The sequence below is a fragment of the Nonomuraea sp. NPDC051191 genome, from assembly GCF_044455665.1.
In the GTDB taxonomy this organism is placed as follows: Bacteria; Actinomycetota; Actinomycetes; order Streptosporangiales; family Streptosporangiaceae; genus Nonomuraea.
The window spans coordinates 55,704-111,701 of the sequence record NZ_JBITEZ010000005.1; the positions used below are offsets into that span (position 1 = coordinate 55,704).

At 73.0% G+C, this 55,998-nt stretch carries 52 protein-coding genes and 1 riboswitch (1 of these 53 cut by a window edge); of the genes, 28 read left to right on the forward strand and 24 right to left on the reverse strand.

Going from position 1 to position 55,998, the window contains the following annotated elements:
• The 3 genes from ACIA8R_RS15100 to ACIA8R_RS15110 form a co-directional block, all read right to left on the reverse strand.
• Positions 1-63, reverse strand: partial view of a response regulator transcription factor gene (locus ACIA8R_RS15100; protein WP_357700912.1) — the beginning only. Its footprint begins 627 nt before the window's first position; 63 of the gene's 690 nt are visible here — the first part of the coding sequence; its start codon is at positions 61-63; its stop codon lies off the left edge, out of view.
• 98 nt (positions 64-161) lie between these two features.
• Entirely contained in the window at positions 162-1,274 is a 1,113-nt protein-coding gene (locus ACIA8R_RS15105; RefSeq protein WP_397038761.1) for a histidine kinase, read from the reverse strand.
• A gap of 107 nt (positions 1,275-1,381) precedes the next feature.
• Complete coding sequence (locus ACIA8R_RS15110) at positions 1,382-2,287, reverse strand: aryldialkylphosphatase (protein WP_364093657.1); 906 nt, start codon at positions 2,285-2,287, stop codon at positions 1,382-1,384.
• Positions 2,288-2,435: 148 nt separating this feature from the next.
• On the opposite strand from ACIA8R_RS15110, the gene ACIA8R_RS15115 reads away from it, so the two are divergent.
• Positions 2,436-2,891 (forward strand): TIGR02611 family protein, encoded by a 456-nt coding sequence (locus ACIA8R_RS15115; protein WP_364093661.1) that lies wholly within the window; start codon positions 2,436-2,438, stop codon positions 2,889-2,891.
• Between the two features lie 73 nt (positions 2,892-2,964).
• Positions 2,965-3,894, forward strand: a complete 930-nt coding sequence (locus ACIA8R_RS15120; RefSeq protein WP_397038764.1) for a hypothetical protein — start codon at positions 2,965-2,967, stop codon at positions 3,892-3,894.
• Here ACIA8R_RS15120 and ACIA8R_RS15125 read toward each other — a convergent pair.
• Both ACIA8R_RS15125 and ACIA8R_RS15130 read right to left on the reverse strand, forming a co-directional pair.
• Positions 3,889-4,209: a co-chaperone GroES gene (locus ACIA8R_RS15125; RefSeq protein WP_357700902.1), complete on the reverse strand. Its 321-nt coding sequence runs from the start codon at positions 4,207-4,209 to the stop codon at positions 3,889-3,891. The two genes, ACIA8R_RS15120 and ACIA8R_RS15125, sit on opposite strands and share 6 nt — an antisense overlap.
• A gap of 86 nt (positions 4,210-4,295) precedes the next feature.
• Positions 4,296-5,222 carry an endonuclease/exonuclease/phosphatase family protein gene (locus tag ACIA8R_RS15130; RefSeq protein WP_397038766.1) on the reverse strand — a complete coding sequence of 309 codons (927 nt, stop codon included), beginning with the start codon at positions 5,220-5,222 and terminating at the stop codon, positions 4,296-4,298.
• 55 nt (positions 5,223-5,277) lie between these two features.
• Here ACIA8R_RS15130 and ACIA8R_RS15135 point away from each other — a divergent pair, with 55 nt between their 5' ends.
• Positions 5,278-6,531 (forward strand): ArgE/DapE family deacylase, encoded by a 1,254-nt coding sequence (locus tag ACIA8R_RS15135; RefSeq protein ID WP_397038768.1) that lies wholly within the window; start codon positions 5,278-5,280, stop codon positions 6,529-6,531.
• Positions 6,532-6,550: 19 nt separating this feature from the next.
• Here ACIA8R_RS15135 and ACIA8R_RS15140 read toward each other — a convergent pair whose 3' ends face one another.
• Positions 6,551-6,868, reverse strand: a complete 318-nt coding sequence (locus tag ACIA8R_RS15140) for a rhodanese-like domain-containing protein (RefSeq protein WP_364093673.1) — start codon at positions 6,866-6,868, stop codon at positions 6,551-6,553.
• Between the two features lie 37 nt (positions 6,869-6,905).
• Between ACIA8R_RS15140 and ACIA8R_RS15145 the strand changes: the two genes are divergently transcribed.
• Positions 6,906-7,544 (forward strand): helix-turn-helix domain-containing protein, encoded by a 639-nt coding sequence (locus ACIA8R_RS15145; protein WP_364093676.1) that lies wholly within the window; start codon positions 6,906-6,908, stop codon positions 7,542-7,544.
• Here the strand turns inward: ACIA8R_RS15145 and ACIA8R_RS15150 are convergent.
• From ACIA8R_RS15150 to ACIA8R_RS15160, 3 genes are read right to left on the reverse strand one after another with little or no spacing between them, the layout of a single operon-like run.
• The gene (locus tag ACIA8R_RS15150; protein WP_397038770.1) at positions 7,541-8,350 is read right to left on the reverse strand and encodes an ABC transporter ATP-binding protein; all 810 of its coding nucleotides are present in this window, start codon (positions 8,348-8,350) and stop codon (positions 7,541-7,543) included. The two genes, ACIA8R_RS15145 and ACIA8R_RS15150, sit on opposite strands and share 4 nt — an antisense overlap.
• Complete coding sequence (locus ACIA8R_RS15155; RefSeq protein ID WP_397038772.1) at positions 8,350-9,357, reverse strand: FecCD family ABC transporter permease; 1,008 nt, start codon at positions 9,355-9,357, stop codon at positions 8,350-8,352. The genes ACIA8R_RS15150 and ACIA8R_RS15155 overlap by 1 nt, the downstream gene beginning before the upstream one ends.
• Positions 9,354-10,427, reverse strand: a complete 1,074-nt coding sequence (locus tag ACIA8R_RS15160; RefSeq protein WP_397038774.1) for a FecCD family ABC transporter permease — start codon at positions 10,425-10,427, stop codon at positions 9,354-9,356. Before ACIA8R_RS15160 ends, ACIA8R_RS15155 begins: the two co-directional genes overlap by 4 nt.
• Positions 10,428-10,512: 85 nt before the next feature.
• Here ACIA8R_RS15160 and ACIA8R_RS15165 point away from each other — a divergent pair, with 85 nt between their 5' ends.
• Positions 10,513-11,532: an ABC transporter substrate-binding protein gene (locus ACIA8R_RS15165; RefSeq protein WP_397038776.1), complete on the forward strand. Its 1,020-nt coding sequence runs from the start codon at positions 10,513-10,515 to the stop codon at positions 11,530-11,532.
• Here the strand turns inward: ACIA8R_RS15165 and ACIA8R_RS15170 are convergent.
• Both ACIA8R_RS15170 and ACIA8R_RS15175 read right to left on the reverse strand, forming a co-directional pair.
• Positions 11,526-13,943: a helicase-associated domain-containing protein gene (locus tag ACIA8R_RS15170; RefSeq protein WP_357700885.1), complete on the reverse strand. Its 2,418-nt coding sequence runs from the start codon at positions 13,941-13,943 to the stop codon at positions 11,526-11,528. The two genes, ACIA8R_RS15165 and ACIA8R_RS15170, sit on opposite strands and share 7 nt — an antisense overlap.
• 77 nt (positions 13,944-14,020) lie before the next feature.
• Positions 14,021-14,515 (reverse strand): ATP-binding protein, encoded by a 495-nt coding sequence (locus ACIA8R_RS15175; protein ID WP_357700883.1) that lies wholly within the window; start codon positions 14,513-14,515, stop codon positions 14,021-14,023.
• Between the two features lie 232 nt (positions 14,516-14,747).
• On the opposite strand from ACIA8R_RS15175, the gene ACIA8R_RS15180 reads away from it, so the two are divergent.
• The 5 genes from ACIA8R_RS15180 (at position 14,748) to ACIA8R_RS15200 (ending at position 17,724) form a co-directional block, all read left to right on the forward strand.
• Entirely contained in the window at positions 14,748-15,569 is an 822-nt protein-coding gene (locus ACIA8R_RS15180) for a helix-turn-helix transcriptional regulator (RefSeq protein ID WP_352323686.1), read from the forward strand.
• The gene (locus ACIA8R_RS15185; RefSeq protein WP_352323675.1) at positions 15,570-15,806 is read left to right on the forward strand and encodes a DUF397 domain-containing protein; all 237 of its coding nucleotides are present in this window, start codon (positions 15,570-15,572) and stop codon (positions 15,804-15,806) included.
• Positions 15,807-15,894: 88 nt separating this feature from the next.
• The gene (locus ACIA8R_RS15190; protein WP_357700881.1) at positions 15,895-16,146 is read left to right on the forward strand and encodes a hypothetical protein; all 252 of its coding nucleotides are present in this window, start codon (positions 15,895-15,897) and stop codon (positions 16,144-16,146) included.
• Positions 16,147-16,189: 43 nt separating this feature from the next.
• Positions 16,190-16,948 carry a hypothetical protein gene (locus ACIA8R_RS15195; protein WP_364093697.1) on the forward strand — a complete coding sequence of 253 codons (759 nt, stop codon included), beginning with the start codon at positions 16,190-16,192 and terminating at the stop codon, positions 16,946-16,948.
• A 20-nt stretch (positions 16,949-16,968) separates the two neighbouring features.
• Complete coding sequence (locus ACIA8R_RS15200) at positions 16,969-17,724, forward strand: maleylpyruvate isomerase family mycothiol-dependent enzyme (protein ID WP_397038779.1); 756 nt, start codon at positions 16,969-16,971, stop codon at positions 17,722-17,724.
• 96 nt (positions 17,725-17,820) lie between these two features.
• On the opposite strand, the gene ACIA8R_RS15205 is transcribed toward ACIA8R_RS15200, so the two are convergent.
• Positions 17,821-18,405 (reverse strand): histidine phosphatase family protein, encoded by a 585-nt coding sequence (locus ACIA8R_RS15205; RefSeq protein ID WP_357700875.1) that lies wholly within the window; start codon positions 18,403-18,405, stop codon positions 17,821-17,823.
• Entirely contained in the window at positions 18,398-19,324 is a 927-nt protein-coding gene (locus ACIA8R_RS15210; protein ID WP_364093704.1) for a TIGR03621 family F420-dependent LLM class oxidoreductase, read from the reverse strand. The genes ACIA8R_RS15205 and ACIA8R_RS15210 overlap by 8 nt, the downstream gene beginning before the upstream one ends.
• A gap of 59 nt (positions 19,325-19,383) precedes the next feature.
• Here ACIA8R_RS15210 and ACIA8R_RS15215 point away from each other — a divergent pair, with 59 nt between their 5' ends.
• The 9 genes from ACIA8R_RS15215 to ACIA8R_RS15255 all read left to right on the forward strand — a co-directional run bounded on the left by ACIA8R_RS15215 (position 19,384) and on the right by ACIA8R_RS15255 (position 27,512).
• Positions 19,384-20,151 carry a phytanoyl-CoA dioxygenase family protein gene (locus ACIA8R_RS15215; protein ID WP_357700871.1) on the forward strand — a complete coding sequence of 256 codons (768 nt, stop codon included), beginning with the start codon at positions 19,384-19,386 and terminating at the stop codon, positions 20,149-20,151.
• Positions 20,136-21,092 (forward strand): phosphotriesterase-related protein, encoded by a 957-nt coding sequence (locus ACIA8R_RS15220; RefSeq protein WP_364093708.1) that lies wholly within the window; start codon positions 20,136-20,138, stop codon positions 21,090-21,092. Before ACIA8R_RS15215 ends, ACIA8R_RS15220 begins: the two co-directional genes overlap by 16 nt.
• Complete coding sequence (locus ACIA8R_RS15225; protein ID WP_364093711.1) at positions 21,089-22,282, forward strand: cytochrome P450; 1,194 nt, start codon at positions 21,089-21,091, stop codon at positions 22,280-22,282. Before ACIA8R_RS15220 ends, ACIA8R_RS15225 begins: the two co-directional genes overlap by 4 nt.
• A gap of 83 nt (positions 22,283-22,365) precedes the next feature.
• Positions 22,366-23,223: a Gfo/Idh/MocA family protein gene (locus ACIA8R_RS15230; protein ID WP_397038783.1), complete on the forward strand. Its 858-nt coding sequence runs from the start codon at positions 22,366-22,368 to the stop codon at positions 23,221-23,223.
• Between the two features lie 36 nt (positions 23,224-23,259).
• A riboswitch (cobalamin riboswitch) is annotated at positions 23,260-23,367 on the forward strand.
• 71 nt (positions 23,368-23,438) lie between these two features.
• Entirely contained in the window at positions 23,439-24,416 is a 978-nt protein-coding gene (locus tag ACIA8R_RS15235; protein WP_364093718.1) for an ABC transporter substrate-binding protein, read from the forward strand.
• Between the two features lie 2 nt (positions 24,417-24,418).
• Positions 24,419-25,465, forward strand: coding sequence for an iron ABC transporter permease (locus ACIA8R_RS15240; protein WP_357700861.1), 1,047 nt, complete (start codon positions 24,419-24,421; stop codon positions 25,463-25,465).
• Positions 25,462-26,238: an ABC transporter ATP-binding protein gene (locus tag ACIA8R_RS15245; protein WP_357700859.1), complete on the forward strand. Its 777-nt coding sequence runs from the start codon at positions 25,462-25,464 to the stop codon at positions 26,236-26,238. The genes ACIA8R_RS15240 and ACIA8R_RS15245 overlap by 4 nt, the downstream gene beginning before the upstream one ends.
• A complete protein-coding gene (locus tag ACIA8R_RS15250) occupies positions 26,235-26,873 on the forward strand; it encodes an adenosylcobinamide amidohydrolase (protein WP_397038786.1) in 639 nt (212 codons plus the stop codon). Before ACIA8R_RS15245 ends, ACIA8R_RS15250 begins: the two co-directional genes overlap by 4 nt.
• Positions 26,874-26,894: 21 nt before the next feature.
• A complete protein-coding gene (locus tag ACIA8R_RS15255) occupies positions 26,895-27,512 on the forward strand; it encodes a Uma2 family endonuclease (RefSeq protein ID WP_397038788.1) in 618 nt (205 codons plus the stop codon).
• On the opposite strand, the gene ACIA8R_RS15260 is transcribed toward ACIA8R_RS15255, so the two are convergent.
• Both ACIA8R_RS15260 and ACIA8R_RS15265 read right to left on the reverse strand, forming a co-directional pair.
• A complete protein-coding gene (locus ACIA8R_RS15260; protein ID WP_397038790.1) occupies positions 27,478-29,163 on the reverse strand; it encodes a hydantoinase B/oxoprolinase family protein in 1,686 nt (561 codons plus the stop codon). The two genes, ACIA8R_RS15255 and ACIA8R_RS15260, sit on opposite strands and share 35 nt — an antisense overlap.
• Positions 29,160-31,178: a hydantoinase/oxoprolinase family protein gene (locus tag ACIA8R_RS15265; protein WP_397038792.1), complete on the reverse strand. Its 2,019-nt coding sequence runs from the start codon at positions 31,176-31,178 to the stop codon at positions 29,160-29,162. The genes ACIA8R_RS15260 and ACIA8R_RS15265 overlap by 4 nt, the downstream gene beginning before the upstream one ends.
• A 102-nt stretch (positions 31,179-31,280) precedes the next feature.
• Here ACIA8R_RS15265 and ACIA8R_RS15270 point away from each other — a divergent pair, with 102 nt between their 5' ends.
• The 6 genes from ACIA8R_RS15270 (at position 31,281) to ACIA8R_RS15295 (ending at position 38,986) form a co-directional block, all read left to right on the forward strand.
• Positions 31,281-32,759, forward strand: a complete 1,479-nt coding sequence (locus tag ACIA8R_RS15270) for a zinc ribbon domain-containing protein (RefSeq protein ID WP_397038794.1) — start codon at positions 31,281-31,283, stop codon at positions 32,757-32,759.
• Complete coding sequence (locus ACIA8R_RS15275; protein ID WP_397039238.1) at positions 32,759-34,453, forward strand: serine/threonine protein kinase; 1,695 nt, start codon at positions 32,759-32,761, stop codon at positions 34,451-34,453. Before ACIA8R_RS15270 ends, ACIA8R_RS15275 begins: the two co-directional genes overlap by 1 nt.
• 70 nt (positions 34,454-34,523) lie before the next feature.
• Positions 34,524-35,180 carry a response regulator transcription factor gene (locus tag ACIA8R_RS15280; RefSeq protein WP_357700847.1) on the forward strand — a complete coding sequence of 219 codons (657 nt, stop codon included), beginning with the start codon at positions 34,524-34,526 and terminating at the stop codon, positions 35,178-35,180.
• A 70-nt stretch (positions 35,181-35,250) separates the two neighbouring features.
• Entirely contained in the window at positions 35,251-37,314 is a 2,064-nt protein-coding gene (locus tag ACIA8R_RS15285) for a DUF6421 family protein (RefSeq protein ID WP_364093742.1), read from the forward strand.
• Positions 37,311-37,940: an SDR family NAD(P)-dependent oxidoreductase gene (locus ACIA8R_RS15290; protein WP_397038796.1), complete on the forward strand. Its 630-nt coding sequence runs from the start codon at positions 37,311-37,313 to the stop codon at positions 37,938-37,940. Before ACIA8R_RS15285 ends, ACIA8R_RS15290 begins: the two co-directional genes overlap by 4 nt.
• Positions 37,937-38,986: a low specificity L-threonine aldolase gene (locus tag ACIA8R_RS15295; protein ID WP_357700841.1), complete on the forward strand. Its 1,050-nt coding sequence runs from the start codon at positions 37,937-37,939 to the stop codon at positions 38,984-38,986. The genes ACIA8R_RS15290 and ACIA8R_RS15295 overlap by 4 nt, the downstream gene beginning before the upstream one ends.
• A 51-nt stretch (positions 38,987-39,037) precedes the next feature.
• Here the strand turns inward: ACIA8R_RS15295 and ACIA8R_RS15300 are convergent, their stop codons facing one another.
• Positions 39,038-40,459, reverse strand: a complete 1,422-nt coding sequence (locus tag ACIA8R_RS15300) for a phytoene desaturase family protein (protein ID WP_397038798.1) — start codon at positions 40,457-40,459, stop codon at positions 39,038-39,040.
• Between the two features lie 56 nt (positions 40,460-40,515).
• Positions 40,516-41,157, reverse strand: a complete 642-nt coding sequence (locus ACIA8R_RS15305) for a DUF305 domain-containing protein (RefSeq protein WP_357700837.1) — start codon at positions 41,155-41,157, stop codon at positions 40,516-40,518.
• A 121-nt stretch (positions 41,158-41,278) separates the two neighbouring features.
• On the opposite strand from ACIA8R_RS15305, the gene ACIA8R_RS15310 reads away from it, so the two are divergent.
• Positions 41,279-41,980 (forward strand): DUF3105 domain-containing protein, encoded by a 702-nt coding sequence (locus tag ACIA8R_RS15310; protein ID WP_357700835.1) that lies wholly within the window; start codon positions 41,279-41,281, stop codon positions 41,978-41,980.
• Positions 41,981-42,039: 59 nt separating this feature from the next.
• Here ACIA8R_RS15310 and ACIA8R_RS15315 read toward each other — a convergent pair whose 3' ends face one another.
• Together ACIA8R_RS15315 and ald are read right to left on the reverse strand one after the other, a co-directional pair.
• The gene (locus tag ACIA8R_RS15315) at positions 42,040-42,534 is read right to left on the reverse strand and encodes an EF-hand domain-containing protein (RefSeq protein WP_364104772.1); all 495 of its coding nucleotides are present in this window, start codon (positions 42,532-42,534) and stop codon (positions 42,040-42,042) included.
• Between the two features lie 74 nt (positions 42,535-42,608).
• Positions 42,609-43,724 carry an alanine dehydrogenase gene (gene ald / locus ACIA8R_RS15320; protein ID WP_364104775.1) on the reverse strand — a complete coding sequence of 372 codons (1,116 nt, stop codon included), beginning with the start codon at positions 43,722-43,724 and terminating at the stop codon, positions 42,609-42,611.
• 166 nt (positions 43,725-43,890) lie between these two features.
• Here ald and ACIA8R_RS15325 point away from each other — a divergent pair, with 166 nt between their 5' ends.
• A complete protein-coding gene (locus ACIA8R_RS15325) occupies positions 43,891-44,832 on the forward strand; it encodes an excalibur calcium-binding domain-containing protein (protein ID WP_397038801.1) in 942 nt (313 codons plus the stop codon).
• Here ACIA8R_RS15325 and ACIA8R_RS15330 read toward each other — a convergent pair.
• From ACIA8R_RS15330 to ACIA8R_RS15340, 3 genes are read right to left on the reverse strand one after another with little or no spacing between them, the layout of a single operon-like run.
• A complete protein-coding gene (locus tag ACIA8R_RS15330; protein WP_357700827.1) occupies positions 44,829-46,211 on the reverse strand; it encodes an NCS2 family permease in 1,383 nt (460 codons plus the stop codon). The two genes, ACIA8R_RS15325 and ACIA8R_RS15330, sit on opposite strands and share 4 nt — an antisense overlap.
• A 59-nt stretch (positions 46,212-46,270) precedes the next feature.
• On the reverse strand, positions 46,271-46,504 hold the full coding sequence (locus ACIA8R_RS15335) for an EF-hand domain-containing protein (protein WP_357700825.1): 234 nt from the start codon (positions 46,502-46,504) through the stop codon (positions 46,271-46,273).
• The gene (locus ACIA8R_RS15340) at positions 46,488-48,701 is read right to left on the reverse strand and encodes a xanthine dehydrogenase family protein molybdopterin-binding subunit (protein ID WP_397038804.1); all 2,214 of its coding nucleotides are present in this window, start codon (positions 48,699-48,701) and stop codon (positions 46,488-46,490) included. The genes ACIA8R_RS15335 and ACIA8R_RS15340 overlap by 17 nt, the downstream gene beginning before the upstream one ends.
• Before the next feature lie 95 nt (positions 48,702-48,796).
• Here ACIA8R_RS15340 and ACIA8R_RS15345 point away from each other — a divergent pair, with 95 nt between their 5' ends.
• Positions 48,797-50,326: a helix-turn-helix domain-containing protein gene (locus ACIA8R_RS15345; protein ID WP_364104351.1), complete on the forward strand. Its 1,530-nt coding sequence runs from the start codon at positions 48,797-48,799 to the stop codon at positions 50,324-50,326.
• A gap of 2 nt (positions 50,327-50,328) precedes the next feature.
• On the opposite strand, the gene ACIA8R_RS15350 is transcribed toward ACIA8R_RS15345, so the two are convergent.
• Together ACIA8R_RS15350 and ACIA8R_RS15355 are read right to left on the reverse strand one after the other, a co-directional pair.
• On the reverse strand, positions 50,329-53,139 hold the full coding sequence (locus ACIA8R_RS15350; protein WP_397038806.1) for a BTAD domain-containing putative transcriptional regulator: 2,811 nt from the start codon (positions 53,137-53,139) through the stop codon (positions 50,329-50,331).
• Positions 53,136-55,934 carry a BTAD domain-containing putative transcriptional regulator gene (locus tag ACIA8R_RS15355; RefSeq protein WP_397038808.1) on the reverse strand — a complete coding sequence of 933 codons (2,799 nt, stop codon included), beginning with the start codon at positions 55,932-55,934 and terminating at the stop codon, positions 53,136-53,138. The genes ACIA8R_RS15350 and ACIA8R_RS15355 overlap by 4 nt, the downstream gene beginning before the upstream one ends.
• Between the last annotated feature and the right edge of the window lie 64 nt (positions 55,935-55,998).

The following is a 55,998-nucleotide window of genomic DNA, read 5'->3' on the forward strand; positions in this document are numbered from 1 at the left end:
ATCCGCGACCGCCACCCTGATCACCGGCTCCCCGGAAGTGGGGTGGTGTGCGTCCCTGATCACGGGCTCTCCGGAAGCGGGTCGTGGGGCGTTCGTGATCAGTGGCTGCCCGGCGGTGGGGTCGGGGGTGTCCGGGGCCGGGCCGTGGGGGGTGTGGGTGGTCATGCCGTGGGCCGGGGGAAGCGGGCGGTCACCTGGAAGCCGCCGCCCTCGCGGGGCCCGGCGGTGAACCGGCCGCCCGCCTCGGTGACGTGGGCGCGCATCCCGGCCAGCCCGCGGCCCTCGCCCGAGCCGTTCCAGCCCGCGCCGCGGTCGGCGACCTCCAGCACGAACGCGCGGTGGTCGTGCGCCAGACGCACCGACGCCCTGGTCGGCCCGGCGTGCCGGAGCACGTTGGTGAGGGACTCGCGGACCACCCGGTAGACGGCGCCCTTGAGGTGGGCGGGCACGGCGGGGTCGGCCGGCTCGACGTCGACGGGCAGCCCGGCGGCCCGTACGCCCGCGATGAGGCCGGGCAGGTCGGCGGCCGGCGGGTCGATGCCGTCGAGCGCGGCGCGCAGGTGGGCGAGGGCGGTGGTGCTGGTCTCCCTGATCGCCCGGAGCGAGGCCCGCGCCTGCTCGGGGTCGTCGTCGAGGGCGACGAGCGCGAGCCCGGCCTGCATGGCGATGGCGGCCAGCCCGTGACCGGCGGCGTCGTGCACCTCCCCGGCGATCCGCGCCCGCTCGGCCGCCACGACCCCCACCCCACCGGGCACGGCGTCGGACGCGCCGGGGCCGGCGGTCGTGCGGCCCGGAAGCGGGCACGCGCCCGCCACGAAGGCGTCGCCGTCCGCGGCGGCCTGGCCGGGACGGACGGTGGCCGCGGAATGGGGTACGGCAGGCGCCGGAATCCCCCACGCCGCACCCGGCCGGGGCCCACGAACCGGAGCCGCACCACCGGCCACCGCGTACGGCGGCGCCCCGTCCTCCGGGGTGAGCGTGTACGGCGGCGCGGTGTCGAGGGCGTATGGCGGTGCCGCGGCCTCGAAGGCGAGGGTGTGCGGTGGTGGGGCGGTGTCGGCGGTGTGGGCCGAGGGCGGGGGTTCGGTGTCGGCCGCGGCGGCCGCCGCGGCCGCTCTGGCCTGGGCGAGCCCGCTGAACGACCACGGGACGGCCAGCCACCCGGCCCAGGCCAGCATGACCACGACCGGGATGTCACCCACCCGGTTCAGGCGCGACAGCGCGGCGAACGACCCGCGCAGGCGCCCGCCGCGTTGCGTGTGCTCGCTCACCATCCCCCACCCGGCCAGGCTCGTGTCGTCCCGATCCTAGCGAGTTCCTAGCGGCACGGTTCGATCGCGGGCCCGTCCGGCCGCCCCGGGACGATCTTGCCGGGAGGGCGTCAGCGCATCCCGTCGGTCAGCCAGCGCAGGGGGTTGTCGCGGGTGATCAGGCGGATGACGTCCTCGGCGGTGCCGGCCTCGCGCAGGCGGGGGAGCACGCTGTGGAACAGGTGGGCGTAGCCGCAGCCGCCGTAGCGCTGGACCTGGGCCACGCGGCTCAGTCCGGTGCTGAGCAGCAGGCGGTCGGCGTGGCCGTCCTCGATGAGGCCGAGCGCGATCCTGGCCGCCTGGTCGGGGCCGAGCGCCACGGCGCTGAGACTGACGTACGCGCCCGCCTCGGCGATCTTGCGGGCGCCGCCCAGGTCGCCGGAGTAGCCGACGGCCACGCGGGAGCCGGGCAGGTTCTCGCCGAGCAGGATCTCCAGCAGCGCCAGGGCGTTCTGGCCGTGGGTGGCGACGGGCAGGCGCGACTGCCGGGAGGCGCGGGCGGCGGCGCGCAGGCAGCGCTCCTCCCACGCGGTGGGTTCGGCGCCCCAGCTGCCGACCTCGCCGATCACGCCGGGGAAGACGCCTGTGCCGTCCACGCCGCTGGAGATCTCGGTCATCAGGCGCCGGGTGAGCTGCTCGACGTCCTCGTCGCCGACGCCGGTGAACGGCTGGGCGAAGAAGCCGGTCGAGGCGATCACCGGCACCCGGCTGCCCGCCGCGATGCGGGCCAGGGCGGCGGCGTCGCGGCCCATGCCGAGACAGGTCAGGTCGACGACCAGGTTGAGCTCGTCGGACTGGCGGAGCTCACGGAGCTCCGCGGTGACAGTGGTCTCCTCGTCGAGCCAGCGGTGCGGGTCGGAGTCGATGCCGACCGCCCAGCGCATGTCGTTGCGCAGATGCTCGTGGGGGAGTACGGCTCCGTTCACGGCGGCCGCGCGAATGGGGCCGGTGACGGTGCGAAGGATGACCTCGGGCATAGCAGACATTAACCGATAGTTACCGAATCCTGTGCCCCACGTCCGGAAATTTTACCCTTAGTCCCGTTTGGTGAGCTGCTAGTGGTCTGCAAGTGTTCCTGCCGGTGTGGGCCTTATCCTGAAGGGAAGCCGACGACACGGGGGAGACGTGCCGATCCAGAACTCCGAGACGGGCGACGCCGACGTGATGAAGGACGAGGCCGCCGAACGTTCCGCCATGCCCGGCCGCCGTACCGGCCTGAAGGGCTGGCTCGACGGCGTCAGGTCCACCCGCGCGGGCGCGCTCACGTTGAAGATCGTGGTGGGCGCCATCGGCGCGGTGATGGTGGTCGGCGGCCTGATCATGGTGCCGTTCCCCGGGCCGGGCTGGCTCGTGGTGTTCGCCGGGCTGGCGGTGCTGGCCACCGAGTTCCACTGGGCCCACCGGGTGCTGGAGTTCGGCAAGCAGACCCTGCACGCCTGGACGCAGTGGTACAAGCGGCAGGGCTGGACGGTGCGCATCCTCGTGCTGCTGGTGACCGTGGCCGCCGCCGGGGTGATCGTCTACTTCGGCATGCTGACGCTCGGCATCGACCTGCTGGAAATCGCCCAGCGCTTCGTCTGATCCGGCGAAGGGCTTTCAGACCGGGTCGTTATCGTTCCCGGAATCGCGGCTTTTCCCTGCCTATTCTGCGGGCGTGATCGCTCATCTCGCCGTCGCCTTGTCGCTGACGTTCCTCGCTCCGGCCGCCGCCAGGGCCGACCTGGCATTGCCGGGGACCGGTGGAATGAAATATCAGGAAAAGTCGGGCGATCCCGTACGGCTCAGCGCGTACGGCCTCGGCACCGCCGGCACCTACCTCCGCGCCGCCACCGGCGACGCCTTCACCCGGCAGAAGAGCCTGTCGGAGGTGTCGGTCTCGCCCGACGGACGCCTGACGGCCGGGGTGCCGTCGTCGTACCGGGCGGGCTTCGACTCCGTGGTCGTCACCGACCGGACCACCGGCAAGACCGCCACGATCCGTACCGTCAGGAAGCCCATGACGGCCTCCTACGCCTCCTGGTCCAGGGACGGCAGGAAGGTCGCGCTCACCGTCGAGCAAAAGGTGAGCGGGACGTGGCGGGTGCTCGGCTTCACGGTCGTGGACGTGCGCGCGGGCACCGCGAGCACCGTCCGGGTCGCCGGGCTCGCCCGGCGGGCCGGCTTCTGGTGGAGCCCCGACGGCAACCTCGTCAGCATGTACGGCACCGGCCTGCGCGTCTACCGCCCCGCCGACGGCACGGTGCTGCGCACGTACGCGGACGTGGGCCTGCCGACCGGCCCCGAGGACTCCTACGCGCCCTCGGGCAAGCGCCTGACGACCTGGTGCCCGTCGCGCTTCAAGGAGCAGGTCTGCCTGGTCGACCTCGCCTCCGGCACGATCGCCCAGCGCGTGGCCGTCAAGCCGGAGGCCCTGTTCGGCTGGTGGGACGACAGCCACCTGATCGCCGTCACGAAGGCCGGGAACGGCCGCCGCCTGTCGGTGCTCGACCTGACCGGCCGCACGACGCGCGTGCTCGCGGACGTGCCCGCCGCCACCTGGGCCGCCGAGCTGTGGGTCAGCTTCGCCAGGACCCGCGTGTCATAGGTAGAGGCCCGTGCCGTGGTCGGTCTCCTGGGTGGCCACCGCGTGCAGGTCGCGCTCGCGCATGACCAGGTAGACCCGCGCGTGCACCTCGACCTCGAACTGGTCCTCCGGGTTGAACAGCACCTTGTCGCCCACCTTGACCGCGCGCACGTTCGTGCCGACGCCGCAGACCTCGCCCCACGACAGCCGGTTGGCCATCTTGACCGTCGCGGGGATGACGATGCCGGAGCCGCTGCGCCGCTCCTCGGCCTCCTGCTCCAGCCGGATCATCACGCGGTCGTGCAGCATCTGAATCTCGAACTTGGGCGCTTCCACGGGTCACAGTTTACGAGCCGCCGCGCCCCCGCCGGTCCGCGATCGTCCCAGGTCCCGCCGGACGCCGGTCAGGGCCCGGTGGTGGGTCAGGGCAGCCGGAGCTCGGCGTACACCGGGCGGTGGTCGCTGCCGATCGGCCCGAGCACCCGGAAGTCCCGCACCGCCATGCGGCCGTCGGCCAGCACGTGGTCGATCGCCACGCCGGGCACCGGACCCCATCCGCCCCACGTCGGCGACAGGCCCCGGCCCATGGCGGCGGCCGCGTCCCGGTAGCCCGCGGCCAGCAGTTCGCGGACCGGGCGGTGGTCGAGCGTGGCGTTGAAGTCGCCGGCCAGCACGCGCAGCCGTCCGCCGCCGCGCGGCAGCCGTTCCAGCCCCGCCAGCCAGCACGGCTGCCGGCCCATCCGTTTGGGCGCGCAGGGATGCACCGAGACGATCTCCAGCCGGGCCCCGCCGGGGTGCGTCAGCACGGCCGTGGCCTGCCCGAACCCGCCCAGCTTGATCAGCTCGCCGGCCGCGAGGGGATGGCGGGCGTACACGGCCGAGCCGCCCACGCCCTCGGTGGCCCGCGGTACCGCGTACGGCAGCAGTTCGCGCACTCCCGCCGCCTCCAGCCGCCGCTCGGCCGCAGGCGTGAACTCCTGCAACGTGAGCACGTCCGGGCGCAGCGATCTGACCAGCCGGGCCAGCTCGGCCGCGTCGGCCGTGCCCACCAGCAGGTTGGCGGCCAGCACGCGCAGCGTCGCGCCGCCCGCGGCGACCCCAGCGGGCTCAGGGAAGGCGCGCGGCAGCACCGCGACGCCGAGCGCCAGCACCGTGACCAGCGCGACCGCCCCCGCGGCCCACCGCCGCAGCAGCCCGGCGAGTGCCAGGCTCAGCACCGCGCCCGCCGCCGCGTGCGGCGTGAACGCCACCATCGGCACCCACGGCCAGTCCGGCTCGAACCCGCTCACCCGCACCGCCGCCCACACGGCGAACGGCGTCACCGCGATCCAGCTCATCCAGGTACGCACGCCCTGTATCACCACATGTCCTGCAAGGAGTTCACGGCGTGAGAAAGTGTGCTCCATGCGCGACGTGGAAGCCAGGGTCCTCAACGCCATCGACGAGACGGAGACGGTCGGCCTGCTGGCCGAGACCGTGCGGGTCCCCAGCGTGACGGGCACCGACGCCGAGTCCGACCTCCAGCACCGCTTCGCCCGCCTGCTCACCGAGGCCGGCCTGGACGTGGACGTCTGGAAACTCGACCTCGCCGGTCTCGCCGCCCAAGCGGGCTTCCCCGGCACCGAGGCCCCCAGGCGGGAGGGCTACGGCGTCGCCGCCGTGACCGAGGGGGAGGGTTGGCCCGCGCTCGCCCTCCAGGGCCATGTGGACGTCGTCCCCACGGGCGACCTGGCCAAGTGGGAGGGCAGCGACCCGTTCGCCGCCCGGATCACCGGCGACGTGCTGCACGGCAGGGGCGCCTGCGACATGAAGGCCGGCCTGGTGGCCAACCTGGCCGTCGTACGGGCGCTGAAGCGGGCGGGCGTGCGCCTGGCCAGGCCGCTCGCCGTGCACTGCGTGATCAGCGAGGAGGACGGCGGCCTCGGCGCCTTCGCCACCCTGGCCCGGGGGCACACGGCGGAGGCCGCGGTGATCACCGAGCCCACCAGCGGCGCGGTCATCACCGCCAACGCCGGCGCGCTGACCTTCCGCCTGGAGCTCGCCGGCCGGGCCGCGCACGGCGCCACCAGGTACGAGGGCGTCAACGCGATCGAGGTTTTCTGGCCGGTGTTCGAGGCGATCAGGCGCCTGGAGGCCGAGCGCAACCGGGACGTCCCGGAGATCTTCGGCGGCAACCCGATGCCGTACCCGATCGAGGTCGGCACCGTGCGGGCGGGCGACTGGGCGAGCACCGTGCCCGACCTGCTGGTCGCCGAGGGACGCCTCGGCGTGCGGCTGGAGGAGGACCCGGCCGCGGCGCGGGCGGCCTTCGAGGAGGCCGTCGCCTCGGCCGCCCACCCGTGGCTGCGGGACAACCCGCCCGTGGTGACCTGGCCGGGCGGCCAGTTCGCCAGCGGCCGGCTGCCCGCCGGGCACGAGCTGCTCGGCGAGGTGAACCGGGCCGTCTCCGACGTCGCGGGCCGCCGTCCGGCCGAGGCCGCCGCGCCGTACGGGAGCGATCTGCGCCTGTACGCGGCCGGCGGCGTCCCGACCCTGCACTACGGCCCCGGCGACGTCCGGTTCGCGCACGCGCCCAGGGAGCAGGTCGAACTGGCCGAGCTGCGCGAGGTCACCCGCGCGCTGGCGCTGCTCGCGGTCCGCCGCTGCGGCGTCCTGTGAGCAGTTCCCGGTACGACGGTCACAGGGACGACTCGACCGGCAGGCCGGCCCCGACCCAGTCCTCGATGCCCTCGACGTACCGGCGGACGTCGGTGTAGCCGAGCGCGGCCAGCCGGTTGGCCACGGCCTTGCTGTTGCCGCAGGCCGGGTTGGAGCAGTAGGTGACGATGGGGGCGTCCTTGTCGGGCAGCAGCTCGGCGGCGCGCTCGGCGACCTCGCTCTCGACCAGCGCGACGGCCCCCGGCAGGTGCTGCTGGGCGTAGTAGGAGCCGCCGAGCGTGTCGAGCACGGTCACGCTGCCCAGACGGGCGTGCAGTTCCTCGCGGGTGATGGTCATTGTGGCCTCCAAGAGAAATGGACTAAAGTCCGGATGTGTGGATGGCCAGAAAGTTAACGGACCGCAGTCCGGTTCGTCAAGCGAGCCGCTGGAGCTGCTGACCGGCAAACCGGTCAGGGAACGCGCGGACGCGGCGCGCAACAGGGAGAAGGTGCTGGCCGCCGCCGCGCGGCTGTTCGCCGAGAAGGGCGTGGAGGCCGTGTCGATGGACGCGGTCGCCGCCGAGGCGGGCGTCGGCAAGGGCACGCTGTTCCGCAGGTTCGGCGACAAGTCGGGGCTGGCGGTGGCGCTGCTGGACGCCCGCGAACGCGACCTGCAGCAGCGCGTGCTGTCCGGGCCGCCGCCCGTCGGCCCCGGCGCGCCCGCCGCCGAGCGCCTGACCGCCTTCACAGCCGCCTACCTCGACTACCTCTACGCCCACCTCGACCTGGTACGCATGTCCGAGACGGCCAGCCCCGGCGCCCGCTACCGCATCGGCGCCTACCGCTTCTGGCATCGTCATTGTGCGATCCTGCTGGCCGAGGCCCGTCCGGGCGCCGACGCCGACGTGCTCGCCCACACCCTGCTGGCCGCGATGGGCGCGGAGGCGGCCGGGGTGCTGCGCGAGGAGTACGGCCGCGAGCGCGCCGTCGCGGGCGTCACCGCCCTGGCCGACGCCCTCGCGCGGCCGGTCTAGCCCAGCGCGGGGGCGGTCACGCGCCGCCGCGCCTCGGGGACGATCATCGGCGTCCCCGTCTGCGGGTCCTGGATGATCTCGCACCGCAGGTCGAACACCCGGCGGACCAGCTCGGACGTGACGATCTCGGCCGGCACGCCCTCGGCCACGACCTCGCCGGCCCGCATGACGATCAGGTGGGTGGCGTACCGGCACGCCTGGTTGAGGTCGTGCAGCACGGCCACCATGGTCCGGCCGGCCTCGTGCAGGTCGGCGCAGAGGTCGAGCACCTCGATCTGGTGGGAGATGTCCAGGAACGTGGTGGGCTCGTCCAGCAGCAGGATCGGCGTCTCCTGGGCCAGTGCCATGGCCAGCCACACCCGCTGCCGCTGCCCGCCGGACAGCTCGTCCACGATCCGGTCGGCCAGCTCGGCGACGTCGGTCGCGCGCATGGCCTCGGTCACGGCCGCCTCGTCGGCCCGCGACCACTGCCGCATGAGCCGCTGGTGCGGGTACCGCCCGCGGGCCACCAGGTCGGCCACGCTGATCCCGTCGGGCACGATCGAGCTCTGCGGCAGCAGGCCCAGCCGCCGCGCCACCTCCTTCGACGGCAGCGAGGTGATCACGCTGCCGTCGAGGTGCACGGCGCCCTTCCTGGGCCTGAGCATCCTGGCCAGCGCGCGCAGCAGGGTGGACTTGCCGCACGCGTTCGGGCCGATGATCACCGTGAAGGACTCGTCCGGGATCGCCACGCTGAGGTCGGCGGCCACGACGCGCTGGTCGTAGGCGAGGGTGAGGTCGGTGCCCGAGAGGCGAGGGGCGTCCATCAGTGGTGGTCCTTCCGCAGGAGCAGGGCGAGGTACGTGCCGCCGACCGCGGCGGTGACCACCCCGACCGGAAGCTGGGTCGGGGCGAGCAGCCGCTGGGCGACCAGGTCGGAGGCGGTCAGCAGCACGGCCCCCATGAGCGCCGACGCGCCCATGGTGACCCCGGGGGAGCGGGTCAGGCGGCGGGCGATCTGCGGCGCGGCCAGCGCGACGAAGACGACGGGCCCGGCCGCCGCGGTGGCCACGCCGGTCAGCAGCACCCCGGCGGTGACGGCCACGGCCCGTACGGCCTCGACCTTGACGCCCATGGCCTTGGCCGCGTCGTCGCCCATCTCGATCATCCGCATCGGCCGCGCCACCAGCGCGCACACCGGTAGCAGGACGGCCAGCGCCACCGCGACCGGGATCGCGTGGTCCCAGCCGCGCCCGCTGAGGCTGCCGGTCAGCCACGCGCCCGCGGTGGCCGCGTCGTTGATGTTGGCCCTGGTCAGCAGGTAGTTGTTGACCGCCAGCAGCAGCGTGTTGGCGCCGATGCCGACCAGCACCAGCCGGTAGCCCTGCACGCCGCGCCGGAACGCCAGCGCGTAGACCAGGACGGCGGTGACCACGCACCCGGCCAGCGCGCCGCCCGCGATCGTCATGGCCGACCCGCCCGCGATGACGGCGACGATGCCGCCCGTCGAGGCGCCGGCGCTGAAACCGATGAAGTCGGGGCTGCCCAGCGGGTTCTTGGTCAGGCTCTGGAAGATCGCGCCGCCCGCCCCGAACGCCGCCCCGACCAGCAGCCCGGTGACCACGCGCGGGGCCCGCAGCTTGCTCACGATCAGCTCGGCGACCGGCGTGCCCTGGCCGAACAGGGCGTCCAGGACATCGGGCACGGAGACGGTGAACTCGCCGGTCGCGATCGCCGCCACGGCCACCCCGCAGCCGATCGCCACGAGGGCGGCGCAGACGAGCAGGGACCGGGGCGCGAGCCGTACGGACCACGGGCCGACTCGTACGGTCACAGCGCCGCCACCCGCCTGCGCCTGGCCAGCAGGATGAAGATCGGCGCGCCGATCACCGCCCACACGATGCCCACCTGCACCTCTCCCGGACGCGCGATCAGCCGTCCGACGACGTCGGCGCCCAGCAGCAGCACCGGCGCGGCCAGCGCCGAGTACGGCAGCACCCACCGCTGGTCGCCGCCCACCAGCGCGCGCACGGCGTGCGGCACGACCAGCCCGACGAACCACAGCGGCCCGGCGGCGGCGGTCGCGGCCCCGCACAGCAGCGTGACGGCCACGCCGGTGAGCACCCGCGTCCTGCCGACGGCGACGCCCAGCGAGCGCCCGGCGTCGTCGCCGAGCGAGAGCATGTTGAGCGGCCTGGCCAGCGTCAGCCCGAGCGCCAGCCCCGCGACCATGAACGGCGCCAGCCGCACCAGCGTGTCCGCGCTCTGCCCGGCCAGCGAGCCGGTCAGCCAGAACCGCATGCGGTCGAAGGTCTGCGCGTCCATGCGCAGGATCGCCGAGGCCACCGCCGTGAACACCATGCCGAGCGCGACGCCGGCCAGCGCCAGGCGTACCGGGCCGGCGCCGGAGCGGCCGGCCGAGGCCAGCGCGTAGACGACGACGGAGGCCACCGCGGCGCCGCCGAAGGCGAACCAGACGTAGACGGCGGGGTCGGACAGGCCGAACAGGCCGAGCGCGAGCGTGACGCCGAGCGCGGCGCCCTCGTTGATGCCGAGCAGCCCGGGGTCGGCCAGCGGGTTGCGGGTCAGGCTCTGGATGAGCGCCCCCGCCAGGCCCAGCGTCGCGCCGACGCCGACGCCAAGGAGCGTTCGGGGGATGCGCAGCTCGCGGATGACGACGTGGTCGCTGGAGCCGTCCGGGGCGAACAGCGCGTCGATCACCGTTGAGAGCGGCATCGACCGTGCCCCGAGCGCCACGCTCGCCGCGGCCACCAGTGCCAGCACCCCCGCGGTCACGACCAGGCCGGTCACCAGCACGGTGGCGGGCCGGTGGAGTCGCGGGCCTCCCCCGGTCACGGCCGGTCGCCCGGTGGCGGGCTCAGCGGTGTCCTCTGCCGGGCGCACCCGACCCCCTCTCGTCGCGGTCAAACTTAGGTAAGGCTAATCTAATGCCTCGGCATGAAGGCAAGCCTAACCTTAGGAGATGGACATGTCGGGACCGGTACTCGCGCGCAGGGGCTTCCTGGCCGCCACGGCAGGGCTCGCGGCGGCCCTGACACTGTCGGCCTGCGGCGGCGGCACCGAGGCGGCGGGCGGCGGCGCGTCCGCGTCGGCCGCGCCCTCCGGCACGGCCGCGCGGAGCTGGACGTTCACCGACGACCGCGACAAGAAGCTGGACCTGCCCGAGCGCCCCTCCCGGGTGGTGGCCCAGGTGGGCGCGGCCGCCGCGCTGTGGGACTTCGGCGTGCGCCCGGTCGCCGTCTTCGGCCCGCACAAGCTGGCCGACGGATCGAGCGACCCGCAGGTCGGCAATGTCGACATCACCAAGGTCGAGGGCCTGGGCAACGTCTGGGACGAGTTCAACGTCGAGAAGTACATCTCCCTCCAGCCCGACCTGCTGGTCAGCAGCATGTACGTCAAGGGCACCCTCTGGTACGTGCCGGAGAAGTCGAAGGAGACCATCGAGCAGGTCGCCCCCACCGCCGGCGTCATGCTCACCGGCCGCAGCGCCACCCAGGTGATCGGCAAGTACGAGGAGCTGGCCAGGTCGCTGGGCGCCGACCTCCAGGGCGTGCCCGAGGCCAAGGCCCGCATGGAGGCCGCGACCAGGGAACTGGCCGCCTTCAAGGACCTCAAGATCCTCATGATGTCCGGCGGCGCCGACGCCATGTGGGTGGTCAACCCGCCCGAGTACCCCGACATCGTGCATCTCACCGAGAACGGCCTGAACGTCGTCAAGCCCTCGAAGGTCGACGACGGCGGCTTCTTCCAGACCCTGAGCTGGGAGAACGCCGACACCTACGACGCCGACGTGATCCTCTACGACACCCGCACCCAGTCGCTCAAGCCCGAGGAGATGCTGAAGAAGCCCACCTTCGCCAGGCTCCCGGCGGTCAAGGCCGGCCAGTACTACCCGTGGCGCGCCGAGGCGCCCTTCAGCTACCAGGGCTACGCGGCGTTCCTGGAGGAGCTGGTGTCGAACCTGAAGAAGGCCGAGAAGCTTCAGTAGGCTCCGCGCACCTCGACGATCTCGGCGAGGGGGAACTCCAGGTAGTCGCCCGCCTCTTCGCACCAGGCGTCGAGCGTCCCCGCGCGCAGCTCGCCGTGGCTGATGGTGGCCGTCAGGCCGTCGGTCAGCGTGATGCCCGCCCGGACCCCGCGGTCGACGACGAAGCCGAGCAGCGACTGCTGGGCGGTCGGCAGCCTGTTGGCCATCCGGCCGATGACCGCCCAGGTGCGGCCGTGCTTGTCGGAGTCCTCCCGGCCGGCCGCGACCAGGCGGCGGGCGTGCTCGTGCGGGTCGGGGGCCGGCTCGGCGATCACGTACGTCGGCTGCGCGCCGGAGCCGGCCGCGAACTCCGACAGCTCGGCCACCTGCCCGCCGGGCAGCAGGATCAGCTTGCCGTTGTGCGGCTCCTCGGCCCTGGCCCGGTGGATGGTGATCTCGCCGGTGTCGGAGACGGGGACGGGGGAGTAGCCGTTCTCGCGCAGGGCGGCCAGCGTGCGGTCGGCCGGGGCGGCGCTGATCAGCACCGTGGGGGCCAGCAGCCGCAGGCCCAGCCGGGCCAGCCGCCGGTGCCCGGCGATCTCGGCGAGCAGCCCGGTGTCGCCGGCCTGCACGACGCAGCCGACCGTGGAGACCGTCACCTCGCCGTGCCGGCGCGCGGTGTCGCGCACCAGGTACTCAAGGGGCTGCGGGATCGTGCCGACCGCGGCCAGCTCGTCGAGCAGCTCGTCGGCGTCGTAGCCGTGGTCGAGCGCGCCGCGCACGCTCTCGGTGGTGAAGCGCCACACCGAGGCCGCGCCGCGCGACTCGCGCTCGGCCACCCGGTCGAGCAGCGCCGCCAGCTCGGCCGACGGCGGCCCGGTCACCACCGCGGTGAGGTCGGGGCCGAACAACGCGCTCCTGCGCACGCTGGCCAGCGCCCTGGTGGACGCCTCGGCCAGCACGGGATCGTGCTCGACCTGCGGGACGGCGTCGTCGTTCTCGTCGCCGGGGTCCGCGGTAAGCCCGGCCAGGGCGCGGCCGAGGTCGGTGAGTGCGCCGTTGGCCAGCAGGCCGAGCAGCGTGGCCTCGTCGAGGACGGCCGGCGCGCACTCGGCCAGCAGCGCCTGGTCGAGCAGCGGGGCGTGCCAGTGGACGTTGCGCACGAGGCTGTCGCGGTCGGCGAAGGCGGTGCCGGCGGGCAGGTGGGCCAGCGCCGCCAGCACGGCCCGGCGCACCCTGGCCACCGCGCTGCCCGAGGGGTCGTCGCCGAGCACGGTGGCGTACTTGCCGTCGACCTTGCGCAGGGACGACCGTTCCATCCGCCACCACGCCGACAGCAGCACGCGCAGCCGGGCCGAGCCCTCGTCGAGGCGCCAGCGGTCGAACCGGTCGGTGGGGATCATGCCGCCCGACTGCTCGTCCCAGGCCAGCAGCCTGGCCACCGCGCAGACCTCCAGCAGCAGGCGGGTCTCGTCCTCGTCGCAGCCGGTCTCCTTGGCCACCCTGCGCACCTCGCGCACGCCCACGCCGCCGGTCTTGAGCAGCGGCAGCGGGTTCTTGGAGGTGTTGTCCAGCAGGGCCGCGCACCGCTCCACCACGTGCGGCGCGGCCAGCGTCATCAGGTGGTCGACCTCCTCGGGGTCGACCGGGATCGAGGCCACCTCGGGCGCCTCGGGCTGGAACGGCGGGTGGTAGCCGGGGCCGCGCACGCACAGCGCCACCTCGCGGGGGATCTCGGCGACGTGCCAGCTCGGGCGGAACAGCAGGCCGTGGTCGGCGCACCACTTCTCCGGCGTGCCGGGGACGACGAACCGGCCGCCGTCGACGTCGCGGGCGGGGCCGTCCCAGGCCAGGCGGCCGAGCAGGGCGAGCGTGCCGTCGGGGGCGGTGGCCGCCAGCCGGTCGAGGCGGCCGGGGTCGGACAGCAGCTCGATGACGCGGGCGATCGTGCGCCGCTTGTTGCCTTGGGCGGGCAGGCCGAGCACGCGGGCCAGGGCGCGCAGGGCGTCGTTGCTGATCGTCCAGGAGTTGAGGTAGTGCTCCAGCGGCTCGCCCAGGCCGAGCGGCGCCGCCCACCAGCGCGCGACGCCCTCGGCCAGATGGATCACGCCGTCGGGGTCGGGCCAGGCCAGCGCGTGGTCATGCAGATGGTCGAGCCAGGGGGTCACGGTCTCACCCGGGACGCCGAGGAAGGCGGCCAGCCCCTCGGGCGTCGGCCGGCTCATGGTCAGGCCCGCCTCGGCCAGTTGCAGGGCGGGTAGCGGCAGCCCCCGCATGGCCTCCATGACGGCGAAGCCGTTGCCCAGGCGCTGGGCCAGCGTGTCGAGCCGGCGGGGCCAGGGCGGCGCGATGGCGTCGGGCCTGTTGGCCAGGATGCGGGCAAGCCTGTTTTCGTCTAGTGTTCGCAGCCAGCCGAGCAGGTGATCTTCCATCTGTCAGCACTCTCATGGGGTCGCGTGGGACTCACCGTGAGCCATGACCATCCACGGTAGTGCAGAGCACCCCTCCGTCAGGAGAGGACTGCCCAGACGATCTTGCCGTGGGGCGCGAGTGCCGACCACCCCCAGCGGAGGCTGAGCGATTCGACGATGTGGAGACCCAGGCCGCCGGTGTCAAGGGGGCCAGGGTATCGCAGCACGGGCACCGAGGTGCCGGGATCGGTGAACGCGCTGGTGACGAGTCCGCCGCGGCGCACCAGGGACATGTGGACCGGGCGCTGGCAGCGGGGCTCGTCGAGGCGCAGGCCGTGACGCAGGGCGTTGGTCGCGAGTTCGGAGACCACCAGCTCCATGTTCTCGACCAGCTCGCCGAGCCCCCAGCCGGACAACGTCCCCATGGTGAAGCTGCGCGCGGAATGGACCGAGGAGGCGGTGGGGGGGAGCACGTACGTGGCGCTCGCGGACGGGCCGGTCACCAGGAGATCGCGAGCCGCCTCCGGCCACCAGCCGACGGGCGGCCACCAGTCGAACGTGGTCCACTGGCCGGGCGCCGTGGTGGATTGCACGTGATCATTCTGCGCCAATCTCTCGTGCAGGTGCAAGAGCGAATGCACGTGCAGACAACTCGTGCAGGCGCTACGGTTCTCCCCAAGTGGTCAATATGGGGGAAAGGGGATCTTGTCCGCGGCCCATGATCTTTCGGCCGCTAAGTGACAGACTGTGTCTTCAAGGAAACGACACAAGGAGCAGCACGTGTCCATTGATCCGCCCGGCTCCGGTTCGACCGTTCGGCGCATCATGCTGGGTGCGAGCCTCAGGCGCCTGCGCGAGGCCTCTGGGCTCGACCGCGGCCAGGCCGGATTCCACATCCGGGCGTCCGAGTCCAAGATCAGCCGCATGGAGCTCGGGCGTGTCGGGTTCAAGACACGTGACGTGGAAGACCTGCTCACCCTGTACGGCGTCGTCGACGATGCCGAACGCCGTGCCCTGCTGGAGATGGTCCGCGAGGCCAACACCCCCGGGTGGTGGCACAAGTACTCCGCCGAGCTGCCCTCGTGGTTCACGACGTACGTGGGCCTGGAGGAGGCCGCGAGCGTGATCCGCACCTATGAGGTGCAGTTCGTGCCCGGCCTGCTGCAGACGGCCTCGTACGCGCGATCGGTCTTCCAGCTCGGCAACCCCGATGCCAGTCCGGACAAGATCGAGCGCCGCGTGCACATGCGCATGCAGCGCCAGGAGCGCTTCACCCAGAAGGACGGCCCCAAGCTGTGGGCCGTCATCGACGAGGCGGCGCTCAAACGGACCATCGGCGGGCGAGAGGTCATGTCCGAGCAGCTCCAGCATCTGCTGGAAGTCGCCGCCCTTCCCAACATCACCCTCCAGGTGATGCCCTTCAGGTTCGGCAAGCACGCCGCCGAGGGGGGCGCGTTCAGCATCTTGCGGTTTCCCGAGTCCGACCTGTCGGACGTTGTCTACGTCGAGCAGCTCTGGGGTGCCCTGTACCTGGACAAACGTGAGGACATCGACCCGTACCTCACCGCCATGGAGCAACTGTGCGTGGAAAGCACCACGCCAGGGGGCACCGTCGAGCTCATCGGCGGTCTTCTCAGAAAGATGTAGATGAACCACACCTACAACGGCATGCCCGCGGCCGACCTCACCCAGGTCGCCTGGCGCAAGAGCCGCTACAGCAACTCGCAGGGCAACTGCGTGGAGCTCGCGGAGCTTCCCGACGGAGGGATCGCGGTCCGCAACTCGCGCTTCCCCGACGGTCCTGCTCTCATCTATACCCGCGACGAGATCCGGGCCCTGGTGCTCGGCGCGAAGGACGGCGAGTTCGACGGCCTCCTCGTGTAACAGCCTGTTCACCTCCGGCGCGCTCCCGTAACGGGGGCGCGCCGGTGGCGTAACCGGCCTGGACCTTCCGCCGGTCAGGATGGCGGACATGCTCGACCGGATGAATCTCTACCCGATCGCCGACGACGTGCTGTTCGCGCCGGGCGGCAAGGTCGTGGTCCGCACGTACGGCGTGGCGCCCGCGGGCGCCTCCATCTCCTACCGCACCTGGGTGACCGGGCTGCGCGACCAGCCGCGCTACTGGCACTGGGGGCACTTCGAGGACGCCGCCTCCGGGCACCGCCGGGTGCTGGAGTGGCTGACCGGCAGGGGGCCGCAGCCTTCCCAGGCGCTGACCTGATCGCTATTCTCGTGCCAAGCAAATGCTTGGTAGAGGAGGCGTGGTGCGACGCGCGATCCACCTGCTCGAAGAGGTCGACTTCCGGCCGATGAACTCCCGGCGTCCGCTGGAGTACCTGACCTGGCTGACCCGCTACAAACGCGAGGACGAGAGCCGCGCCGAGCCCGCCCTGACCTCCGGCATGTCCATCAGGTCGCGCGAGATCGACCTCGTCGGCGCCTTCTACGCCGTGGGCATCACCGGGCACCCCCAGTTCAAGGCCGTCACGCTGTGGGACTGCCACGGCGGGTGGGACGGCGGCTGGCGCCAGATGATGAACATCTACCAGGGCGTGGACGAGCGCCTGTTCCTGTCCGACATCGACGACCTGCGCTTCTCCGCCTTCTCCAGGCCGCTCGGCGCCGCCCCCGGCTGCCCGCCGCTCGGCGAGGCCCCCGCCGCCGAGTTCTACCTGTTCGAGAGCGCCCGGGTACGCCCCGGCGCCGCGCTGGACTACCTGGAGGCCGTCCGCACCGAGCGCGCCCCGCTGCTGGCCGAGCACGGCCACACCCTGACCGGCCTGTACGAGGTGCTGTTCTGCGACACCGAGGCCGTCACCATGTGGGCCGTCTCCCTGGACGACCACCTGGCCGCCCAGCGGGCCCGCGACGCGGCCCTCGGGCTCGACGACGAGGTCCGGCCCGATCCCCGGCTGCTCGACTGGGGCAGGCGGGCCCGCGGCTACCTCGAAGGCCCCTGGCGCGAGACCCTGCTCGCGCCGTTTCCCGGCAGCCGCCTGGCGCGGGGGCCGCGGCCGGGTTAACGTCGGCCGCGGAGGCAGCCATGACGGACCCGTACCTCTACGGCGCGGGCGAGGGGGACCACCTCGCCGCGTGCCCGGCCGTCGCGTCCGTGGCGGTGCCGTACGCCGAGCAGGTGGCGCTCATGGGCGACCTGCTCGCCGGGCTGAGCCCGGCCCAGTGGGACGCGCCGATCGCCCGGCACGGGACGGTCCGCGACCTGGTCGGCCATCTGGCCGCCAACGACGGCGCCGTGGCGTTCGTCATGGGCCTGCCGGGCGCGTCCGGGGACCACCGGCGCTGGCGGGAGCAGGCCGGGTCGCTGGTCGAACGCCTCTCGGTGGCGGGGGAGGTGCTGCTCGGGGTCGAGGTGGGGCTGGCGGGGGTGCGTCCGGCCCGCGCGCCGCTGCGCCAGGCCCTGATCCAGCGCACGTTCGAGACCTGGACGCACGCCGACGACATCAGGGCCGCGACCGGCCGCCCGCCCGTGCCGCCGCGCGACGGGCACGTGCGCCTGGCCGCCGGGTTCGGCCTGGCGCTGCTGCCGCGGGCGCTGAACGGGCCGCGCCGCGACGTCCGGGTCACCGTCGTGCTGACCGGCCCCGGGGGCGGCACGTGGACCGTCCCGCTCTCGCGCGCCCCCGGCCGGGTCGCGGCGCTCGTGTCGGCGGACGCGGTGGACTTCTGCCGGCTCGTGGCCGGCCGCCGGCCCCCGGACGCCTTCACCTGCGCCGTGGAGGGCGACCCCGGCCTCGCCCGCGCGCTGATCCACGCCGCCGCCACCCTCGGCTGCGACTGACGGGTCCGCCGGACGACCGGCGACTTCGAGCCGCGACCGACGGGACGGGCCGTCAGGCGACAGGCGACTTCGAGCCGCGACCGATGGGGCGGGCCGTCAGGCGGCCGGGGAGTTCCAGCTCAGCAGCACCGGCTCGGAGTGCTCGAAGCCGAGCCGGGAGTAGGTGCCGGTGTCGAGCCTCAGCAGCCGGCCGTCCGCCGCGTCGAGGCCGAGCCAGCGGGCGGCCAGCACGCGCAGGAAATGGCCGTGCGCCACCAGCACGACCCGCCCCTCGGCCCGCCGGGCCCGCTCGATCACCCGGTCGGCGCGCGCGGCCACCTCGGCGGCGCTCTCGCCCGGATGCTCGGCGTCGCCGGGGATCACGCCGTCACGCCACAGGTACCAACCCGGCCGGGTCTTCCTGATCTCCACCGAGGTGATGCCCTCGTAGCCGCCGTAGTCCCACTCCCACAGGTCGGGGTCGACCTCGTAGTCCGTCAAACCGGCCAGCTCCGCCGTACGGCGGGCCCGCTGCGCGGGGGAGACCAGCGCCAGCCCGAACGTGCCCTCCTTGACCAGCGGCGCCAGCGCCCTGGCCTGGGCCTCCCCGTCAGGCGTCAAGGGCAGGTCGGTACGGCCGGTGTGCTTGCCGACCGTGCTCCATTCGGTGGCTCCGTGCCTCAGCAACAACATCTCATCCATGTGGTCCATCATCCGGCAGGCCCGCCAGCTCCTCGACGATGGGGGTGAAGGCGGGCAGGTCGCGCTCGTGGTGCAGCACGAAGTAGGACACGCCGTGCTCGTCGCGCCAGTGGCGGAGCTTGTCCACGATGTCGCGGCGGGTGCCGAGCAGCACCTGCGGCGTCTCGCCGAGCCCGGAGCTGTCGGCGGCGCTCCACGACTCCTCCGGCTTGCGCTCGCCCACCTGCATCACGCTGGTGCCGACCTCCAGCAGGTGGTGACGGGGGCCGCGGCGCAGCAGCGCCAGCTTGGCGAGGAACGCCTCCAGGCCCGCGTCGCGCGGGTCGGGGCCGGTGCCGTCCGGCTTGACGCGGGTGCCGAGGTTGACGATGTCGGCGTGCTCGGCGGCCAGGCGCAGCATGCGGGGGCCGCCGCCGCCCAGCAGGATCGGCGGGTGGGGGCGCTGCATCGGCGTGGGCGCCTGCTCCAGCCCGGTCAGCCGGTAGTGCTCGCCCTCGTAGGTCAGCGGACCGCCGGCCCACAGCCCCTTGATCACCTCCAGGGCCTCGCGCAGCCGGTCGAGGCGGACGCCGGGCGGGTCCAGCCGCAGCCCGGCGCCCGCGTACTCGCCGGCCATCCAGCCGGTGCCGAGGCCCAGCTCCAGCCGTCCGCCGGAGAGCACGTCGAGGGTGGCGGCCTCCTTGGCCAGCACGGCCGGGTGCCGGAAGTCGTTGGCGAACACCAGCGTGCCGACGCGCAGCCGGGTGGTGGCGCAGGCCGCCGCCGTCAGCGCCGCGACGGGCGCGAACCGGGGGCCGACCAGATGGTCGGGGACCAGCAGCACGTCGAAGCCGGACGCCTCCAGCCGCCTGGCCTTCTCTGCCCACGCCTTGCCGGACCGCGCCTCGCGCAGCACCGCGCCGAACCTGAACCGTCGCACGGCAACCTCCTCGCGCCGGATCTTAACAAGCGCTTGCTTGGAATGGCACACTGGTGGCCATGGAGATCCCGGTACGCCAGGCGACGGACGACGAGGTGGCGTTCTTCGGCGCGCACGGCTGGGTCCGCCTGGACCGGCTGGTCGACCCCGGCACGGTCGCCGACCTGCGCGAACGGGCCCGCGAACGCCTGCGGGGCCGCAGCAGGGCCGGGGACACCCCGGTCGACCGGGCCTTCGGCCAGTCGCGCGACGTCGCCGCCGAGGACGAGCTGTTCGGCGCGCTGAGCACCAGCCCCGCCATGGGACGCAACGCCGTACGGCTGCTCGGCGGCGTGCGGGCCGTGCGCGTCCAGGTCACCAACCTGCTGGTCAAGGAGCCGGGCGAGCACGGCGCCACCGAGTTCCACCAGGACTTCCCGTGGATGCCCATGGACCGCTCGGCCATGCTGACCGTGTGGCTGGCGCTGGCCGACGTGCCCGCCGACATGGGATCGCTGCGCTTCTACAGCGGCTCACACCGCTGCGGCCTGCTCGGGCGCAGCTTCACCCGCGCCGGGGACGACCAGCTCAGCCAGCATCCCTGGATCGGCGAGCTGGAGCTGTCGCCGCCGCTCGACCTCAGGGCCGGGGACGCCACCGTGCACCACGCGCTCACCGTGCACGGCGCGCCCGCCAACCGCCGCGACGCCGCCCGCCTGTCGTTCACCGTCACCTACTTCGACGCCGACGCCCTCTACACCGGGCTGCCGTACCGGCAGACCGACGGGCTCGGCCTGGAGGTCAACCGGCCCTTCGAGCACGAGAGGTTCCCGTGCCTGAGACCGTGAGAGGGCCGGTCGCCGACCTCGGGGCGACGCTCATGCACGAGCACGTGTTCGGGCTCAGCCCGGAGATCCTGTGGAACTGGCCGGACGTCCCCGAGGGCTGGGACCTGGAGAAACGCGCCCGTGAGGCGGCGGCCAAGCTCGACGCGCTCAAGGCCGAGGGCGTCGACACGATCGTCGACCTGACCGTCGTCGGGCTCGGCCGGTACGTCCCGGCCGTCCAGCGGGTGGCCGAGCTGACCGAGGTCAACATCGTGGCCGCCACCGGGCTCTACACCTACGACGCGCTGCCCCCGTACTTCGGGAACCGGGGGCCCGGGTCGTTGTTCGGCGGCCCGGACCGGCTGGCCGAGTTCTTCGTCCGCGACATCGAGGAGGGGATCGGGCGGACCGGGGTCAAGGCGGCCATGCTCAAGTGCGCCTCCGACCACCTCGGGATGACCAAGGGCTGCGAGCGGGTGTTCCGGGCCGTGGCCGAGGCCCACCTGGCCACCGGCGCGCCGATCACCACGCACTCGCACAGCGCCTCCAGGGGCGGGCTGGAACAGCAGCGGCTGCTCGGCTCGCTCGGCGTGGACCTGGAACGGGTGGTGATCGGGCACGCGGGCGACTCGACGGACCTGGCGTACCTGGAGGAACTGGTGGCGGGCGGCTCCTACCTGGGCATGGACCGGTTCGGCATCGAGACGATCAGCCCGTTCGAGGACCGGGTGGCGGTGGTGGCGGCGATGTGCGAACGCGGCCACGCCGGACGGATGGTGCTGGGTCATGACTCGTACTGCTTCAACGACCGGTTCGACCCCGACGTCGTACGGCGGCGCCACCCGAACTACCACCTCCTGCACATCTCCCGCGACGTCGTGCCCGAACTGCGCACACGCGGCGTCACCGGCGACCAGCTCCACCAGATGCTCGTCGACAACCCCCGGAGGATCCTGCGATGACCGAGGACTTCGACGTCGCCTCCGACTGGCACGTCGCCGCGCCGTACGACTTCCTGCGCCGCCTGCGCGCCGGACAGCCGGTGTTCCGCAGCGAGCACCTGGGCGCGTACGTGCTGACCCGCCACGCCGACGTGCGCGCCGCGTACGGCGACCCGGCCCGCTTCTCCTCCGAGGGGTCGCTGACGATCTCCCGCAGCCTCACCCCGCGGACCCGCGCCAAGCTGGGCGAGCACGGCTCGTTCCTGTCCAGCTTCGTGGCCAACGTGGACCCGCCCGACCACACCCGCCTGCGCCGCTCGGTCTCCCGGGCCTTCACGCCGCGCGCCGTCGCCGCCATGGAGGAGCGCTTCCGGCGGCTGAACGAGGACGTCCTCGACCGGGTCGCCCCCCGGGGCCGGGCCGACTTCGTCGGCGAGATCGGCCACGAGCCGTCGATCAAGCTGACCGCCCGGTTCATCGGCGTGCCCGAGGCCGACGAGGCGTTCGTGCAGGCGCACGTCAAGGACTGGTTCATGCTGTTCCTGTCGCCGCAGCCGCCCGCCCGCCAGCTGGAGCTGGCCGACAGCTTCCTGGCCTACCTCGACTACGTCGACCGCCTGGTGGCCGCCCGTGCCAAGGACCCCCGGGACGACTTCACGTCCCTGATGACCTCGCTGATCGGCGACGAGCTGTCCCACCGGGAGGTCGTCGAGCTGATCTCCACGATCCTGCTCGGCGGCAACGACACCGTCCCGAACCAGCTCGGCAACAGCGTCCTGCGGCTGCTGCGCGAGGACGCCTGGCCGGTGCCCCCGGCGCTGATCCCGGGGGCGGTCGAGGAGTGCATGCGGATCGACGGCGCCTCGCTGGGCTCGTTCCGCCACACCGTCCAGGACGTCGCGCTGCACGGTGTGACGATCCCGGCGGGCTCGCTGGTCCTGCTGTCCACCGACTCCGCCGGGCACGACGAGACCGTCTTCCCCGACCCCGAACGGTTCGTGATCGACCGCCCCAACGCCGCCGACCACCTGGTCTTCGGGTACGGCATCCACTTCTGCGTCGGGGCGGCGCTCGGCCGCCTCCAGCTGCGCACCGCGCTCGACGTCCTCGGGCGCCGCCTGCCCGGCCTGCGGCTCGCCCCGGACGCGCCCGTCGTCCACCGCAGGTCGCTGGTGGGCCGCGGGCTGAGCGCGCTGGAGGTGGAGTGGTGACCCGGGTCCGGCCGCAGGGGGCCGGTGGGAGGGAAGCGAGGAAAGGGATCTAAGGTCGGGAGAAAGCGGACTTAGGGGGATGGATGGAGCCGGTCGCGGTCGGGTTGATCGGGGCGGGGCCCTGGGCGGAGATGGCGCACGCGCCGATGCTGGCCAGAGGCCCGCACACCCGGCTCGCCGGCGTCTGGGCCCGCCGCCCCGACCAGGCCGCCAGGCTCGGCGCCCCCGTGTTCGAGCGCGTCGAGGAGCTGTTCGACGCCTGCGAGGCCGTGGCGTTCTGCGTGCCGCCCGGCGTGCAGGCCGAGCTGGCCGTCCGCGCCGCCCACGCGGGCAAGGCGCTGCTGCTGGAGAAGCCGCTGGCCGACTCGGTCGAGGGCGCCATGCGCGTGGCCGAGGCCGTGGCGGAGACGGGCGTGCCCTCGCAGATGATGCTCACCATGCGTTACGCGACCCCGACGCGCACGTTCCTGGCCCGCTGCGCCGAGATCCGGCCGTTCGGCGGGCACGCCGCCAACATCTCCGGCGCGCTGCTCGGCGACAACCCGTTCGCCACCCCGTGGCGGCTGGAGCGCGGCGCCCTGCTGGACGTGGGCCCGCACGTGATCGACCTGCTCGACGCCGCGCTCGGCCGGGTCGTCGGCGTGCGCGCGCACGGCAACCCGCTCGGCTGGACCGGCCTGCTGCTGGAGCACGAGGGCGGCGCGGTCAGCGAGGCGTCCCTGTGCATGGCGGCCGTCGGCGACCTGCCGCCCTCGACCGTCGAGGTGTACGGCAGGACCGGCAACGCCGTCCTGCTGCCCGGCGACGAGGACCCCTTCGAGACCGTGGCGGAGGAGTTCGCCCAGACCGTCCGGCGCGGCGGCGGCCACCCGCTCGACGCGGCGCACGGCCTGCGGCTCCAGGAGATCATCGCCGCGGCGGAGGAGCAGCTCGCCCGCTGAGTCCGCGCACCCTTGACGCCGAGGACATCTGCGGCATTGATAACGTTTGTCCGACGCGCAGTGCTGCAGCGAAGTCCGGTGCGAATCCGGCGCTGTCCCGCAACTGTCATAGCCAGGTCGCCTGCCTCTGCGCCGACGTCATCAACCCTCGTGGAAAAGGGTGATCCGTCGCTCATCGCGGGTCTCTCGGTTCCGACAGTGTGAAAGGACTACTCGTGAGGCCCGTACGCACGGCCTTCGCGGGCGCGCTGCTGGGAACGCTCGTCCTGGCCGGATGTGGCCAGACCGGCGCCAATGTCGCCCCCTCGAATTCCCCCACCGATTCCCCCACCGCCCCCCCTGCCGCGACCGCGGCGGCGAGCACCGGGGACTTCCCGGTCACCGTCGAGGCGGGCAACGGCAAGGTCACCCTCGCCAAGAAGCCCGAACGCATCGTCTCGCTCTCGGCCACCCACACCGAGACGCTGTTCGCGGTCGGCGCCGGCCCCCAGGTCGTCGCGGTGGACGACCAGTCGAACTACCCGCCCGAGGCCCCCAAGAGCGACCTGTCCGGTTTCAAGCCGAACGTCGAGGCCATCATCGCCAAGAAGCCCGACCTGGTGATCCTGTCCAACGACCAGGACAAGATCGTCGCCGAGCTGGCCAAGGTGAACGTCCCCGTCCTGCTCGAACCGGCCGCGACCAAGCTGGAGGAGGCGTACGAGGAGATCGCCGAGATCGGCGCGGCCACCGGCAACAAGGCCAAGGCCGACGAGGTCGTCACCGGCATGAAGACCGCCATGGACAAACTGGCCGCCGACGCCCCCAAGGACAAGAAGCTCACCTACTACCACGAGCTCGACCAGACGCCGTACGCCGCCACGTCCGGGACGTTCATCGGCCAGGTCTACGCCATGTTCGGCCTGACCAACATCGCCGACCAGGCCCCGGACGCGGCGGGCGGCTACCCCAAGCTGTCGGCCGAGTTCGTCGCCCAGGCCGATCCCGCGCTGATCTTCCTGGCCGACGTCAAGTGCTGCCAGCAGAGCAAGGAGACGCTGGCCAAGCGGCCCGGCTGGAAGAACCTGTCGGCCGTCAAGAACGACCAGGTGATCCAGCTCGACGACGACCTCGCCTCCCGCTGGGGCCCGCGCGTCGTGGACCTGGCCGAGGCGATCGGCGCGGCCGTGGCCAAGGCCGGCGGCACGGGCTGACGGTGACAGGCAAGGCGCAGCCGTCCAGGGCGCGGCCTGTGTGGGTGGCGGGCGCCCTGGTCGTGCTGGCCCTCACGATGGTCGCCGGGCTGCTCGGCGGCGCGGCGGACATCTCGCCGTGGCAGGTGGTCCTCCAGGTGGTGGACTGGCTGCCGTTCGTCTCGGCCGACTCGGGCCTCGCGCCGGTCGAGCAGGGCCTGCTGTACGAGCTGCGCCTGCCCAGGGTGCTCGTCGCCGCGGTCGTGGGCGGCCTGCTGGCCATGGCCGGCGCCGGGTACCAGGGCGTGTTCCGCAACCCGCTGGCCGACCCGTACCTGCTGGGGGCCGCCTCCGGCGCCGGGCTGGCCACGACGCTGGCCATCGTGCTGCTGCCCGGCGCCGGCGCGAGCATCCCGGTCGCCGCCTTCGCGGGGGCGGTGGGCGGGGTGTTCCTGGCGTACACGCTGGGCAACGCCGCCGGCCGCTCCGGCGGCCCCGGCGGCGGCACCGCGACCCTGGTGCTGGCCGGGGTCGCGGTCACGTCGTTCCTGACCGCGATCCAGACGTTCGTCCAGCAGCTCAAGGTCGAGGAGCTGGAGCGCATCTACTCCTGGATCCTCGGCGACGTCGGCGGCGGATGGGACCAGCTCCTGCTGGTCCTGCCGTACGCCGCGGTCTCCTCCGTCCTGCTCCTGCTGCACGGCAGGATGCTGGACGTGCTCAGCGTCGGCGACGAGGAGGCCGGCAGCCTCGGCGTACGGGCCGGCCGGGTACGCCTGACCGTCCTCGTGGCCGCCTCCCTGGCCACCGCGTCGGCCGTCGCGGTCAGCGGGCTCATCGGGTTCGTCGGCGTGGTCGTGCCGCACGTCGTTCGGCGGCTGGCGGGCGGGTCGTACCGGATCGTGCTGCCGCTGTCGCTCATCGGCGGCGCGGCCTTCCTCGTGGCGGCCGACCTCATCGCCCGTACCGTGATCGCGCCGGCCGAGCTGCCCATCGGGGTCGTCACGATGTTCGTCGGGGCGCCGTTCTTCGTCGGCGTCCTGCGCATGACCAGGCGGGTGGCCACGTGATCGGCGTATCGGCCCTGTCGGTGCGCCTGGGCGAGCGCGACGTGCTGACCGGCGTGGACGCGCACGTCCGGCGCGGCGAATGGCTGGCGATCATCGGGCCCAACGGCGCGGGCAAGTCCACGCTGCTCAAGACCGTCATGGGCGCGATCGTCCCGCACCGCGGCGAGGTCGTGCTCGACGAGCGCCCGCTCGCCGCGCTCAAGCCCCGCGAGCGCGCCAGGCTGCTGGCCTACGCCCCGCAGACGCCCGCCCTGCCGCCCGACATGACGGTCTTCGACTACGCCCTGCTGGGGCGCACGCCGTACATCCCCTACCTGGGACGGGAGAGCGGGCACGACCGTGACGTGACCGCGTCCGTGCTGGACCGGCTGGACCTGACCTCCTTCGCCGGACGCCGCGTCGGCGAGCTGTCCGGCGGCGAGCGCCAGCGCGTCGTGCTGGCCAGGGCGCTGGCCCAGCAGGCCCCCGTGCTGCTGCTCGACGAGCCCACCACCGCGCTCGACCTCGGCCACCAGCAGCAGGTGCTGGAGCTGGTCGACCGCCTGCGGCGCGCCGACGGCCTGACCGTCGTCACCACCCTGCACGACCTGACCGTCGCCGGCCTGTACGCCGACTCCCTGATGCTGCTGGCCGACGGCCGCGCCGCCGCCGCCGGCCGCCCCGACCAGGTGCTCACCGAGGCGCTGATCGGACGGCACTTCGAGGCCCGTGTCAAGATCGAGCCGGGCCCGGACGGCCGGCCCGTGGTCCACCTGGTACGAGGGGGAACGTGAAGCTGACCTATCGCGTGGAGGAGGGCACCCGGCTGGGGTCCCTGCTGTGGGAGTTCGGGCCCGGCTTCCGCATGATCTCCTCGGCCATGCTGGGCGGCGGCATCGGCCCCCGCGAATGGGTGCTGAACGCCCAGGTCGTGGCCGGTTACGCGCGGATGGACCCGGTCGACCACCTGGTCGAGCTGGGCCCGCCCGGCCCCGGTGTCGGCATGCTGACCGCCGCCTCCGTCGACCGGTACGTACGGGCCGCCGACGGGGGAGCGGAGGCCGTGGCCACCGTCGGGCTTCGCGTCCCCACCTGGGCCGCAGCCCCCGAGGGCACCGCCGACCCCGAACTCGCCCCCATGCGGGCGGGGACCGTCAACATCGTGACCGTCCTGCCCGTCGCCATGACCGACGCCGCCCTGGTGAACCTGGTCATGACGGTCACCGAGGCCAAGACCCAGGCGCTGATCGAGGCCGGCTACCCCTGCACGGGCACCGCCTCGGACGCCGTCTGCGTGGTCGTCCCGCAGGACGGGCCGGAGCAGGTGTTCGGCGGCCCCCGCTCGGAGTGGGGCGCCCGCGCGGCCCGCGCCGTCCACACCGCCGTCCGCCGCGGCGCCGAGTCGTGGCGGCCTGGTGACTACAGGTGACCATTTCGGGGGAAGTAGCATGTGGACAAGGGCGTGACTCCCGATACTGAGTGGGTGACCGCATTGGCGATCGAACCGACTACGAGGCGCACCGTTCTTCCCGGCGCACCGCCGTTCACAGTCGACGACCTGCTCAGGTTCCCCGACGACGGGAACCGCTACGAGCTCTTCAACGGGAGTCTGGTAGTGAGTCCTGCCCCCACCCCCCCGCACCAGGATGCGATCTTCCTGCTTCAGACGATTCTGCACCGCGACCTGCCGCCGCAGCTGAAGGTGTACTCAACCGTCAACGTCCGCGCCTCGCAGAGAGACCTCTTCATCCCGGATCTGGCCGTCGTCCCCAGGGACAAGGCCAGAAACGTCAAGCTCGTCTTCGAGGCCGCCGACGTCCTGCTGGCCGTTGAGGTGGTCAGTCCGAGCACCAAGACTCATGACCGGGGAAACAAGGCGGCCGCCTACGCCGCTGCGGGAATCCCCGCCTATTGGCGTATCGAACTCGACGAGGGGCCTTCGCTCTACGTGTATGAGCTCGACGGCGACTCCTATCGTGAACCCGTCGCCCACAAGGCCGGCTCGATGGTGAGGCTGTCGTCACCCTGCCCGGTCAGCTTCGATCCCGAGGAACTGGTCGACCACTGAAGCCGTAGTCCTTCGCGGCGCCTTCGGGGGTGATGTGGCCTGATTCCAGGTCGGCCCGGATCGCCGCCGGGTCCCTTTCCGACGGGGGGCCGAGGCCGCCGCCGCCCGTGGTCTCCACGACGAACGCCTCGCCCGCCGCGAACCGCACGTTGTTGACCTTCGAGGCCAGGCGTTCCAGCCGCCCGTCCAGGTGGCGCTTGTGGAAGCCGCCCACCCTGCCGGGCAGGCCGCCGTCCCGGCCCGGGGGCGGGAGGCGGAGGCGGTCGCCGCGGGTGGTGACGTGGCAGTCGGCCAGGAAGCGGTAGACGGTACGCGAGCCGAGCCCGCCCCGGAAGCGGCCGGGGCCGCCGGAGTCGGCGATCGTCCCGACCGACTCCACGACCAGCGGGCAGCGGCTCTCCACCGGCTCGGCCTGCGGTATCGAGTTGCGGCCGATGCCGAAGTGCACGCCCGTCGCGTCGGGCCCGTCCAGCCCCTGCCGGGCGCCCACCCCGCCGAAGTCGTAGGACAGGTGGATCCAGTACGGCGCCCCCACCGCGGCGATCGAGAACGGCTGGAGGATCCCGCTGGCCGCGATCGCGCGGTCCGGCATCGCGTCCGACATCGCCTGGAACACGGCCTCCATGGCGGCGTAGATGGGGACGTACCGGCCGCCGCAGGGGTACGGGGAGCGGGCGTTGAGCAGGGAGCCCTCCGGCAGCACGACCTCGATCGCGCGCAGGCAGCCGTCGTTCATCGGGATCGTCGGGTCCAGGAAGCAGCGCACCGCGAAGACGGCCGCCGCCAGCGACTGCGACGCCGAGGCGTTGATGGCGGCGGGCACCTGCGGCCCGGTGCCGGTGAAGTCGAGGACGGCCGCCTCGCCCCCGAGCGTGACGGCGACCCGTACGTGGTGCGCCACCCCCGGCCGCATCCCGTCGTCGTCGATCGGGTACGACGCCTCGAACCGCCCCCGGGGCAGCTCCGCCAGCGCGGCGCGGGTCCGGGTCTCGGTGTGGTCCAGGTAGTCCGCGACGCCCGCGGCCAGGCCCTCCTCTCCGTACTCGGCCAGCAGGGCCTCCACGCGGGAGGCGGCCACCGCCGTCCCGGCGACCAGGGCCCGGACGTCGCCCATGACCTTGTCGGGCGTGCGGCTGTTGGCCCGCAGGACGGCCTCCACGGCGGGTTCGAGTCCGTCCCGGGTGGCCAGGCGGACCGGCGGGAGCTGGAGCCCTTCGAGGAAGATGTCGGTGGCCAGCGGGGCCATGCCGCCGGCCGACAGCCCGCCCAGGTCGGAGACGTGGATCATGGTGGCGGTGAAGTAGGCCGGTGCGCCCCCGGCGAACACCGGCCGGTAGACCAGCAGGTCGTTGGTGTGCACGCCGCCCCGGTAGGCGTCGTTGAGCGCGTACGCCTCGCCGGGCCGCATGGTGTGCGGCGGGATGTCCTTCAGCAGCTCGGGCAGGGCGACCTTCAGGGCCATGCTGTTCATCAGCGTGGTCGCCATGGACTGCGCGACCAGCCGTCCGCCGGCGTCCAGGATCGCCGCCGAGGCGTCGGACCCCTCCACGATGAACGTCGAGTACGCCGACCGCACCACCACGATGCTGGCCTCCTCGGCCGCCACGACCAGCGCGTTCCTCAGCACCTCGGCGGTCAGGGCGTCGTTCACGCGGCGCCCTCCAGGGTCAGGCGCACGGCGCCCGACACCTCGTACGAGGCCAGCCAGCCGGGCGGGACCACGATCGTGGATCCGGCGTCCTCCACGATCGCCGGGCCGCGCACCCGGTCCAGGGTCCGGCGGGTGTGCACGGGAACGTCGACCCACCCCCCGGCCTCGGGGAAGTACGCCCTCCTGCGGCCCTCCGCGTCCCCATCAGACCCAGGTGCGGCGGGCGTGGCAGGCGTGGCGGGCGTGGCGGGCGTGGCGGGCGTGGCGGGCGTGGCGGCGTCGGTGACGCGGACGCGGTAGCTGACCAGCTCGATCTCCTCCTGCTGGACAATCCCATACACCTGCGCATATTTCGCGAAGAATCGCGCCGCCAGCTTCTCCCGCGACTCCGACCAGTCCACGGTCAGGTCGTGCGACTGCCCCTTGAACCGCACGTCCACCGACCGCGTCACCCGCACCTCCGCGAGGCCCAGGTCGGCGGCGGCGTCGGCGGCCAGGTCGGCGAAGATCCGCTCCGGGTCGCCGGCGTCCAGGCGCGACAGCACCCGGTCCGTCGACAGCGCCCCCGACAGCAGCCCGGCCGCCGAGGCCACCCCGCAGTGGGCGGGCACCACCACCGTCGCGATCCCGAACCGCCGCGCCACCCCGGCCGCGTGCATCGGTCCCGCGCCCCCGAACGCCACCAGCGCGAACCCCCGCGGGTCGATCCCGCGCTGCACCGTCACCACGTGCACGGCGGCGGCCATCGAGGCGTTCACGATCTCGTGCACGGCGTGCGCCGCCTCCTCCCGCGACACGCCGAGCGGCCCGGCCAGCCGGTCCAGGGCCTTGGCCGCGAGGGACGCCGAGAGCGGGATCGAGGCGGAGGAGAGGTAGCCGAGCACGAGGTCGGCGTCGGTGACCGTCGGCTCGCCGCCGCCGAGCCCGTAGCAGGCGGGCCCGGGGGAGGAACCGGCCGACCGCGGCCCGACGCGCAGCGCGCCCGCCGGGTCCAGCCACGCGAGGCTGCCGCCGCCCGCGCCGACCTCGGCCAGGTCGATGGCCGGCGTCTTGATCGGCACGCCGGTGCCCGCCCGCCGCCCGCCGAAGCTGCCCTTGCCGCCCACGTGGAACTCGTGCGTGATCTCCGGACGCCCTCCGCGCACCGCGCACGCCTTGGCCGTCGTGCCGCCCATGTCGAACGAGATCACGTCCGGCAGCCCGGTCCCGGCGGCCGCCAGCACCCCGGCGGCCGGGCCCGACTCGATGGTGGACACCGCGCGCCGGGCGGCCAGCTCGGCCGAGACCACCCCGCCGCCGGACTCCATGACGTGGACGGGCGCGCTGATCCCGATCGCGGCCAGGCGCTCGCGCAGGCGCGACAGGTAGGAGGTCATCAGCGGGCCGATGTAGGCGGACATGATGGTGGTGGTGGCACGCTCGTACTCGCGGATCTCGGGCCAGATCTCGCAGGAGGCCACCACGTGCGGCACGTGCTCGCGCAGGATCGACGCGGCCCGCCGTTCGTGGGCGGGCTCGGCGTAGGAGTGCAGCAGGCAGACGGCCGCCGAGGTGATGCCGCGCCGGGTGATCTCCGCCGCGGCCCGCCGTACCGACGCGGGGTCCAGGGGCTCCAGGACGGCACCGCGGGCCGAGACGCGCTCGTCCACCTCGAAGCAATCGCCGGGCGCGACCGGGGGAGGGGGCGGGGTGAAGCGCAGGTCGTACCGGTCCTCCTCGACGCGGGCGTAGCGGCCGAGCGGGACGGCGGCGCGGAAGCCCCGGGTGGTCACGAACGCCACCCGCGCGCCCGTGCGTTCGAGCACGGCGTTGGTCGCCAGCGTGGTGGCGTGCACGACCCGGGTGACCTGGGCGGGGTCCACGGACCCGAGCGCGCGAGTAACGCCGGTGAGTATGCCCGCGATGGGGTCGTCGTGGGTGCTCAGACACTTGGCCACCGCGGTGACGCCGCCGGGGCCGCTCAGGACCACGTCAGTGAAGGTGCCGCCGACATCGACGCCGATCGCGAACCCCATCCCGGTACGTTAAGTCCCCGAGCAAGCGCTTGTCTATGTATTGATCCCTTGACTTACGGCATCTGATTGGGAACCTGGACCTATTCAGTGTTTGGAGCGAAGATGGCGCGCATCACAGCTCTGGCGGGCGGCGTGGCGGCGGTCCTCGTGCTGCTCGCGATCCCCCTGCTCGCGGCCCCCGCCGCCGCCCACAACCATCCGAGCGGGATCACCGACCTGGTGACGCCGGCCGTGGTGCGGGTGGAGGCGGTGTCCCACGTCGAGATCACCCTGCTCGACCACATCGGCGAGCTGAAACACGTGGAGCGCTCCTACGACCTGCCGTTCGCGTCGGGCACCGGGGCCGTCGTCAACCCCGAGGGCGACGTCGTCACGCTCAGGCGCAACGCCGTCAACCCGGACGACGTCGCGATCTACGCCGCCAACAAGATCTTCGCCGAGCACCACAAGGTCAAGATCCCGCTCGACTACAAGAAGCACACCCTCAAGGACGACCAGCTCAACCACCACCTGCAGGAGTGCTACCCGCCGAAGACCAGCACCGCCACCTGCATCATCGACGTCACCACCGACATCACGGTGTTCCCCAACGTCTCGCCGCCGAGCACGGGCCTGAAGTACAAGTGCATCAAGGCCGGCAAGACCCCCGACACCCCCGCCGTGCTGGTCCCGCTCACGCCCGCCGCCGGCAGCGTCGGCATGCCGACCGCGCCGCTCGCCGACAAGGTGCCCGACCAGGAGGGCTCGCCGACCAACGTGGCCGGCTTCACGGGCCGTCCCGGGCCCGGCGTCCAGGAGACCGTGCAGATCGCCCACCTGGCCAAGGGCGGCCAGGCCGGCGCGACCGGCAGGCCGTTCGCCGACCCGGAGAAGAAGGTCGACGAGCCGGTCAAGCTGGGCGCCCTGGTCGACCAGGGCCTGGCCGGCGCGCCGGTGATCGGCGACAAGGACGGGCACGTCATCGGCCTGCTCATCGGCGGCGGCAAAGAGGCCACCATGCTGGGCGTCAGGGAGATCACCGCCACCCTCGCCGCGGCCAAGGTCGCGCCGCGCAGGGGCGCGATCGACACCGCCTTCGAGGCCGCGCTGACCCGCTACCACACCAAGTACTACACCGAGGCCGCGCCGGGCTTCCAGCGCGTGCTGGAGCTGTATCCCGGCAACGTGGTGGCCGCCACGCTGCTCAAGACGTCCCTGGCCAAGCGCGGCGGGCCCGAGGACCAGGGCACCAAGCAGGCCGTGGCCCCCCTGTCGCGGTCGACGCCGATATGGCCCTTCCTGGTGGCGGCCGGGGTGCTGTTCATCGCCGCGGGCGGCGGGGTGTACCTGCTGTGGCGGCGGCGGGCGCCGGACAGACCGGCCGAACTGCCCGAGCCCCTGGCGGCGGCCCCGCCGTTCGACGACGCCGGGAGCCAGACCGTCGTCGTACGGCGCTCGCAGCCGTTCCAGATGGTCCCGCAGCAGCAGCAGGTGATGACCGCCCCCGACACGCCGCCGGTCAAGTACTGCACCTCGTGCGGCATGAGGCTCGGCCCGGCCCACCGATTCTGCGGCTACTGCGGCCATCCCATCGAGACGTGATGCAATTGAACGACAGATCGCTCATCGGCCAGGAGGTGGCCGGGTACTACATCGAGGACATCGTCGGCAAGGGCGGCATGGCCGTCGTCTACCTGGCGCTCGACCCCCGGCTCAGCCGCCGCGTGGCGCTGAAGATCCTCAACCCGGTGCTCTCCGTGGACGACCGGTTCCGCCAGCGGTTCATCCTGGAGTCCAGGACGGTCGCCAGCATCGAGCACCCCAACATCATCCCCATCTACGAGGCCAACGCCGACGCCGACGGCGTCCTGTACATCGCCATGCGCTACGTGGACGGCCTCGACCTGCGCAGGCTCATCTACGACCGGGGTCCGCTGCCGATCGCCCAGGCCAACCAGATCTTCGCCCAGACGGCCGCCGCGCTCGACGCCGCGCACGCCCACGACCTGATCCACCGCGACGTGAAGCCGGCCAACATCCTGCTCGCCGGCGACCACGTCTACCTGACCGACTTCGGCATCACCAAGCACCGCTCGTCGATCTCCGGCCTGACCCAGACCGACCAGTTCATCGGCACGCCCCGGTACATGTCGCCCGAGCAGATCAACAAGGAGCACATCGACGGCCGGTGCGACCAGTACGCGCTGGCCTGCGTGGTCTACGAGGCGCTGAGCGCGCGGCTGCCGTTCCAGCGGGAGAACGACATCGCGCTGCTGTGGGCGCACCTGGCCGAGCAGCCGGTGCCGCTGACGCAGCTGCGGCCCGAGCTGCCGCCGCAGGTGGACACCGTGATGTCGCGCGCGCTGGCCAAGGCGCCCGAGGAGCGCTACGCCACCTGCTCCGAGTTCGTGACCGCGCTGCGCGACGCGATCAGCGGCCAGGACGCCGAGCCGGGCGGCCGGCACCCCTCGGGGCCCCACCCGGTCCCGCACGCGGCGCCGGTTCCGGGGCCGGTTCACGGGCCGGCCACAGGGCCCCGTACCGGGCCTCAGGCGGCCCCTCAGACCGGATCGCGGCTCAGTCCGTACGCGGTGCCGCAGACCGGCCCGCACGGCCTGGGACAGCCCTCCGGGCCGCACGCGGCCAACCCGCACAGCGCGGCCCCCACCCATCCCACGGCCCCGGCCAGGCGTCCGGGGCGGCTGCCGATCGTCGCCGTCACACTGGTGGCCGCCGTGGCCGCGCTGGCGCTGGTCGCGATGATCATCTTCAACCACCGCGGCGACACCTGGTCGCGCTACGCCGCCAGCGCCGCCGCGCCGCTCGCCTTCGACTACCCCGGCGACTGGACCGCGCGCACCCACCAGGACCTGTTCGCGGTGGCCTCGCCGCACGCCACCGAGTTCGAGTCGCTGTTCGTGGCCGGTCCGGGGGCCGACTGGTCGGCCGTCTCCCAGATCGTCGCCGACGACCCCGACAGCGCCGCGGGCGTGTACGTCCAGGTCTCCGACACCCTCGACGCGGGCGGCGACTCCGAGCAGATGAAGAGCAAGATGGACAACCTGCTGCCCGGCCAGGTGGACCTGGGCAAGCCGGTCCAGGACCAGGCGGGCGACAGCCCGGCCACCCGCTTCGACGGCGCGCTGCACGACCCGGCCAGCGGCACCCGGCTCGGATTCGTCAGCTACGTCATCGACCGGCAGCCCAAGACCATGCTCGTGATGTACTTCTGTGCCAGGAACACCTGCGACGACGCGGTCCAGACGCGTATCAGGCAGAGCGTGCGCCCTTCGTAGACTTGTAAGTGACTTGTGCCCGGCTTGACCTGGGTGTCCAAGCCGGGCATCCGGCGTCTACCCTCCGCGTGTGGGCATACGAATCGTCATCGCCGACGACCAGGCGATGGTCAGGGCCGGGTTGCGCATGGTCGTCGAGAGCGACCCCGGCATGGAGGTCGTCGGCGAGGCCGGCGACGGACGCGAGGCCATCGCGGTGGCCCGCCGCACGAGACCCGACATCGTCCTCATGGACATCTCCATGCCCCGGCTCGACGGGCTCGCCGCGGCCAAGGAACTGCTCGACACCCCCTCGCCGCCCAAGGTCATCACGCTGACCACGTTCGACACCGACGAGAACCTCTACGCCGCGTTGCGCGCCGGGACCAGCGGGTTCCTGCTCAAGGTGTCGCCGCCCGAGCAGCTCCTGGAGGCGATCAGGGTGGTGCACTCCGGTGACGCGCTGCTCGATCCGGCCGTGACCAGCCGGGTCATCGCCACGTTCGCCGGGCGCGCCGACCCCACGCCCTCGCCGATGCTGGCCGAGCTGACGCCGCGCGAGCTGGAGGTGCTGCGGCTGCTGGCCAGGGGCCTGACGAACGCCGAGATCGCCAGAGACCTGTACGTCGGCGAGGCCACCGTCAAGACGCACGTGGCCAGGGTGCTGATGAAACTGTGCCTGCGGGACCGGGCCCAGGCGGTCGTCTTCGCCTACGAATCAGGGGTTGTGCGCCCGGGTGCGGCCTGAGGTTTGACGGACAGGGGGGTACGTATGTGTATATTTTCCGTGAGAAGGCGGTAGTAACAGGAGATATTTCATGCCATCGTTCCCCCGAGTGCTGTTCGACGAGGCCCACAGCGAGTCGTGGACCATCCGCCGCGACGTCGCCGAGACCATCAATCCCGCCCACCCCGACGACAACAGCTACGCGCGCGCGGCCGCCGTGCTGCGCCATCTGGGGCACGACGTGCTCGCCCACACCGAGGGCTCCCTGACGGCCGGGACCCTGGCCGGCCAGGACGTGCTGGTGATCGCCCACCCGTCCGGCGACCGGTGGGAGCGCACCACCGGCCAGGGCAGCCCCGTCTTCGCCGCCGCCGAGCTGGATGCCGTCGAGTCGTTCGTGGCCGAGGGCGGCGGGCTCGTGGTGCTGGCCGAGGAGGAGCAGGACAAGTACGGCAACAATGTCGCCGAGCTGCTCTCCCGCTTCGGGGTGGGCGTCGGTCACACGACCGTGCGCGACCCGGGGAACGCCCACCGCGAGGTCGCGACCTGGGTGCTCGGCGAGCGTGCCACGGGCGACGGCGTGCTGGCCGGCGTCCAGCGGGCCTGCTTCTACCGCTCGGGCGTGCTGACCGCTCCCGAGGAGGCGACGGTCCTGTTCGCCACCTCGGCCACCGCCGACCCGGCGGGCGCGCCGCTGGCCGTCGCCCTGCGGCACGGCAAGGGCCGGGTCGTCGTGTTCGCCGACTCCGACCTGTTCGGCGACGACTCGATCGAGGACTACGACCACCGCAGGCTCTGGGGCAACGTGATCACCTGGGCCGCCCGCGTCCCCGGCGGCGACGAGGCCGCCGGAGCCCGGGACGAGGCCAAGGCCGCCCTGTTCGCCCGGCTCAAGGAGGCCGTGGAGGAGCTGAGGCCGCTGCAGGTCAAGGACGGCTCGGTGCCGGAGGAGAAGGAGCGGGCCAAGGCGCTGGTCGCCGAGATCGGCCGCCGCGTGGCCGAGATCTCGCCCTATTTCCCCCATGACGCCGCCTACCTCCAGGCCGTCCAGGACGACCTGGCCGCCTGGGCCGACCAGGACCTCGGCGTGCCCGACTTCCTCGGCGCCCTCGACCTGTTCCACCCCGACACCCAGCGCGTGGACGGCCTGGAGCACGTCGTGGTGTTCCCCATGTACACCCAGAACGGCAACCTCGACCGCAACCTCGAAGCCGTCTGGATCCGGACGATCTGGCCCGACTGGCTGGCCCGGCTGGAGGCCGGCGGCTACGACAACCCGATGTTCGTGCCGATCGCGTTCGAGGACTTCACCTCCGGCTACGACACCCACTCGGCCGTGCTGTTCCCCGAGACGGTCGCGGTGCGCCAGGCGCCCGCCCGCTTCACCTGGGGCGGCATCTTCGCCGACCGCGAGGCCGCCAGGTTCCGGCGGGTCTCGGCGGCGGCCGCCGCCACCCTCAGGCTCGACCTGCCGCCGGACGCCGCCCGCCTGCTGGACTCCCAGCAGCTCGCCCAGGACACGTTCGTGCTGTGGGACCTGATCCACGACCGCACGCACAGCCACGGCGACCTGCCGTTCGACCCGTTCATGATCAAGCAGCGGATGCCGTACTGGCTGTACTCGCTGGAGGAGCTGCGCTGCGACCTGACCGCGTTCGGCGAGGCCGTGGAGCTGGAGGCCAAGGGCGTGCCGCACGCCCGGTACGTCCAGCTCGCGATCCTGTTCGACCGGCTGTTCAGGTTCCCGGTCACCGGTGACCGGGTGCGCAACTACGACGGGCTCGGTGGCCAGCTGCTCTTCGCCTACCTGCACCGCAACGACATCGTCCGCTGGACCGACAACCGGCTCACGATCGACTGGGAGCGTGTCGCCGACGGCGTGGCCGACCTGCGGGGCGAGGTCGAGAAGTTGTACCGCGACAGCATCGACCGGTCCAAGCTGGCGCACTGGCTGGCCGCGCACGAGCTGGTCGGCGCGTACGTGCCGCCGGCCCCCGGCTCGGTGTGGGCCAAGGGCGTGCAGGCGCTGCCCGAGGAGCAGAAGGCCAAGGTGGACGCGGTGCTGCCGGACGAGTTCCCGCTCAGCATGTTCTACGAGGCCCTGCGCCGTAAGCTGACAGACGTGGTCGATTCGACTAAGGGGATCCGCGCATGATCATCCTGGTGACGGGGGCCGGCGGCCCCACGGGAGAGGCCGTTTCCGAGCACTTCCGCAAGCGGGGGCACACCGTGATCGGGGTCGACAAGGACGACGTCGACCTGCTCGACCGCGCGGCCGTCCAGGACCTGGCGGCGCGGATCGACGCCGAGCACGGCCGGGTCGACGGCGTCGTCCACCTGGTCGGCGGCTGGCGCGGCTCGCGCACGTTCGCCGACACCAGCCTGGAGGACTGGGACGTCCTGCACGACCTGCTGATCCGCACGCTCCAGCACGTGTCGCTGGCCTTCGAGCCGCTGCTGCGCAAGAGCGACGACGGCCGGTTCGTCATCGTCTCGGCCAAGGCCTCCCAGCGCCCCACGGCGGGCGGCGCGGCCTACTCCGCGGCCAAGGCGGCCTCGGAGGCGTGGACGCTCTCCCTGGCCGACGCGCTGTCCGGCACGAACGCGGCAGCGGTCATACTGGTGGTGAAGGCCCTGGTCAACGACGCCATGAGGGCCGCGAAGCCGGAGGCGAAGTTCCCCGGCTTCACCGACGTCGGCGACCTGGCGGAGGCGATCGCCGGCCTCTACGACCGCCCCGCCGCAGACATCAACGGCACCCGATTGGACCTCACTTCTTGATCCCCCGGCACGACCCCCAGCTCAAGGCGTTCGCCAGCGACAACTACGCCGGCGTGCACCCGGAGATCCTCCAGGCCATCGTCCAGGCCAACGGCGGTCACCAGATCGCCTACGGCGACGACGTCTACACCGAGGCGCTGCAGCAGGTGTTCCAGCGGCACTTCGGCGACCGGGCGCGGGCCTGGCCGGTCTTCAACGGCACGGCGGCGAACGTCGTCTCGCTGCGCGCGATGACCGCCCACTGGGAGGCGGTCGTCTGCGCCGAGAGCGCGCACATCCACACCGACGAGGGCGGCGCCCCCGAGGTGGCGGGCGGCATCAAGCTGCTCACCGTGCCCACGCCCGACGGCAAGCTCACCCCCGAGCTGATCGACCGCCAGGCGTGGGGCTTCGGCGATGTGCACCGGGCCCAGCCCAAGGTGGTGTCGATCTCCAACACCACCGAGTGGGGCACGGTCTACACGCCCGAGGAGATCGCCGCGATCTGCGCGCACGCGCACGAGCTCGGCCTGCTCGTCCACCTCGACGGCTCGCGGCTGACCAACGCCGCCGCCGCGCTCGACGTGCCGATGCGGGCCCTGACCACCGACGCGGGCGTGGACGTCCTGTCCTTCGGCGGCACCAAGATCGGCCTGCTGTACGGCGAGGCCGTCGTGGTGCTCAACCCGGAGGCGGCCACCGGCGTCGACTACATCCGCAAGACGTTCATGCAGCTGTCGTCCAAGATGCGGTTCGTCTCGGCCCAGTTCGAGGCGCTGCTCTCGGGCGACCTGTGGCTGCGCAACGCCCGGCAGGCCAACGCCATGGGACGGCGGCTGGCCGAGGCCGTGGCGCGCATCCCGGGCGTCACGGTGCCCCGGCCCGTCGAGGCCAACGCGGTCTTCGCGATCCTGCCCAAGGACGTGACCGAGCGGCTGCAGAAGCGCTTCCGCTTCTACACCTGGAACGAGGCGACCGGCGAGGTGCGCTGGATGTGCTCCTTCGACACCACCGAGGCGGACGTCGACGCGTTCGCGGCGGCGGTCGCCGAGGAGATGCGGGCCTGACCGGCGGCCTCCTGACCGGCGGTCAGGAGGCCGTCCGCTCCACCGGAGCCGTCAGGAGGCGTGCCGTTCCGCCTGGGTGGCCAGGCGGGCGGCCTGCCAGCCGCCCATCCCGTGCACGCCGGGGCCCGGCGGCGTGGCGGAGGAGCAGAGGAACACCCCCGGCAGCGGGGTGCGCCACGGCGCGGGCGACCAGACCGGCCGCCGCACGAACTGGACCAGGTCGTTGAGCCCGCCGCCGATGTCGCCGCCGACCAGGTTGGGGTTGGCCGCCTCCAGGCCGGCCGGGCCCGTCGCGTGCCTGGCCAGCACCCGGTCGCGGAAACCGGGCGCGTAGCGTTCGATCTGGGCCTCGACGGCGTCCGTCATGTCCGCCGGCGAGCCGTTGGGGACGTGGCAGTAGGCCCACAGCGTGTGCCCGCCCCTGGTCGGATCGGCCGCGTACGGCTGCACGACCAGCACGTACGGGCGGGGCGAGAGCCGTCCGGCGGCGATCTCGGCCTCGGCGAGCGTGATCTCCTCCAGCGTGCCGCCGAGGTGCACGGTCCCGGCCCGCGCGACCTCCGGGTCACGCCACGGCACCGGCCCGTCGAGCGCCCAGTCCAGCTTGAAGACGCCGGGCCCGTACCGGTAGCGGCGCAGGCTCCGGCGATACCCGGCGGGCAGGTCGGCCATCGCGAGGAACTGCCGGGGCGTCACGTCGAGCACCACCGTCCGGGCGTCGAGCTCGTCGAGCCGCTCGACCCGGTGGCCGGTGACCGCCTCGCCGCCCAGCGACCTCAGCTCGGCCACCAGGGCGTCGGCCAGCATCTGCGAGCCGCCGCGCACGACCGGCCAGCCGACCAGGTGCGCCAGCGCCCCGAGCACCAGCCCGTAGCCGGCGCTGGTGGGGGAGCGCAGGTCGAGCATGGCGTGCGCGGACAGCCCGGCCAGCAGCGCCCGCCCCTCGACGGTCCGCAGCGCCCCCCGGCCGAACGTCGTGGCCGGCAGCACGGCCGCCGCCCCGAACCCGGCCGCCCGCGCGAACGTGCCAGGACCGGCCCGCCACGGCCCGAGCGGGCTGAGCAGCAGGTCGATGAGCGGGAACCCGCCCCGCGCCGCCGCGCCCGCGGTCGCCCGCCACACCCGGCCGTCCCGGCCCAGCCCCTCGGCCGTACGGGCGGGGTCTCGGTGCAGGAGCACGGCCGGACGGTCGTCGAGCGGATGGGCGGCGGCCACCGGAGGGTGGGCGAACTCGACCCCCTTGAGATCGAGCGCCCGGAACGCGGGCGAGGCCAGCGCCATCGCCATCACGGTGGCGCCCAGGTCGTGGACCCGGCCGGGCAGCGTCAGCTCGCCGGAACGCAGCCCGCCGCCGAACCGGTCGCCCGCCTCCAGCAGCAGCACCTCACGCCCGGCGCGGGCCAGCATGACGGCGGCCATCAGCCCGTTGGGCCCCGAGCCCACGACGACGGTCTCGGCTCCTGCGGTGATCATGGCGCCCGCCCTTCCCGCTCCGGGTCTCCAGCCTCTCACGCGCCCCCGCGCGGGGCTCAGGAGGCCAGGATCGACGGGTACGGCTGCGCGCCACGCTGCCTGAGCAGGTCGGTCATCAGCTTGATCTCACCGCTCTGCCCCTGGACGATCTTCTGGGCCATGCTGACCACCTCGTCCCGCTTGGACAGCTTCAGCAGCCCCTCGGCCATCTCCACGCCGCCCTCGTGGTGGCGGATCATGAGCTGGAGGAACAGCACCTCGGCCTGGACGCCCTGCAGCTCCTTGAGCTTGGCCAGCTCCTGCGGCGAGGCCATGCCCGGCATCGCACCCGGCATCGCGCCCGGCGCGGCGGGCGTGGCCCCGTGGCCGTGGCCCGCCATCCAGGCCATCGGCCGCTGGTCGGTCGCCTGACCGAGATCCCACTGCTGCAACCAGCCCTGGAACATGCCGCGCTGGTTGGACTGCGTGGTGATGATGTCGAAGGCGAGGTTCCTGATCTCCTTGGCCGGGCCCTTGTCCCGGATGACGAACGCCATCTCCACGGCCTGCGCGTGATGCGTGGCCATGTCGCGGGCGAACCCGGCTTCGGGCGAGGAGTCTCCAGGAGTGCCGTCCCTGCCGAACAGCAGGGCCGCCGCGGCGGCGAGCACCAGCACGGCGCAGAGGATCAGAACGGGTTTTCTTGCGGGCTTTTCCATGGCCGCTCCAGACTACCCATGCCCCGCGCGAAGCTGTGATCCGACGCTTATGCGCCCCTTATTCTCCGCATACGCCGGTAGGGCATAGGGTGACCGCAGTCAGTACGCCGATGGAGGGACGATGACGAAGGAGAAGGCGCAGGCGAGGCGCGAGCATCTGCAGAAGATGCGGGCCGAGCAGCAGCGCAAACAACGCCGCGCCGCACTGCTCATGTGGGGGACGGGCGGTCTCATCGTCGTGGTCCTCGTCGGCGTGGTCGGGATCTACCTGGTCAACCAGGCCCGCGCGACCTCGCTCGACGCGGTGTCCAGCTACAAGTACGAGGCCGGCCAGCACGTCGCCAAGACGGTCACGTACAAGGAGACCCCGCCCGTCGGCGGCGAGCACAACAACTACTGGCAGCAGTGCGCGGTCTACGACAAGCCGATCCACAACGAGCACGCGGTGCACTCGCTGGAGCACGGCGCGGTCTGGATCACCTACCGCCCCGACCTGCCCAAGGCGCAGATCGACGCGCTGAAGGAAGTGGCGACCTCCACGGGCCAGCAGGACTACATGCTGGTGAGCCCCTACCCGGGCCTGCCCGCGCCGCTGGTCGCCTCGACGTGGGGCCACCAGCTCAAGCTGCAGGACCCCGCCGACCCCAAGCTCAAGGCCTTCATCAAGAAGTACCAGAACGGGGCCGACACCCCTGAGCCGGGCGCCATCTGCGGCGGCCAGGACGCCATCACCACCACGTCCGACCAGGCCCCGCTGCCGCCCGAGCCGACCGGCAACACCCCGATGGAGACGCTCGCTCCCTCGCCCACCCAGTCGAAGTAGCACGCGTTCGGAACACGTCGAAGGGCCCGGCTCCGGCCGGGCCCTTCGACGTGTTCCCGCTAGAGCTCGCCGACGAGCAGGCCGCGGCGCAGGCGCGCGTACTCCTCGAAGGTGATGCGGCCGTCGCCGTCGGCGTCGGCCCGGTCGAAGGCGGCCGAGAGCCCGTCCTCGCGGATCCACAGGGTGCGGAACTCCTCGACGGTGAGCTCGCCGTCGCCGTCGTGGTCGGCGAGGTCGAAGGTGGCGCGCGACATGGGGTTCAGGACGCCGTCCAGCGCGCCCGTGCGCACCAGCGCCTGGAACGACTCGACGTACTCCTCCCTGCTGATGCGGCCGTCGCGGTCGGCGTCGAGGGCGTGGACGTGGGTGTCCCAGGCGTCGACGAACGCCTCGACGACCTTCTTCGCCTCGGGGGTGTCCGGCCGCGCGCCGGCCCGGTGGATGCGGTGCCGGGCCAGCGCGACGTAGTCGTCCCTGGTCAGGAAGCCGTCGCCGTCGGTGTCGAGGTCGTCGAAGTTGCGTTCAGCGCTGTCGCGCAGGAGCACCGGGTCCATCAAGCCTCCATGGTCACAGATCGTCATCGTCTTGTGACTCACCGTAACCTGTCGGTTCTCCGGAGGCCAGGCGCTCAGGCCAGCACCTCCTCCAGCGGCGACCACTCCAGGCCGTGCGCCTCGGCCACCGGCCGGCTGGTCAGGCGTCCCTCGTGGGTGCTCACGCCCGCCGCCAGGGCGGAGTCCGTACGGACCGCCTCGCGCCAGCCCTTGCCCGCGACCGCCAGCGCGTACGGCAGCGTCACGTTGGTCAGCGCGAACGTCGAGGTGTGCGGCACCGCCCCCGGCATGTTGGCCACGCAGTAGAAGACCGACTCGTGCACCCGGTACGTCGGCTCGGCGTGCGTGGTCGGCCGTGAACCCTCGAAGCAGCCGCCCTGGTCGATCGAGATGTCCACCAGCACCGAGCCCGGCTTCATCCGGCTCACCAGGTCGTCGGTGACCAGCATGGGCGCCTTGGCCCCCGGCACCAGGACCGCGCCGATGACCAGGTCCGCCTCCAGCACGGCCTTCTCGACCTCCAGGGTGTTCGACGCGACCGTCTGGCAGTGGCCCTGGTAGATCATGTCCGCCTGGCGGAGCTTGTCGATGTTGCGGTCGAGGAGCAGCACCTCGGCCTGCATGCCGAGCGCGATGGCGGCGGCGTTCATGCCGGACACCCCGGCGCCGATCACCACCACGTTCGCCGCCCGCACGCCGGACACGCCGCCCATGAGCACGCCCCTGCCGCCCTGCGAGCGCATCAGGTGGTACGCGCCGACCTGTGGCGCCAGCCGTCCCGCCACCTCCGACATGGGGGCGAGCAGGGGCAGTGAGCCGTCCTTGTTCTGCACGGTCTCGTACGCGATGGCCGTGACGCCCGAGTCGAGCAGGGCCCTGGTCAGCGGGCCCGAGGCGGCCAGGTGGAGATAGGTGAACAGGATCTGGCCCTTGCGCATCCGGTGGTACTCCTCGGCCACCGGTTCCTTCACCTTCATGATCAGGTCGCACGTGGCCCACACCTCGTCGGCGTGCGGCGCGATGACGGCGCCCGCCGCGGCGTAGTCGTCGTCCGGGACGGCCGAGCCGAGGCCCGCCTCCCGCTCGACGTGGACCTGGTGCCCGTGGCGTACCAGTTCGTGGACGCCCGCCGGGGTGAGTGCGACGCGGTATTCGCTGTTCTTGACCTCGCGGGGAACTCCGACCTTCATGGGGTCATCCCTCGTTCGCGTGGAAAGTTGCCGACAACCTGCGTTCTCATTTCCATTTTTCCTCCGATCTCACGGAAAGGTGAGGATTTTTCGGCTGATTACCCCGCTGCTGCCCGTCCTCGATAAGCTCACCGGCAGCCCGAACGTCAGGATGGGGTCGTCAACGATGGACAAAGCGGTAGAGGCGCCTCCCGCGGAGCCGGAAGAGCCGGCCGAGCCGAGGGCCAGCCGTCTCACCACCATCGTCCTGACCGTCTCCCTCGTGCTCGTCGTCGCCGTCGCGGGCGTGCTCGGCACGGTCGCCGTCCTGATGACCAGGAGCCCCAACAGCCCGCTCCTCGGCGGCGCGCCGCCGCAGCGCCTGGCCACGCCCCTGCACTTCGCGCCGGTCAAGGAGACCAAGACCGCGCCCTGCCCCGGCGACCCGGCCGTGCTCGACGAGCAGCAGACCACCTGTTACCTCCTGGAGGACGGCGTCACGGTCGGCGCCGTGCAGCGGATCGAGGCCGTCCGGGGCAGTGACGGCTCGTACTCGGTGCGCATCGCCGTCGCGCCCGTCTTCAAGGACCGGCTGGTGCGGCTCATCGACGAGCTCCAGCCCACGCAGCGGCAGCTCGCGATCGTGCTGGCGCCCGAGGGCGAGCAGACGCCCAAGACGGTCCTGGCCGCGCCGGTCGTCACGCAGAGCATGGACGGCGACAGCCTGAGCATCGCGGGCCTCACCAAGGAGGACGCCGACGCGCTGGTGACCCGCATGCTCGGCACGCCCGCGTCGCAGCCCGGGCAGCCCCAGCCGTCCCAGCCGGCCACGGACCAGCAGCCCCAGCAACCCGCGGACACGGGCCAGGGCACCGTGACCACCGGTCCGACCACCGGTTCGACCACCGGTTCGACCACCGGCCCGACCACCGGCTCCACCACAGGCCCGACCACCGGCTCGACCGCCCCCGCGGGCGTCGGGCGCGTCCCCGACAAGCGCTACGCGAGCTGCAAGGAGGCCCAGGCCGCCGGCGACGGCCCCTACACGCGCGGAACGCATGAGGAGTACTCCTGGTATCCCGACCTCGACGGCAACGGCGTGGCCTGCAACAGCGGTGACATCCGCTAACCGAACAGAGCCCGGAGGCCGTCGATCCCGAAGTAGGCCAGGAAGACCAGCGAGACGGCCCACAACAGCCACGGGATCTCCGCGAAGCGTCCCCGGGCCGCCTTGATCAGCGTGTAGGAGATCACCCCGGCCCCCACCCCGTTCGTGATCGAGTACGTGAACGGCATCAGCGCGATCGTCAGGAACGCCGGTATGGCCAGCTCGATGTCCGTCCACGGCACGTTCTTGGACTGCGTCATCATCAGCGCCCCGACCAGCACCAGCGCGGGGGCCGCCGCGGCCGCCGGGACCACCGCGGCGATCGGCGTGAACAGCAGCGTCAGCCCGAGCAGCGCCCCGGTCACGACGCTGGCCAGCCCGGTGCGCGCCCCCTCTCCCACACCGGCCGCCGACTCGACGAAGACGGTGTTGGCCGAAGCGCTGACCGAACCGCCGATCATGCCCGCGACGCCGTCCACGGTGAGGATGCGGCCCAGCCGCGGCACCCGTCCCACCTGGTCCACCAGCCCGGCCTCGTCGCTGACGCCGATGATCGTGCCCATCGCGTCGAAGAAGCCCGACAGCACCAGCGTGAACAGCACCACGGTCGCGGTCAGCGCGCCCGCCCTGACGAACCCGCCGAACAGGTCGAACTGCCACACCAGCCCGAAGCTCGGCGCCGAGACCAGGGACTCGGGCATGTGCGGGACCACCACGCCCCACTCCTCGGGCGGGATGGGGACCACCGAGTTGACCAGGACGGCCAGGACCGCGGTGACCGCGATGCTGATGAGGATGGCGGCCGGGGTCCTGCGCACGTACAGGACGATCATCAGCAGCAGGCCGGCGCAGAAGAGCGCGACCGGCCAGCCCGTGAGGTGGCCGGTCGCGCCGAGCTGCACGGGCGTGCCGCTTCCCCGGGCCACGAAACCCGCGTCCACCAGGCCGATCAGGGCGATGAACAGGCCGATCCCGACGCTGATCGCGTGCTTGAGCGCCAGCGGGATCGCGTTCATGATCAGGGTGCGCAGCCCGGTCACGGCCAGCACGATGATGACCGCGCCCTCCAGCACGACCAGGCCCATCGCCTGCGGCCAGGTCATGTGCGGCGCGGCCTGGTAGGCGACCACCGCGTTCAGCCCGAGCCCGGCGGCCAGGGCGAAGGGCGCGTTGCCGACGAACGCCATGAGCAGCGTGGAGATCGCGGCCGCCAGCGCGGTCGAGGTGGTCAGCTCGGCGATGGACAGCCGGGCGCCGGTGACGTCCTTGGCGCCGGCCAGGATGATCGGGTTGAGCAGGATGATGTAGGCCATCGCCATGAAGGTGGTCAGGCCGCCGCGGACCTCGCGTCCGACGGTCGTCCCCCGCCCGGTCAGCTCGAAGAGTCTGTCGAGCACCACGCAGTCCCCCTCATCATGATCGAGGGGAGTGCGGGTCACCTACCCGGCGGGGGACATGATCACGCTTTCTCGTGCCGCCCGTGGCCGACCAGGCCGACGAACTCCTCCAGCCCGATCCGGCCGTCGCCGTCGGTGTCGGCGGCCTTGATGAACGCCTCGATCTCCTCCTCGGACGCGCCGTGCACCCCCAGCGCCTCGTTGGCCTGCCTGATCTCGGCCGCGGTCAGCAGACCGTCGCCGTCGGTGTCGAAGCGACTGAACTCCGCCTCGGCGGCTTCACGACCGCTCGCCATCGGATACCTCCCCGTGATTGGACAAGGCGATATCTTCCGGCCTGACCGGAACGCGAGTCAACCGGAGCCCGGTGGCGGCGCGTACGGCGGCGACGACGGCCGGGGTGGAGGAGAGCGTGGGCGGCTCGCCGGCGCCGCGGAGGCCGTACGGCGCGGACGGGTCTGGATTTTCCAGGATTTTCAGCTGCATGGGCGGCATGTCGAGCATGGTGGGGATCAGGTAGTCGGTGAACGACGGGTTCAGCACCCGGCCCTCGCGTACCTGGATCTCCTCCATGAGCGCCAGCCCGAGACCCTGCGCCGTGCCGCCGTGGATCTGGCCCTCCAGCGCCTGCGGGTTCATGATCCGGCCCACGTCCTGCACCGCGGCCAGCTCCACGACCTTGACCAGCCCCAGCTCGGTGTCCACGTCCACCACCGCGCGGTGCACGCACAGCGCGAGCTGCGTGTGCGAGTCGCCCTGCCCGGTCACCGGGTCCATCGGGTACGTGGGCCGGTGCCGGTACTCGCGGGTCTCCTCGATCGTCCCGAACCTGGCCAGCGCCTCCCGCGGCGGCAGCCCCTTGAACCGCTCGCGCACCGCCTCGCAGGCCGCCTTCACCGCACCACCCGTCACGTACGACTGCCGCGAGGCCGACGACGAGCCCGCTGAGCCGACGGAGGTGTCGGCGGTCGCCACGGTCACGTCCTCGATGCCCAGCTCGGTACGCGCGATCTGGCCCTGGACGGTCACCAGCCCCTGGCCCATCTCGGCCGCGGCGGTGTGCACGGTGACCCGCGGCTCGCCGCCCACCAGCTCGGCCCGCACCCTGGCCGTGGAGTAGTCGTCGAAGCCCTCGGAGAAGCAGATGTTCTTGAGGCCGACGCCGTAGCCGACGCCGCGCCGCACCGACTCGCCGTGCGTGGTCTGGGAGACGCCGCCCGGCAGCGCCCGCAGATCCGCCTCCGTACGGGCGGCGGGCATCGGCATGGCCTCCAGCTCGCGCAACATGCCGGCCAGCGGCGCGGGGGAGTCGATCACCTGGCCCGTGGCCAGCGCCGAGCCCTGGGAGACGGCGTTGCGCACCCGGATCTCGACCGGCGACAGGCCGCATGCCTCGGCCAGCCGGTCCATCTGCGACTCGTAGGCGAAGCACGCCTGCACCGCCCCGAACCCGCGCATCGCCCCGCACGGCGGGTTGTTGGTGTAGACGCCCACCGCGTCGATCCACACGTTCGGCACCTCGTACGGCCCCGCCCCCAGCGACGCCGCGTTGCCGACCACGGCGGGGGAGGAGGAGCAGTACGCGCCGCCGTCCAGCAGGATGTCGGCCTTGACGTAGACGAGCCGGCCGTCGCGGGTCGCGCCGTGCTCGTAGCGCATCCGGGCCGGATGGCGGTGCACGTGGCCGAAGAACGACTCCTCACGGCCATAGACGATCTTGACAGGGCGGTTCAGGCGCAGGGCCAGCATGCACGCGTGCACCTGCATCGACAGGTCCTCGCGGGCCCCGAACGCGCCGCCGACGCCCGACAGCGTCAGCCGTACCTTCTCCGGCGGCAGGCCCAGGCAGGGGGCGAGCTGGTCGCGGTCCACGTGCAGCCATTGGGTGGCGATGAACAGGTCCACGCCGCCGTCCTCGGCCGGGACCGCGAGCCCCGACTCCGGGCCGAGGAACGCCTGGTCCTGCATGCCGACCTCGTACTCGCCGGTGACGACGACCTCCGCCTCGAACGTGTCGCCCTTGCGCACCGGCTGGCGTCTGACGTACTCGCGGGACTCGCGCGGGTCGGTCACCGCCGAGCGCGGCTCATAGGCGACGACGATGGCCTCTGCCGCCCTGCGCGCGGTCTCCGGATGCTCGGCGGCCACCAGCGCCACGGGCTCGCCCTGGTGCCGGACCTGGTCGATGGCCAGCACGGGCTGGTCCTTGTGGTCGAGCCCGTAGAACTTCTCGCCGGGCACGTCCTCGTGCGTCAGGACGGCCAGCACGCCGGGGATCCGCAGCGCCGGGCCCACGTCGATCGAGCGGATCCAGGCCGAGGGGTGCGGGCTGCGCAGCGTCACGCCCCACACCATGCCGTCGAGCCACAGGTCGGAGGAGTAGGCGAACTCGCCGGTCACCTTCAGCGCCGCGTCCGGCCGCCGCGCGCTCGTGCCGACCCCCTCGGACCCGCCGACGCCTTCGGACCTGGTGGAGTGGACCGTCTCCGTCATCCTCCGAGTAGAGCACCGGCCAGGCCCGCCCTCCTATGCCCATGACGTGAAATCCCGGTCATCCCTTGACACAACGGCCTTGTATATTCCTCCAAGTGCGCATCAGTGACCTGCTGGCGATCGACGAGCTGGGTCTGAGGCTGCTGTCCGGCGACCCGGAGCGCGAGTTCGGCATGGTTCACATCACCGACCTGCCCGAGCCGGGGCGCTACCTGTCCGGCGGCGAGCTGGTGCTGACCGGGCTGATGTGGCGCGACACCGCCGCCGACTCCGCCCGCTTCGTGGCCGCCCTGGTCGAGGCCGGGGTGTCCGCCCTGGGCGCGGGCGCGGCCCGGCTCGGGCACGTGCCCGCCGACCTGGTCACGGCCTGCCGGCGGGCCGGGTTGCCGCTGGTCGAGGTGCCGGTCGAGGTCTCCTTCCGTACGCTGGCCGAGCTGGTCGCGCCCCGGTTGTCCGGCGACGCCCGCGACGCACTCGGACGCCACCGCAGGCTCGTGGCGGCTCTGGCCGAGGGCGCCGACCTGCGCGGGCTGTTCGAGCTGACCGCCGCCGAGCTGGGCGTCACCGGCGCCGTCCTGTCCGCGTCCGGCGAGGTGGTCGTCGGTACGGCCGCCGATCCCGTGGGGCTGGCCAGGGCGTACCTGGCCGCGTCCCGGCTGCCCGCGTTCGCCGGCGGCGCGACGCTCTTCGCCGTCGGCCGCGGGCACCGGGCGGCCGGCTGGGTCCTGGCCTGCGACGGCGACCTGCTCGGCCGCGCCGACCTCGGCTACGAGCTGGCCGCCTGCGTGGCCCTCGAACGCGGCCGCCTGGAGGAGGGCCGCCGGGTCGAGCGCCGCCTGGCCGGGCAGCTCGTGGCGGCCGCCCTGGCCGAGTCCGACGTGGCCGAGCTCAACGCCCGGCTGCGCACCTGCGGGATCGGCGCGGACGAGCCGTACGCGGTGGTCAGCGCCACCGCGCCGCGCCCGGGGGCGGCCCGCGGCCCGTCCCCGGCGGTGCTCGGCGGCCGGATCGTGGAGGAACTGCTCGCCCGCGAAACCGTGGCCGCCCCCGCCGCGGGTGTGCCGGCGGGCAGCGGTGACGCGGGGGCCGACGGTGGGGCGGTGGCCGTGGTGGCGTTGCGGGGCAGGACCGCCGGGGAGCTGGCCACGCGGTTACGGGCCGGGGCCGCCGTGCTGGCCGCGCTGCCCGGCACCCGCCTGAGCGTCGGCCTGAGCGGCGCGCTGACCGGCGCCGCCGCGCTCAAGGGCGGCGTGGAGGAGGCCGGGCACGCCATGCGGCTGGCCGAGGCCCGCGACGGCGGCGTGGTCACCAGCGACGAGATCTACACCCACGCGCTGCTCCTGGCCACCGTGCCCGGCGACGTGCGCCGCTCCTTCGCCGACCGGCTGCTGTCCCCGCTGCTGGCCTACGACCGCCGCCACCAGTCCTGCCTCGTACGCACGCTCGACGTCTTCCTCGACTGCTCGGGCTCCTGGAACGCCTGCGCCGAACGGCTCCACGTGCACGTCAACACGGTCCGGTACCGCGTCCGCAGGATCGAGGAGCTGACCGGCAGGGACCTGTCGGCGATGTCCGACCGCGTCGACTTCTTCCTCGCCCTGCGCGACACCACCCCACCCCGCTGACCTCACGCCTCCCGCTCCGCCGCGCCCATCGCCTCCCGCACGGCCGCCAGCTCGGCCTCGGCCTGCCGCTGCCACAGGGTGTTGCCCCAGGAGTCCGCGTCGGCCACCGCGCCGGTCGCGTGGGACAGCGCCTCCTCCAGCCGGCCGAGCATCCTGCAGGCCCTCGACATGGTGATGAAACGTTCGACCATGAACCGGTACCCGGTCCTTTCGAGCAGCTTCATCGCCCCGCTCATGTGCTCGAGAGAGAGCTCGGGGTCGCCCAGGTCGAGCACGACCTGCGAGAGGATGGCCCGCGCGTGAGCCTCATGCGTCGTGTCGCCGCTCTCGCGCGCCGCGGCCAGGGCCCGCTCCAGAGGGTCCCGCGCCCGCGCGGGGTGGCCCATGCCCTGATGGATCGTCCCGAGCATGAGGCAGGCGAAGCGGACGCCGACCGGGGAGCCGATGCTCGTGGCGACCGCGAGCTGCTGTTCTGCGTGGGGCAACGCCTGTTCGTAGAGCTGCTTGGCGACGTAGGCGTTCGACAGGTTCCCCAGCACCCGCATCTGCCCGAAGCCGTCGCCGAGCCGCGTCGCGATGGCCAGCTCGGCCTCCAGGTGGGGGATCCCCTCCTCAGGACGCCCCGTCAGACGCAGCCCGTTGGCGACGTGGCCGTGGGCGATCTGCGCGCCGGCGTCGTCGCCCAGCCGTTCGCACACCCGCAGCGCCATGGTGTTGAGCGTGAGCATGTCGTGGCCGTCGTGGACCCGCTGCTGGTGCCACAGGAGCGCGAAGGCCAGCGTCACGCCCAGCTCCGCGATCTCGTCGTCGGCCGAGCCCAGCGCCTGGACGGCCGCCGCGTTCAGGACGTGCGCCTCCTGGAGCAACCAGCCCTGCGCCTCCTCGGCGGTCGAGAACTCGTGCGCCGGGCCGTCCACGTGCCGGGCGAGCTGCACCCGATGCGGGTCGACGACGACGCTGGCCAGCCGCGCGGACGCGGCGAAGTAGGCCAGCGCCCGCATGACGGGCGGTTTCCAGTCCTCGGGGCGCAGCTCGCCGGCGAAGAGCCTGACGAGGTCGTGCAACTGGTACCGGCCCGGTTCGGACTCCTCGACCAGGTGCGCGTCGGCCAGCCGGTCGAGCGCCCGCCGCGCCTCCTCCACCGCTGTGCCGAGCAGCGTCGCCGCCACCTCCAGGGTGACGTCCGGCACGTTCAGCAGGCTCAGCAGCGGCAGGGCGTCCGCGGCCAGCCGGTCGAGGGGACGCGGGCTCGTCGCCAGCCCGGTGTGGCTGCCGCTGAGGCTGGAACGGACGGCCAGGTCGCCGGCGGTCAGCTCACGCAGCCGGTCGCGTTCGTCCGTCAGCCGCGAGGCCAGCGTGCCCACGGTCCACTCGGGGTGGTCGGCCAGGCGCGCGCCCGCGATCCGCAGCGCGAGCGGGAGGCCGTCGCACAGGCCCACCAGGGCGGCGGTGTGGCCGGCGTCGGCCGACACCCGCTCGTCGCCGGCCAGGGTGGACAGCATGGCCGCGGCCTCGGGCCCGGGCAGCGGACGGAGCCGCAGCTGCACGCAGTCGTCGCCCGCCGTGAAGGACTCCCTGCTGGTCACGAGCACCGTCACGCCCAGCGGCGTGCCGAGGAACGGCCTGATCTGCGCCAGGCCGGCCGCGTCGTCCAGGAGCACCAGCAGCTTCCTGCCGTGCAGCCTGCTGCGCCACATCGCCGCCGCCTCGTCCACGTCGACGGGGATGTCCGCGTTCGAGGCGCCGATCCCGCGCAGCAGCCGTGCGGCGATCTCGTGCGCCGGCATCGGCGCGACGCCCGGCGTGCCGCCGCGCAGGCCGATGGCGAGCTGCCCGTCCGGGAACCGGTCCTCGACCATATGCCCCACGTGCACGGCGAGCGCCGACTTGCCCACCCCCGGCGGCCCGGAGACGGCGACGACGGGATGGGGCGGCCCGTCCTGCGGCGCCAGCAGCGACCTCAGCCGGGCCACCTCCTGGGACCGGCCGACGAACCCGATGAGATCGCGCGGCAACTGCCGGGGCACGGCGGGACGGGCGGACGGGGGCTCCTCGTCGCCGCCGGACAGGACCAGCCTGTGCGCCGCGCGCAGACCTTCGCCGGGCAGGACGCCGAGCTCTTCGTCCAGGGTGCGCCTGGCCCTCTCGTAGGCCAGCAGCGCGTCCGCCTGGCGGTCGGCGCCGTGCAGCGCCAGGACGAGCAGTTCGTGCAGGTGCTCCCGCAGCGGATGACGTGCGACCAGCTCTCGTAGACCGACGACGGCCTCGCGGTGCCGCGCGAGCCGGAGCAGGGTCTCGGCGCGGGCCTCGGAGGCGCTCAGGGACAGCTCCTCCAGCCGGGCGCGCTCGGCCTCGGCGAAGGGACCGGCCAGGCCGCTCAGGGCCACGCCGTGCCACAGGGCCAGCGCCTGGTCCAGCACGCGCAGGGCGTCCTCGCCGCGGGTGTCGCCGAGGAGGCGCGCCTCGTCCAGCAGCTCTGTGAACAGGCAGGAGTCCACCTGGCGCGGAGAGAGCAGGAGCCGGTATCCGCCGGACTCCCCGACGAGGACCGTCGAACGCCGGCCGGGCTCGCGCCCCGGTTCCAGCGCCCGCCGCAGCCCCGCCACGTACGTGTAGACGCTCTGCTCGGCGCTGGCGGGCGGACGCTCGCCCCACAGGCCCTCCAGGAACTGCCTCATCGTGACGACCCGGCCCGGGGGAGAGGCCAGCATCGCGAGGACCGCGCGCTGCCGCGCGGGCCCGAGGTCGGCCTGCTCGCCGTCGAGCACAGCGGTCACCGGGCCGAGCAGGCGGATGCCGATGCCGTCGGTCATCGGCACCTCGCGAGGGCCTCGTGCACGGCGGCCTGCTCTTCCCTGGCCTCCGTCTCCCACTCCGCCAGCCCGTCGGCCCCGGCCACCGCCTCGGTGACGTGGGCCAGCGCCAGGTCGAGCTCGCCCATGGCCCGGTACGTGCGCGACAGCCCGACCAGGTCGCGCAGCCGTCCCACCCGGTAGCCGGCCCGCTCGATCAGCTCCAGGGCGATGAGGTAGTGGGGCAGGGCGTGCTCCGGCTCGCCCCGGCCGAGGTGCACCCCGCCGAGGACCGCGCGCAGCTGCGCCTGGTGCGTCCGGTCGCCCACCTCTTCGGCCTCGGCCAAAGCCTGGGTGAGGATCTTGTGGGCCTCCTCCGCCCGGCCGCGGGCCTGGTGGGCCTCGCCGATGACGAGCATGGCGTACCGGGCGCCCACCCGCGCGCCGATGAGGTCGGCGATCGCGAGCTGCTGTTCGGCCAGGACGATCGCCTGCTCGTACTGGCCGTCGTTGACGTACGTGTTGGCGAGGTTGCCCAGCGCGCGCTGCTCGGAGAAGGCGTCGCCGAGCCGTCTGGCCAGGGCCAGTTCGGCCCGCAGGTGCTCGACGGCCTCCTCGTGCCGCCCCCGCATGCGCAGGGTGTTGGCGAGCAGGCCCCGGGTGTGCATCATGCCCTCCAGGTCGCCGAGCCGTTCGCACACCTCCAGCGCCGCCGAGCTGAGCTCGATCATCTCCCGCGTCCGAAAGCTCCGCTGGCAGGGCCATTCCAGGGCGAGGGTGAGCGCGACCCCCATCGCGGCGATGTCGTCGTCCTGGGCGGCGAGCGCCTGGCGGGCCGCGGCCTCCAGCACGCCCTCCTCCTCCTGCAACCAGGCCGTCGCCTCCTCCTGACCGGCGACCAGGTGCGCGGCCGCCTCGGGAGCCGGGCCGCGCAGCACGCGGTGCGGGTCCATGACACTGCCGGCCAGCCGGGCGGAGGCCGCGTAGTACGCGACCGCCCGCAGCACCGGCTTCTTGGAGTCGGGGGGACGCAGCTCGCCCGCGAACAGGCGGACGAGGTCGTGGAGCTGGTAGTGGCCCGGCCGGGGACGGTCCAGCAGGTGCGCGTCGGTCAGCCGCTCCAGGGCCAGGTCGGCGTCGGCGGGATCGGCGTCGAGCAGCGCGGCGGCGGCCTCGGCGGTGATCTCCGGCACGTGCAGCAGGCCCAGCAGGGACAGCGTGCGGGCGGCCAGCCGGTCGAGGGGGCGCGGGCTGCGTTCGAGCGCGGTGAGGCTCGCCGCCAGACCGGCGCGGACGGCCAGGTCGCCGGCCACGAGCTCGTGCAGCCGCCGCCGTTCGTCGCCCAGCCGGCCGGCCATCGTGGCGACGGTCCAGTCGGGGCGGCTGGCCAGGCGGGCCCCCGCGATGCGCAGCGCCAGCGGCAGGCCCTCGCAGAGCCGTACGAGCTCGGCGGTGTCGTCCGCGCCGGCCCGCACGCGCTCCTCGCCGGCCAGCCCGGCCAGCATCGCGGCCGACTCGGCCTGGGACATCCGGCCGAGTTCGAGCTGGTAGGAGTCCTCGCCCCAGGTCATGCTCTCGCGGCCGGTCACCAGCAGCGCGGTGCCGAAGGGGGTGGACAGCAGCGGGCGGATCTGCGCCAGGTCGGCGGCGTCGTCCAGCAGGACGAGGATCCGGCGGCCGTGCAGGAGGCTGCGCCACATCGCCGCCGCCTCGTCCAGGTCGGCGGGTACGGCGTCGGCCGCCACCCCCAGCCCCCGCAGGAACCGGCCGAGCACGTCGAGCGCGGTCAGCGCGGGCAGCTCCGGCGTCGCGCCGCGGCAGTTGACGAACAGCTGGCCGTCGGGGAAACGGTCCTGCACCAGGTGGGCGGCCTGGGCGGCCAGCGCCGACTTCCCGACGCCCGGCGGCCCTGAGACGATCACCAGCGGCGTCGGCGGACGCCCTTCGCCCGGGGCCAGCCGCCTCTCCAGCTCCTCCAGCTCGCGCGAGCGGCCCACGAACCCGGCCAGGTGGCGCGGGAGCTGGTGCGGCACGCCGTCACCGGGCCAGGGCCAGGACTCCCCGCGCAGCACCAGTTGGTGACACTTGCGTAACCCCTCGCCCGGCGTCAGGCCCAGCTCCTCCAGGAGCAGGACCCGGCCCTCGTCGTAGACCTCCAGCGCCTCGGCCTGACGGCCCGACCGGTAGAGGGCCAGCATGAGCAGCTCGCGGGCGCGTTCGCGTAACGGATGGCGGACGGTCAGGTCGCGCAGGTCGTCGGTGATCTCGTGGTGGCGGCCCAGATGTAACAGGCTCTCGTAGCGCTGCTCCAGCGCGGTCAGGCGTAACAGCTCCAAGCGGGAGCGCTCCCGCTCGGCGAACGGGCCGGTCAGGCCGCTCAGCGCGGTGCCGCGCCACATCGCCAGGGCCTCGTCCAGGATCTGCACCGCCCGGCGGTCGTCGCCGTCGCGCCGGCACAGCAGGGCGTCGTCGAGCCGCGCGGCGAAGCGGAGGGAGTCGACCTGTCCGGGCTTGATGTCGAAGACGTATCCCGCGTCGGTGCCCGCCAGCAGCCGCGACGGTGCCCGCCGCCCGCGGTCGGGCTCGAAGGCGCGGCGCAGGCCGGCGACATAGGTGTAGACGCTCTGCTCGGCGTTGCGCGGCGGTTCGTCGCCCCACACCTCGTCGACGAGCCGCCTCATCGGGACGGGCCGGGCGGCGGCCGAGGCGAGGACGGCCAGGGCGGCGCGCTGCCGGGCCGGGCCGAGATCGAGGGGCTGGAACGCGCGTTCGGCGCGCACGGTGCCGAGAAGGCGAATGTAGATGTCGTCGCTCACGCGTCCTCCCCGCTTGGGCCCCACGCCCCCCTTAACAGGGCAGCGTAATCACATTTGACGGGCG

What these genes read in the sequence shown, in the direction of transcription:
- ACIA8R_RS15275 (WP_397039238.1), top strand. Translation starts at nt 32,759, where the DNA reads ATGCAATTGAACGACAGATCGCTCATCGGCCAGGAGGTGGCCGGGTAC.
- ACIA8R_RS15335 (WP_357700825.1), bottom strand. Translation starts at nt 46,504, where the DNA reads ATGGCGAGCGGTCGTGAAGCCGCCGAGGCGGAGTTCAGTCGCTTCGAC.
- ACIA8R_RS15350 (WP_397038806.1), bottom strand. Translation starts at nt 53,139, where the DNA reads ATGACCGACGGCATCGGCATCCGCCTGCTCGGCCCGGTGACCGCTGTG.
- ACIA8R_RS15110 (WP_364093657.1), bottom strand. Translation starts at nt 2,287, where the DNA reads ATGCCCGAGGTCATCCTTCGCACCGTCACCGGCCCCATTCGCGCGGCC.
- ACIA8R_RS15205 (WP_357700875.1), bottom strand. Translation starts at nt 18,405, where the DNA reads ATGGATGAGATGTTGTTGCTGAGGCACGGAGCCACCGAATGGAGCACG.
- ACIA8R_RS15170 (WP_357700885.1), bottom strand. Translation starts at nt 13,943, where the DNA reads ATGGAAGATCACCTGCTCGGCTGGCTGCGAACACTAGACGAAAACAGG.
- ACIA8R_RS15180 (WP_352323686.1), top strand. Translation starts at nt 14,748, where the DNA reads ATGCTGGGTGCGAGCCTCAGGCGCCTGCGCGAGGCCTCTGGGCTCGAC.
- ACIA8R_RS15165 (WP_397038776.1), top strand. Translation starts at nt 10,513, where the DNA reads ATGTCGGGACCGGTACTCGCGCGCAGGGGCTTCCTGGCCGCCACGGCA.
- ACIA8R_RS15225 (WP_364093711.1), top strand. Translation starts at nt 21,089, where the DNA reads ATGACCGAGGACTTCGACGTCGCCTCCGACTGGCACGTCGCCGCGCCG.
- ACIA8R_RS15215 (WP_357700871.1), top strand. Translation starts at nt 19,384, where the DNA reads ATGGAGATCCCGGTACGCCAGGCGACGGACGACGAGGTGGCGTTCTTC.
- ACIA8R_RS15140 (WP_364093673.1), bottom strand. Translation starts at nt 6,868, where the DNA reads ATGACCATCACCCGCGAGGAACTGCACGCCCGTCTGGGCAGCGTGACC.
- ACIA8R_RS15190 (WP_357700881.1), top strand. Translation starts at nt 15,895, where the DNA reads ATGCTCGACCGGATGAATCTCTACCCGATCGCCGACGACGTGCTGTTC.
- ACIA8R_RS15340 (WP_397038804.1), bottom strand. Translation starts at nt 48,701, where the DNA reads ATGACGGAGACGGTCCACTCCACCAGGTCCGAAGGCGTCGGCGGGTCC.
- ACIA8R_RS15300 (WP_397038798.1), bottom strand. Translation starts at nt 40,459, where the DNA reads ATGATCACCGCAGGAGCCGAGACCGTCGTCGTGGGCTCGGGGCCCAAC.
- ACIA8R_RS15105 (WP_397038761.1), bottom strand. Translation starts at nt 1,274, where the DNA reads ATGGTGAGCGAGCACACGCAACGCGGCGGGCGCCTGCGCGGGTCGTTC.
- ald (WP_364104775.1), bottom strand. Translation starts at nt 43,724, where the DNA reads ATGAAGGTCGGAGTTCCCCGCGAGGTCAAGAACAGCGAATACCGCGTC.
- ACIA8R_RS15150 (WP_397038770.1), bottom strand. Translation starts at nt 8,350, where the DNA reads ATGGACGCCCCTCGCCTCTCGGGCACCGACCTCACCCTCGCCTACGAC.
- ACIA8R_RS15315 (WP_364104772.1), bottom strand. Translation starts at nt 42,534, where the DNA reads ATGGACCCGGTGCTCCTGCGCGACAGCGCTGAACGCAACTTCGACGAC.
- ACIA8R_RS15185 (WP_352323675.1), top strand. Translation starts at nt 15,570, where the DNA reads ATGAACCACACCTACAACGGCATGCCCGCGGCCGACCTCACCCAGGTC.
- ACIA8R_RS15310 (WP_357700835.1), top strand. Translation starts at nt 41,279, where the DNA reads ATGACGAAGGAGAAGGCGCAGGCGAGGCGCGAGCATCTGCAGAAGATG.
- ACIA8R_RS15305 (WP_357700837.1), bottom strand. Translation starts at nt 41,157, where the DNA reads ATGGAAAAGCCCGCAAGAAAACCCGTTCTGATCCTCTGCGCCGTGCTG.
- ACIA8R_RS15265 (WP_397038792.1), bottom strand. Translation starts at nt 31,178, where the DNA reads ATGGGGTTCGCGATCGGCGTCGATGTCGGCGGCACCTTCACTGACGTG.
- ACIA8R_RS15285 (WP_364093742.1), top strand. Translation starts at nt 35,251, where the DNA reads ATGCCATCGTTCCCCCGAGTGCTGTTCGACGAGGCCCACAGCGAGTCG.
- ACIA8R_RS15230 (WP_397038783.1), top strand. Translation starts at nt 22,366, where the DNA reads ATGGAGCCGGTCGCGGTCGGGTTGATCGGGGCGGGGCCCTGGGCGGAG.
- ACIA8R_RS15290 (WP_397038796.1), top strand. Translation starts at nt 37,311, where the DNA reads ATGATCATCCTGGTGACGGGGGCCGGCGGCCCCACGGGAGAGGCCGTT.
- ACIA8R_RS15325 (WP_397038801.1), top strand. Translation starts at nt 43,891, where the DNA reads ATGGACAAAGCGGTAGAGGCGCCTCCCGCGGAGCCGGAAGAGCCGGCC.
- ACIA8R_RS15270 (WP_397038794.1), top strand. Translation starts at nt 31,281, where the DNA reads ATGGCGCGCATCACAGCTCTGGCGGGCGGCGTGGCGGCGGTCCTCGTG.
- ACIA8R_RS15200 (WP_397038779.1), top strand. Translation starts at nt 16,969, where the DNA reads ATGACGGACCCGTACCTCTACGGCGCGGGCGAGGGGGACCACCTCGCC.
- ACIA8R_RS15135 (WP_397038768.1), top strand. Translation starts at nt 5,278, where the DNA reads ATGCGCGACGTGGAAGCCAGGGTCCTCAACGCCATCGACGAGACGGAG.